Genomic DNA, 57,671 nt, shown 5'->3' with positions numbered 1-57,671 from the left:
CATCGACCTACAAACCTAAATTTTATTTTAAAAGTGGCTTTGTTTCTACGATATATTCTGGGCTGGTTCGTAAAATTTATTTAGAGCAAGAACGTGAGCGTTTAACATTATCTGATGGCGATTTTATAGATTTAGATTGGAGTTTTTCTCCTAAAAAATCTAACGCCTGTATTGTGTTGCTTCATGGTTTAGAAGGGCATGCGCAACGTCCTTATTTAACAGGTGCTGCAAAGCTTTTTAATGAGAATGAAATAGATGCAGTATCAGTTAATTTTAGAGGTTGTTCGGGTGAGATTAATACAAAGTTTAGAAGTTATCATTCTGGTGCTACTGAAGATTTGGTTGATATTGTTCAACACCTTATTTCAGAAAAAAAATATGAAACCATCTACCTTAAAGGGATTAGTTTGGGAGCTAATATTATTTTAAAATATTTAGGCGAACGGGATCATGTTCCCACGGAAGTTAAAGCTGCCATCGCAATCTCCGCACCCTGCGATTTAAATGGTGCCTGTGTAGAATTACATAAATTGAAAAATAGTGCTTATGCGAGTCGTTTTTTGAGTCATTTAAAAGCGTCTCTAAAATTAAAAATGGAAAAATTTCCAAATGAAATGTCTTTAGAAACGTTTAATTCTATTAAAACGTTAAGAGATTTTGATAATGTTTATACCTCAAAAGCACACGGATTTGTAGATGCTGCGGACTATTACGAAAAAAGTAGCAGCCGACAATTTCTACCCAATATAAAAACGCCTACGTTAATTATTAATGCATTAAATGATTCGTTTTTATCTCCCGAATGTTATCCTGTAAAAGAAGCAAAAAACAATCCGAATTTATTTTTAGAAATGCCTGAACATGGCGGTCATGTTGGTTTTATTTCTAAAAACAATGTTTATTATAATGAGCAACGTGCTTTGGAGTTTGTAAATAGTTTAGGATAACTTTTGGGTTTTCAAATTAGTTCGTATTGTCAATTTTTTGAGGCTATTGCTTTCTAATATTCAAATACGCTAAAGACTAAACAATATTTTATATTTAATAATTCATGCCATTATTTTGCCGATTTTCAATAGTATCATTTTTTTAAAGGGTAAAATAGAAGGAAGGAGAGATAATTAAGAGTCGGTTAATCTCATGTTAAAATAATAAGTTCGCAACATTTTCATTGTATTTTTAATATCTTAATACCAAAATATAAATCATGCCAACATTCAACTTAAAAGTTAACAACGAAAAACATACGGTCGAAGCCGATGCCGATACGCCTTTATTGTGGGTGTTACGAGATAAAATCAATCTTGTTGGCACTAAATTTGGCTGTGGTATTGGACAGTGCGGAGCCTGTACAGTTCATGTAGATGGTAACGCGACTAGAAGTTGTTTGTTGAAAATTTCTCAAGCTGAAGGTGCAAATATAACGACCATTGAAGGGCTTTCTGAATATGGCGATCACCCGGTTCAACAAGCCTGGAAAGAGGTTGACGTTCCGCAATGTGGTTATTGTCAAGCTGGACAAATTATGACAGCTTCGGCTTTTTTAAAAACAAATCCTAGTCCTTCACAAACTGAAATACGAGATGCCATGCATGGGAATATTTGCAGATGTGCAGCTTACAATAGTATTGAGGAAGCAGTAAAAGTGGCTTCAGAAAAATTAAGTTAATCAACCTAATATACACAAAATGGCACCTTCAAAAAAAATGACATTCAGTAGAAGATCGTTCTTAAAATCATCGGCTTTAGCTAGTGGTGGTATGATAATAGGTTTTAATTTATTCAATGCTTGTAAACCTGAAGCAAAACTTCCTGTAGATTTGAGCGCTTTAAATTACAATGATTTTAATGCGTTTATTAAAATTTCCGAAGAAGGAAAAGTAACTATTTTTTCACCTAACCCAGAAATTGGTCAAGGAGTGAAAACATCGATGCCGATGATTATCGCAGAAGAATTAGATGTGCTTTGGGAAGATGTTTACGTGGTTCAAGCACCTTTGGATACAAAAAATTATACACGGCAAGTAGCTGGTGGAAGCCAGTCTATTCGTTTTGGTTGGGAGCCATTGCGCCAAACAGGAGCCACAGCAAAGCAAATGTTGGTTAATGCTGCGGCTGCAAGATGGGGCGTTGATGCTTCAGAATGTTCTGCTAAAAATGGTGTTATTACTAACGCTAAAGGAGATAAACTTGGTTATGGTGATGTGGTTTTAGAAGCTGCAGGGCTTGAAGTTCCAGAAGATGTAACTTTAAAAGATCCTAAAGATTTTACTATTATTGGCCAAGGAAAAGGGAATGTTGATATTGATAAAATTATAACAGGAAAACCGCTCTATGGGTTAGATTATAAAGAAGAAGGAATGCTTTATGCAACAGTTTTAAGGCCTCCTGCTTTTGGTCAAATTTTAGAATCTTTTGATGATTCTGAAGCCAGGGCTTTACCGGGAGTGGTTGATGTAATTACTATTGGAGAAAAAGTAAGAGCGTATAACGATAGTGGAAAAAATAGCTGGACGATGCCAATGAGTGGTACGGATAAAGTGGTTGTGATAGGGAAAACGACTTGGGATGCCATGAAGGGAAAGAAGGCCATAAAGGCTGTTTGGAAAACCGAAACTGCTCTTGAGAGTTCTGAAATTCATGATAAAGTTCTATTAGATTTATTGGAAGGAAATAAATTTAATACTAGACGGCAAGATGGAAATGTAAAACAAGCTTTTGCAAATGCCGATAAGGTTCTTGAACGTGTTTATGAGTCGCCATTTCTACCTCATAATTGCATGGAACCTATGAATTTCTTTGCTAATGTATCTCCCGAAAAAGTGCGTTTAGTTGGGCCTGTGCAAACGCCTGAAGCAGCCGCTCAAGTGGTTGCCGATTTATTGGAAAGAGATCTTGAAGATGTAAGTATCGATATGACGAGAATGGGTGGTGGTTTTGGACGCCGATTGTATGGTGATTTTGTTTATGAAGCTGCCGAGATTTCTAATGCAATTCAAAAACCAATAAAATTAGTGTCTTCCCGTGAAGATGATATGACGATGGGTGTGTATCGTCCTTCTTCGAAATATAAAATATCAGCGTCAATTAAAAGTGGCAAAATAACGGGATATCATTTAAAAGAAGCTTCTATTAACGGAAATATGTATGGTTTAATACCTAACTTTTTTCCAGCAGGAGCAATTGAAAACTACCAAGTAGATACCGCAAATTATAAAAGTAATATTACCACAGGAGCTTGGAGAGCGCCCTATACCAACTTCTTGGCAAGTGCAGAACAAAGCTTTTTTGATGAATTAGCCGAAGAATTAGGTGTAGATCGTGTGCAAATGCACATGGATTTATTGGATAATGTTAAAAATAATCCAGATGCTAATATAGAATACAGTCCGGAGCGATTACAAGGTGTGTTGCAATTGGCTATTGAAAAATCGAATTGGGGTAAAACCGAAGTAGGTGTTTTTCAAGGTCTTTCTGTTTATTACTGCCACAATACGCATGTCGCGGAGGTTGCAGATATTACCATGGAAGATGGTGTGCCAAGTGTTAAACGAGTTACGTGTGCTGTAGATTGTGGTATTGTGGTTAATCCGTTTGGAGCAATGAACCAAATAAAAGGAGGTGTTTTGGATGGTATTGGACATGCTATGTATGCCGATTTTGGGTTTGTAGATGGTGTACCTAAATCTAATAATTTTGATAGTTATCAGATGATTAGAATGGGGCAAACGCCACAAGTAGATGTGCATTTTATTGAAAGTGATATCGATCCAACAGGATTGGGAGAGCCTACACTACCGCCTATTGGTGCTGCTGTAGCTAATGCTATTTATGCGGCCACAGGAAACAGAATTAATAAACAACCGCTTATAAATAACTTGGAGCCTAAAGAAAAAGTTTTAGGATAAAGTGTATTACTCATACTTTTTATGACACACGAATTTATAGACATTATTAATGAATCACTGCTAGCTAAAAAACGAAATTTAAAGTCCGTTTTAGCATCTGTAGTGGCGCTCGATGGCTCGTCTTATCGTAGGCCAGGTGTAAGAATGCTTATCGATGAAAATGGTGGTATGGTTGGTGCTGTAAGTGGTGGCTGCGTGGAAAAAGAAATATTAAGACAATCGGCTTCTGTTTTTAAAACAGGACAAGCTAAGATGATGACTTATGATGGTAGATATCGCTTAGGTTGTGAAGGTGTTTTGTATATTTTAATAGAGCCTATTCAGTTTTCTGATGTATTTCTAGATATGTTTTATAAGTGTATTGATGAGAGATATTCTTTTGAAATTATTTCATATTTGAATAAAAAAGAAGGTGTTTTCGATGGAATTGGTTCGTTCGTGAAATTTGATAATAGCGCAGTGTTTCCTATTTCCGAAGAAAAAGAAAATTTATCAAAATCAGAATCATTATCCGTCTTCAAACAAACTATGCCGCCAAGGTTTAAATTAATAATTATTGGTGGAGAACATGATGCGGTTCAATTATGCAAATATGCATCATTAACAGGTTGGGAGGTGTCTATAATTACAGGACCATTAGAACCTAAATCTCTTCAAAATTTCCCTGGAGCGAAAACATTTTATGCAGTTTCTCCGGAAGAAATGAATGTTAGTAAAATAGATAACCAAACCGCTGTAGTTTTAATGACTCATAATTTTGCGACGGATTTAAGATATTTGGTTGCTTTAAAAGAAACGAACCTTGTATATATTGGCTTACTTGGTCCATCACGTAGGCGAGAAGATTTATTAAATCAGTTTTTGGAATATACTCCAGAAATATCAGATATTTTTTTGGATGCTATTCATGGGCCAGCAGGAATAAATATTGGAGCAGAAACACCTCAGGAAATTGCCATTTCTATTGTTTCGGAAATTTTAGCTCTTGTTAGAAATCAGAATCCGATGTCTTTAAGTAAGAAATCAGGACGCATTCATGCTCAGGAATAGGTTTTTCATTTTATGAAAAAAGAAAACCAAAATATAGTCACTGTAGTTCTAGCAGCAGGAGCTTCGACAAGAATGAGAAGTCCTAAGCAATTACTAAATTGGGGCAATTCAACCTTATTGGAACATACTTTAAACACCGTTTTAGAGCTAAATTCATCAGAAGTTGTTGTTGTTTTAGGTGCTAATTTTGAGATTATACAAAGTGAGATTTATAAATATCCGGTTACAGTTTTAAATAATATATCTTGGAAGGTGGGTTTGGGAAAATCTATTGCTGTTGCGGTTGAATATATTCAGAAGTTAAACTATAAAGTAGATGGTGTGATGATTGTATTAGCTGATCAGCCATTAATTGATTCTCGGTTTTTAGGAGAATTATGTAATGCATTTAATCCTAATAATAACCAGATCATAACCACTTCATATAAAAACGGAAAGCGTGGTGTGCCAGTTATTTTTGATAAATATTATTTTGAAGAATTAATGCTTTTGAATGATGACGATGGCGCTAAAACTCTCTTGGAAACGTATGCTAATTCGGTGAATTCTTTGAAACCTCAATTTGAAAATTTAGACATCGATTCTAAAGAAGATTATAATTATCTACATAAGGAAATTTTTAAAAAATAGCTTATTCATTTGTTTGTAGCTGTTTTAGAGTATGATTTTATCAAAATAGAGGATAAATCTCCGTTTGAATAAAGATATTTTTGTGTCTTATGTTTTATTTAATCATTCTTTAGCTATGAAATATTTTTATTTCAATTTGATTAAGTCTTATATAAAAATGTAATTTTAGATAATTAAAACAGAAACCACTATTATTTATGAGCAGTTCAGCAAAAGATAAAGCAAAAACACCAGAGGGATTTACCAGTTTAAAAACGGAAGCCCCTCCAAAAAACACGGTAGGTTTTGGTGCTCTAAAAGCGGCTGCAATACAAGTTAATAAATACATGAAAGCTTCTGATGCGTTGAAGTTATCATTGAAAATAAATCAGAAAGGTGGTTTTGATTGTCCAGGTTGTGCTTGGCCAGATCCAGATGATGAGCGTTCTGCTATTGGTGAATACTGTGAAAATGGTATGAAAGCTATTGCTGAAGAAGCACAGAATAAAACTATTAATCGCGATTTTTTTGCAAAATATTCTGTTGATGAATTGGCAAATTTTACCGATTTTGAAATTGGTAAATCAGGTCGTTTAGCAGAACCTATGTTTTTGCCGGAAGGGGCTACGCATTACCAACCCATTTCTTGGGAAGCTGCTTTTGATAAAGTAGGAAGTCATTTAAATGCGCTAAATAATCCAGACGAAGCTGCTTTTTATACCTCAGGAAGAACAACGAATGAGGCGGCTTTTTTATATCAATTATTTGTACGCGAATTTGGAACTTCAAATTTACCCGATTGTTCGAATATGTGTCATGAAGCTAGTGGAAGTGCGCTTACTGAAACTTTAGGTATTGGTAAAGGCTCGGTGAAATTAGACGATTTATATAAAGCTGAAGTGGTTATGGTTATTGGTCAAAACCCAGCAACGAACCATCCAAGAATGCTAAGTGCTTTAGAAAAATGTAAAAATAATGGCGGTAAAATAATAGCGATTAATCCGTTGCCAGAAGCGGGCTTAATTAAATTCACCGATCCTCAAAATCCTATAAAATTATTAACAGGTGGTACAAAATTAGCCGATGTTTTTGTGCCAATTACTATAAATGGCGATGTGGCTTTTATAAAGGCAATTCTTCTAAAATTATTAGAAAAAGAAGAGGAGCTAGGTAATGTTTTTGATAAACATTTTATTGAGGAATATACTAGTGATTACAAGGCGTTTATAGCAAATTTAAAAACTTATAATTTTGATGAATGCTTAAAAGCTTCCGGTGTTTCTGTAGATATTTTTAATCAAACTTTTGATTTAATTTTAAACAATGAAAAAATTATTGTCTGTTGGGCCATGGGGTTAACGCAGCATGAAAATGCAGTTGATAATATTCGAGAACTTGTTAATTTACTTTTGTTAAAAGGAAGTATTGGTAAGGAAGGCGCAGGAACTTGTCCTGTACGCGGGCATTCTAACGTGCAAGGCGACAGAACGGTTGGTATATGGGAAGCTGCTCCACAAGCTTTTTTGGATAAAATTGAAACTAAGTATGGATTTAAGCCTAGTGCAAAACATGGTTTTTCAGTTATTGAAACCATTAAAGCCATGTACGAGAAAAAGGTAAAAGTCTTTTTTGGTTTAGGTGGTAATTTTATTTCAGCTGTGCCTGATACGGGTTATTCAGCTCAAGGATTAGCTAATTGTAACTTAACGGTTCATGTGAGTACAAAATTAAATCGTTCGCATTTGGTTACCGGTAAAGAAGCTTTGATTTTACCATGTTTAGGGCGTACCGAAAAAGATTATCAAAAATCTGGAGAACAGGTGCAAAGTGTAGAGAATTCAATGGGTGTGGTATCATCTACTAAAGGTATTTTAGAACCATGCTCTGATGATTTATTAAGTGAGGTAGCTGTAGTTTGTGGTGTTGCACATGCGACTTTAAAACATAAAACTAAGGTGAAATGGTTATCTTATAAAGATGATTATAAATTGGTTCGTGATGATATTGCGGAAGTGGTTTCTGGTTTTGAGGATTACAATACGCGTTTAAAAAATCCTTCAGGCTTTTATTTACCAAATGGGGCTCGCGTTAGAAAATTTAATACCAAAACAGGAAAAGCTAATTTTTCGGTTAATAAACTTCCTGAATGGAAATTAAAGGATGATGAACTGATTATGATGACAATACGTAGTCACGATCAATTTAATACTACAATTTACGGATTAGATGATCGCTACAGAGGTGTTTTTAACGAACGTCGTATTATTTTTATGAATCGTGAAGACATGGAGGTACGTGGCTTAAAAGAACATCAGGTGGTTAATTTAAAGTCAGAATTTAAAGGTGTTAAACGCCATGCTAACAACTTTAAAGTGGTTGGTTATGATATCCCTAAAAACTGCTGTGCTACATATTTTCCTGAAACTAATGTGCTGGTACCATTAGATAGTTTTGCGCATACCGCAAAGACTCCAGCATCTAAAAGTGTGGTGATTACGGTAGAAGCATCTGTTTAAATCCTGATATTTTGATAATTCATAATCCTGTTTTTTGCCTAATACTTAATTAAACGATTGTCAATTTAGGAAATATGTAATTATTAGGGCACTACGTAAAAAACTATATGTTTAAGTATTAAAATTAAGTAAAATTACTTAGTTTTGTATTAAATACGTAGTTTATGAAAAATATCATAGTTGTTGGAAATGGAATGGTTGGTTATAAATTTTGTGAAAAATTTGTAGCACAATCTGGAAATGAAGCATTTAAAGTAACGGTTTTTGGTGAAGAACCTCGCCCAGCGTACGATCGTGTACACTTAAGTGAGTTTTTTGAAAATCAAGATGCTAAAGCTTTAGAAATGGCACCTGCCGAATGGTATGCCGAAAATGGTATAGAATTAATAACAGGTGAACGTGTTAGTGATATTCATCGTTCAAAAAAGACCATAACAACGGTTAAAGACCGTGAATTTTCATACGATTACTTAGTTTTAGCTACGGGATCATCTGCTTTTGTTCCACCAATAAAAGGTGTTGAAAAAGAAGGTGTTTTTGTATATAGAACTATTGAAGATCTAGAAGGCATGTTGGCGTATGCAGAAAAGGTTAAAAAGACAAATCCTAACCCTAGAGCTGCTGTGCTTGGTGGTGGGTTATTAGGTTTAGAAGCTGGTAAAGCTGCTATGGATATGGGGTTAGAGCCGCATATTGTAGAGTTCGCTTCTAAATTAATGCCAAGGCAGTTAGATTCACGCAGTAGCCAAGTGCTTCAATTAAAATTGGAGTCTATCGGTTTAAATATTCACCTAAGTAAAGCAACCAATCAAATTTTAGGAGATAAAGCAATTACGGGAATGGAGTTTGGAGAAGACGACGTTTTAGATTGCGATATGCTTATTATTTCAGCAGGAATTAGACCAAGAGATGAACTTGGAAAAACTTGCGGTTTAGAAATGGGGGTACGCGGTGGTATTGTGGTTGATAACAAGATGCAAACATCGGACGATAGTATTTATGCTATTGGTGAAATTGCTCTTTACAATCAAATGATTTTTGGTTTAGTAGCTCCAGGTTATGATATGGCTGGTGTTGCTGTCGATCAAATTTTAGGTAAAACCGAAAGTTTAATGCCTGCCGAAATTGATATGTCTACCAAATTAAAATTAATTGGTGTTGATGTGGCGAGTTTTGGTGAACCTTTTATGCCGGCATCAAAAGGGCATTCTGTTATTTTTGAAAATAAAACACAACATTTATATAAACGAATTAATGTAAGTCTCGACGGTAAAAGTCTTTTAGGAGGGATTTTAGTTGGTGATGCATCCGATTATAATATGCTTCATCAAGTATACTTAAATGGTATGGCTATCCCGGAAGATGCTGCACAATTAATATTACCAGCAACCGAAGGCGGTGCTTTTGGTAGTGCTTTAGATTTACCGGATACGGCGCAAATTTGTTCTTGCGAAAACGTGAGTAAAGGTCAAATTTGTGGTGCTATTAAAGATGGTTCTTGCGAAGATTTAGCCGGTGTAATTTCATCTACTAAAGCCAGTACAAGTTGTGGAGGTTGTAAACCTATGGTTACCGATTTGGTAAACGAAACGTTGAAATCTCTTGGTAAAACGGTTAAAAATGTCATTTGTGAGCATTTTGAATATAGTCGTCAAGAATTATATGGTATTATAAAAATTAAAAAACTGACCTCTTTTAATGAGGTTCTTGATACTTGTGGAACCGGTCATGGTTGCGAAACTTGTAAACCATTAGTATCTTCTATTTTTGCTAGTTTATATAATTTCACTCCAAATAAAGAAGATGTTACACAAGATACAAACGATAAATTCTTAGCCAATATTCAACGTAACGGAACGTATTCTGTAGTACCAAGAATTGCTGGTGGAGAAATTACACCCGAAGGTTTAATTGTTCTAGGTCAAATTGGTTCTAAATACAATTTATATACAAAAATTACCGGTGGTGCACGTATCGATTTCTTTGGAGCAGAATTAAACGATTTACCCGCTATTTGGAAAGAGTTAATAGATGCTGGTTTCGAGAGTGGACATGCCTATGGTAAATCTTTAAGAACAGTAAAAAGTTGTGTAGGTTCTACTTGGTGTCGTTACGGTTTAGATGAGAGTATTTCTTTCGCTATAGAATTAGAAAATAGATATAAAGGTTTGCGTTCTCCGCATAAATTAAAAGGTGGGGTTTCGGGATGTATTCGTGAATGTGCCGAAGCTCGAGGAAAAGATTTTGGCGTAATTGCTGTAGAAGGTGGTTGGAATTTATACGTTGGTGGAAATGGTGGTGCAACCCCAAGACATGCCGAGTTATTAGCTGAAAAAATAGATAATGAAACGGTTTTAAAATATTTAGATCGTTACTTAATGTATTACATACAAACAGCTGCTCCATTAATGAGAACTGCTGCTTGGTTAGATAAGTTAGAAGGTGGTATCGAACAATTGAAAAAAATTGTAATTGATGATAGCTTAAATATTGCTTCTGAATTAGAAAAAGAAATGCAGTTTTTGATCGATGCTTACGAGTGTGAATGGAAACAAGCTATAGAGAATGAAAACACTAAAAAGCGTTTTAATCATTTTGTGAATTCAGATGATAGAGATGATAATTTAGTATTTGTTCCTATGAGAGATCAAAAAATGCCAGAACACTGGAAAAATTAAAAATAATTCTTATTTCAAACAGATATATTTATGGAAACTTTATTATCAAAATACAAAACAGTAAAAGAAGAAGACGTAAAAGTTTGGTTTAAAGCAGCTTCAGTAGATGCCTTTCCTAAAGATGGAGGAGCATGTGTAAAGTATAAAGATTTGCAAATTGCTGTTTTCAATTTTTCTAGATTAAATACATGGTACGCTTGTCAAAATTTGTCTCCAGAAAAACAAGAAATGGTTTTATCTAGAGGTATGTTAGGCGATCATAAAGGAATTCCAAAAATAGCTTGTCCGTTGCATAAAAAAACATTTTCATTACTAACAGGAGAGAATTTAAATGGAGATTTAGACCCCATTGCAACTTATCCTGTTAAAATTGAAGGAGAAAATGTGTATATTGGCTTTTCAGATTAAAAAATGAAAAAATGAAACCTACAAGATTTGAAACTGCGATTGCTTTAATTGATAAAAAAAATGCTGAAGATGTAAATACGTATTCGGTTTCGGGTATGGAATATCCGAAAGAATTATTGTACTCACAACGCATGAGTAGAACCTTGTTGCAGTTTGACCCGAATGCTTCTAAAGCCTTGCAGATAGCTGCTAGAGCTCAGCATATTTGCAGATGGAAAATTGCTAGAAATGAATACCCAATGGATCGTGTTGGTTATTTAAAATGGCGCCAAGATTTAAAGCAAATGCATGCAGAATTAACTGGTGACATTTTAAAAGAAGTAGGTTACGATGATGAATTTATAGACCGTGTTAAGGCTATTGTACTTAAAAAACTAATTAAGAAAAATAAAGAATCTCAAACTATTGAAGATGTTATTTGTTTAGTGTTTCTTGATTTTTACTTCGATGAGTTCGCTGCTAAACACAGCGATGAAAAAATAATTGATATTCTACAAAAAACTTGGAAGAAAATGTCTGATGAAGGCCATGCCGAGGCATTGAAAATTAAGTTTTCCGAAAAGAGTTTAGCTTTGGTAAAAGAAGCTATTTCTTAAAAATTAAAATAAATGACAAAAAACGGCAATTCTTTAGATCAGCGTACGTTTGGTAAATTGAGTCGTTTATATATTATTGCCTTAAGCACCATTGCTTTATCGGTAATTGTAAGTAATATGTTTGTTCGTCAGCATTTAAAGGCGCAGCAGAGTGATTCTACAGTTATAAATGTTGCGGGTAGGCAACGTATGCTGAGTCAGAAACTTACCAAAGAAATTTTATTACTAGCTACTGCAGAAACTCCTAGGGCAAGTATTGTTATTAAAGACCGGTTAAAGGAAACATTGTCACTTTGGCAATTATCTCATAATGCTTTACAACAAGGAGATGTTGAATTAGGTCTACCTGCGGAAAATAGCAAAGATATTTCCATAAAATTTAAAGCTTTAAATGTTGTTTTTGAAGTTATAGAAAAAGCTGCACAGCGCATTATTACTAGTATCGAAAGTAAGGATAGTTTGGTTCTTGAAAGTTTTAATAAAGATATTAACTTGGTTAGAGATAATGAGGGTGATTTCTTATTAATCATGGATCAAATAGTGAATCAGTATAGTTTAGAGGCGGACGAAAAAGTACGCTGGCTAGGCACACTAGAGACGCTTTTAATGGTTTTAACGTTAGTTATTTTATTAGGAGAATTACTGTTTATATTTTGGCCAACAGCAAAATCGGTTCGTGCAACTTTAGCAGAATTACTCAAGGCCGAAAAGCATGCTAAAAAAATGGCTTTCGATGCTGATGAGCTTAGTTATGCTAAAGAAAAATCTATTAAAGAATTACGTGCTTTAAGTCAGGCGATGGATGAGACCTTGCTTTTTGCTCGTATTTTATCTAGCGGTCAAATTATCCATATTGGTAATAAGTTTTCAAGACGTTTTAAATTTTCTAGATTTAATGATACGGCTATGTTTTGGAATGTGATGTCTACTATAGAAAGTGAGAAAATAGCATTAGAAAACTTAGTAACAAAATATAAAAAAACGGGTTGGCAAGGTGAAGTAAAAGCAACTACTAAAGAAGGAGAAAGCATTTGGTTAGAAATGGCTATAATTCCTTTTAGTCCAAATGATGAGAAAACCGAACTTCTTATTATAGCTTCTGAAATTACGGAGCGAAAGGCGGGACAATTGGAAATTGAACGTTTAAATAAAAAGAATTTTCAAGAAGAGATAAGTCAGCAAAAAATTATTTCAAGTAAAATTATTGAGAATCAAGAAAAAGAACAGAACCGTATAGCTAAAGATGTTCATGATGGCATTGGGCAAATGCTTACAGGTTTAAAATATAATTTGGAAAGCATAAATATAAACGATATTGAAAAAACGGCTTCCAAAATTGAACACCTAAAAGAGCTTACCACTAATATTATAAAAGGTGTACGTACGGCAACATTTAATTTAACACCGCCAGAATTATCCGATCATGGTATAGTGCCAGCAATAACTAAACTCACAAAAGAATTAGCTAGACTTACAGCAAAAGAAATTGTGTTTTTTAATAAAACCGATTTTTCTGACCGCTTAGATTCTTTAGTTGAAATTAATATTTATAGAATAACCCAGGAAGCGATAAATAATGCGATAAAATACGCCGATTCCACTCATATTTTAGTGTCGCTTTCTCATAGTAAAAATATTTTAAGCATTGTTATTGATGATAACGGTAAAGGTTTTGATCCTCAAAATGTAAAAAACTTTAAAAATGCTGATGGAGGTATGGGAATGACTTTTATGAAAGAACGTATAAAATATATAGATGGCCGTTTGTTTCTAAGCTCTGAGGAAGGCAAAGGAACTCGAGTTACTTTGAATATTCCTTTAAGGGATGATTAGTTTTTTATTTTCTTTTGTCATGTCAAGGCATCGAGACATCACATAAGAGTGAGGTTTCTAATTTAGTTATGTGATTTCTAATAACACTAAGCCAACAATCAAATTCAAATTACGTAGCATTACTTAAAAAGTCTTACTTTTGTACTTATAATTGTTATTTATGGATATTATTAATGTTGTATTAGCAGATGATCATGTTTTAGTTCGTGATGGAATAAAGGCGCTTTTAGAAGATCAGTCTGGTGTAGTTGTTATAGACGAAGCTTCAAACGGAAAAGAGGCTTTAGAAGTTCTTAAAACCAATAAGCCACATGTGCTAATTATCGATATACGTATGCCAGAAATGAATGGTATTGATGCTGTTAGAGAGGTTAATCGATTATATACAGATGTTCGCACACTTGTACTATCTATGCATGATTCGGAAGAGTATGTGTTACAAGCCATTCAAGCTGGAGCCGATGGTTACTTATTAAAAGGAGCAAGTAAGGAAGAGTTTTTAAAAGCTTTGAATAAAGTAGCTTCTGGTGGAAAATATTTTACAGGAGATGTGTCAGCTATTATCATGAATAACTTTGTTAACGGTAATACAAATACAGCTGTTGCTCCAAAAGTAAAACCTGTAGAAGATCCTTTTAAGCTTACAAAGCGCGAAAAACAAATACTTAATTTAGTACTTCAGCTTAAAAATAATAAAGATATTGCAGACGAGCTAAACATTAGTAAACGTACAGCAGAAGTGCATCGGTTTAATCTTATGAAAAAATTAGAGGTTAAAAATTTAATGGAACTATCTAATAAAGCCAAGGAATACGGATTAGAGTAAACAAATTAACGATAACTACTTACAATTTTTAAGTAGTGTTTACATATTAGAGTTGTTAGGTTTTTATAAACTTATCAGCTCTTTTTTTATGCTTTATTTTTATTTAAAACTGTTATAATTATTATGTATAATGGTTTAATTTATAAATAATTAAGCTGTTTCTTGTCTTCTGTTAATTATCATAATATAAGTTTCTTCTTAAAATTTAATACCATTTTACCAGATCCTCAAAAAGTTTAAACTAAAATTGTTAATCTAGTATAAATTTATAAATACGTATATGTTTTACGTATAAATTAAGTAATTATACTTAGTTTTGTAAGTATAAAATTATCAATTATGGCAAATTTAGCACAAGCAAAGTCAACAACACTAAGTTTATTAGATTTTAAAAGCGTTTCTACACGAACATTTTGGATAACTTCTATATCGTTTTTCATGTGTTTTTTCGCATGGTTCGGTATTGTTCCATTTATGCCCGATGTGGTTAAAGACTTAGGTTTAACACCAGATCAAAAATGGAATTCTATAATTTTAGCCGTGTCAGGAACCGTGTTTGCGCGTTTGCTTATCGGTAAATTATGTGATAAGTATGGTCCAAGGTTATGTTATACTTGGTTACTTACTATTGGAGCGATACCTGTAATATTATGTGGTTTGGTACAAACGCCAACGCAGTTTTTAATTTGTAGATTATTTATTGGTTTTATTGGAGCGTCATTTGTTATCACGCAAGTACATACATCTTTAATGTATGCGCCAAACATTGTTGGTACAGCAAATGCAACATCTGCCGGATGGGGAAACCTTGGTGGAGGAGCGAACAGATTAGGTATGCCATTAATTGCTGCCGCTGTTGTTAGTTTTGGTGTTGCCGATGCTGATGCATGGAGATATTCTATGATTGTTGCAGGAATTGTTTGTTTCTGTATGGGGATTATTTATTTCTTCTTTACTAAAGATACACTTAACGGAAATTTTAAAGACTTGAGAGCTTCAGGAGAAATGGTTTCAACTAAAAAAGATCAAATTGGGTTTTTAGAAGTCTTGAAAGATTATAGAGTTTGGATTTTATTTGTGGTTTATGCAGCTAGTTTTGGTATCGAGTTAACGGTTTATGGTACTATGGATGATTATCTTCAAAACACCTTTCAATTGGAGCGTGTTACAGCAGGGAATATTGTGTTGTCGTTCGCGTTAATGAATATTTTTGCAAGAACATTGGGCGGATTCTTTGGAGATAAATTCGGGAAATTAAAAGGATTAAGAGGGCGAGTTTTGTTTTTAGCATTCATTTTAGCTATACAAGGTTTAATGTTAATTACGTTCTCTACTACAACAAGTATTGTAATTGGTGTGGCATTCTTAATATTATTTAGTTTATCAGTTCAAATGGCAGAAGGTGCAACGTTTTCGGTAGTTCCATTTATAAATAAAAAAGCTATAGGTTCGGTTTCAGGAATTGTTGGAGCAGGAGGTAATGTAGGTGCGTTTTTAGCAGCAATGCTATTAAAATCACAATCGGCCGTAGCGGAAAAAGGCGCCATCATTGCTAGTCAAGGTTTAGGCGAAGAGGCTATTAAAGCCGCACAATCAGCAGCATCAGCTACCGCAGTTTCTAGTGGCTATTTCATAATTGGTGTCACAGTAGTTATAACTGCGGTAGTTTCTTTATCTATTCGTTTTTCAACGGAAGATGAGAAAGTTGCAAAAGTAGATGGTTTAGTAAAACCAGAGAACTTAATTCTGGTAAAGTAAAAGGTAGTATTACAAAGGTGTTTTTAATAAATAATAAATTAAATGCATCTTTTTTAAAGTATTCAGAATAATAAAAAATGAATTTGTTTTCTGAAGTTAAATAATGTTACTTAGTGTAAAATGTGAATCTCAATGATTAAAAACGAAGTAAAAACAACGTGTTCATATTGTGGTGTAGGCTGCGGAATTATTGTTAAAAAAGATAGCAATGGTAAAGTGCTGGTTGAGGGCGATAAAGATCATCCGGTAAACAAAGGTATGTTGTGCTCAAAAGGTATGAATTTACATTATGTAGCCAATGATGTTTCCGATAGAATTCTATACCCAGAAATGCGTTGGAGTCGTTCACATCCAAGAGAGCGTGTAAGTTGGGACGAAGGTTTAGATCGTGCAGCGAGTGTTTTTAAATCGATTATAAAAAAACATGGTCCGGATAGCGTTGCATTTTACGTATCGGGACAAAGTTTAACCGAAGAATATTATATCGCAAATAAGCTTGCTAAAGGTTTTATAGGGACTAATAATATTGATACCAACTCTAGGCTGTGTATGAGTTCTGCAGTGGTTGGATACAAAAAAACATTTGGAGAAGATAGTGTGCCGGTATCTTACGAAGATATTGAGTTGGCCGATTGTTTCCTTATTACAGGTGCAAATCCTGCTTGGTGCCATCCTATTTTATTCCGACGCATAGAAATGCGTAAAGAAGCAAATCCGGAGGTGAAAATTATAGTTATTGACCCTAGAAAAACCGATTCTGCTAATTTTGCCGATTTACATTTACAATTACTTCCAGGAACCGATGTTATTTTATACAATGCCATCGGAAGATGTTTGTATAAAAGAGGTTTAATAGATGAAAAATTTATAAAAGAACATACTGAAGGTTTTCAAGATTATAAAGAATTAATATTTAAAACGTCATTAAAGCAAGCCTCAAAACTTTGTGGTGTTGAGGAAAAAGATATTAGAAAAGCAGCTGATATTATTGGTGTTTCTAAAGGGTTTATTAGTATGTGGGCCATGGGACTTAACCAAAGTGTGGTTGGTACCGATAAAAATGTATCACTACTTAATTTATCTTTAATTACGGGTCAGGTTGGAAAACCAGGATCAGGACCGTTTTCATTAACAGGTCAGCCTAACGCTATGGGCGGGCGGGAAGTAGGAGGTATGGCAAATTTACTTGCTGTACATAAAGATTTAGGCAACGAAGAACACCGTCGTGAAGTAGCTCAGTTTTGGGGCGTCGATCAAATCTCACCTAAACCAGGTTTAACCGCTACAGAACTATTTGATGCTTTAGAAAACGGAAAATTGAAGGCGGTTTGGATTGCTTGTACTAACCCATTGGTGAGTATGCCGAACACCCACAAAATTGAAAGTGCCATGAAAAAGGCGAAGTTTGTAGTGGTTCAAGAAATTTCGCATAAATCGGATACTTTAGAATATGCCGATTTAGTATTACCAGCAGCAGGTTGGTTAGAGAAAGAAGGAACGATGACAAATTCTGAGCGTCGTATTTCATATTTACCAAAAGAAATTGAAGCTCCAGGAGAAGCGCGACCAGATGTTGAAATATTCTGCGATTTTGCACAACGTATGGGCTTCCGAGGGTTTAATTTTAATAATGCTTCGGAAATTTACGATGAGTACGCATCAATGACCAAAGGAACAAATATTGATGTATCTTACTTAAATTACGATAGATTAAAGAACGAAGGCACCTTTCAATGGCCAGTTCCGGAATATAGACATAAAGGAACACCACGTTTATTTGAAGATAAAAAATTTTATACACCATCTCAAAAAGCGATATTCAATTTACCATCAACCATCGAGAATACTTCGGTGCAACCTAATGGCGAGTATCCTTTAATTTTAACAACCGGTAGAGTGCGCGATCAATGGCACACCATGACAAAAACTGGTAAAGTATCGCGTTTAAAAACGCATTATCCAACGCCTGTTTTAGAAATTAATCCGGTAGATGCGTTCTTAAATAAAATTAAAGATGGTGATATTTCAGAAATAAAAAGTACAAACGGTGTTGTGCGTGTTCGTGCAAAAGTAACGGACACTATTAAAAAAGGCGTTGTATTTCTTCCAATGCATTGGGGTAAACAACTTCAAAGTAATTTAAATAGAGCAAACAACTTAACAAATACCCATGTAGATCCCGTTTCTAAAGAACCTGATTTTAAATTTACCTGTGTATCTGTCAATAAATATAAAAAGCCAGTAGATAAAATTATTATTGTTGGTGCAGGAGCAGCCGCTTTTAGGTTTGTTCAAAATTATAGAGAATCTAACGAGGTCGATGAAATTCATGTATTTTCAAAAGAGCCTAATTTATTCTATAACCGCGTTTTATTACCAGAGTATATTACTGAAGAATTAACGTGGGATGCGCTTTTAAAAATTAAACAATTAGAATTAAAAAAACTTAAAATAACAGTTCATCCAGAAACCTCTATTTCAAATATAGATTCTAAACACAACGTTGTTACCGATAGTAATGGCGTAGAACATAGCTATAGTAAACTTATTTTGGCAACGGGAAGTCGTGCATTTATACCAAGCGGTGTACAAATAGATTTACCAGGTAGATTTACCATGCGAAATAAGCAAGATGCCGATAGTTTTAAAGCTTATTTAGATGCTACGGGTTTACCTCCAGAAGAGCAACATGTTGTAATTGTAGGTGGTGGTTTATTAGGTTTAGAGTTGGCAGCAGCCATGAAACATAAAAACGTAAAAATCACTATAATTCAACGCGCATCACGCTTAATGGAACGTCAGTTAGATAAGGTTTCTAGTAAACTTTTAGCATTAGATGTGCAGGAGCGAGGTATTCAAATTTATTTTGATAATGAAGTTAGCACTGTTTTTGATGATGATGATACAGGCGAAATTAATATTACTCTTAAAAGTGGAAAGTTTTTAACAGCAAACGCTATTGTTTATGCTATTGGTACGCGTCCTAATATAGAGATAGCCAAAGAAAATGGTATTCTGTGCGGACGTGGCGTTAAGGTAAATCAGCATTTGCAATCGTCTATTCCAAATATATTCGCTATTGGTGAAATTGCAGAATTCAACAATCAATTATTCGGTATTACATCGGCAGCAGAAGAGCAGGCTAATATTTTAGCAAACTTTATAGCTGGCGATATTAGTGTATCGTACAGCGGTTCTGTTTTAATGAATATTTTAAAATTCAACGATTTAAACCTTTGTAGTATTGGAGAAATTAATATTCCGGAAAACGATTTAAGTTATCAAGAAATTATATTTACCGATATATCAAAACGCTATTACAAAAAATGTATTGTAAAAGACGATTTGTTAATAGGTGCTGTTTTAATGGGCGATAAAAATGAGTTTGCCGAGTTTAAAACCATGATTGAGAGTAAAATTGAAATGGCCGATAAACGAAATACGTTGCTTCGTGGCGCTTCAAACGATGTACCGGTTATAGGTAAATTAGTGTGCTCATGCAGTCAAGTAGGCGAAGGAAATATAGTAGAAGCCATCGAAAAAGGTTGTAAAGATTTTACAGAACTTTGCAATAAAACAGGAGCAGGCTTAGGTTGCGGAAGTTGTAAAACAGAAGTAAAAGAAATTTTGAATAACACCAAAGTATTAGCATAATTATGGAACCATATAGACTTAGAATTAACGGAGGTGTTTTATCACCAGGTGAATTAAAATATATTTGCGAAGCCGCAGAAAGTTTAGGTTTAGATGCTATTTCTTTCGGGTCTCGACAAGATATTATTTTTCCAGAGGAGATAGATAAAGAGAAGTTTTCTCAATTCGATAAAATTCAGTTTATAAAACCAAAGCGCGATGGTATAGAAAATATTGTATCATCGTACGTATCGGCAGATATTTTGCCAAGTACCTCTTGGCTTACTAGCGATCGTTACCTATATATATTAGAACAATTTAAGCACGATTTAAAATTACGCATCAATATTATAGATCCTAAGCAACGTTTGGTGCCCTTATTTACAGGTAATGTAAATTTCATCGCTTCAGAAAGTGAAGATTATTGGTATTTATACGTGCGTTTACCCGAGTGGAAAAAGACAGAAATGTATCCTGCTTTAATTTATAGTTGGGATATGGATAAGGTAGAGCTTGCCATAGAGCAGGTTTTGCAAGAAGAGCCAGAAACCATCGAAACGCTTTTTGATTTAGTAAACGATGCCGTAGAAACAAATAACCGTACGGTAGATAAACCTTTAGAAGTTCCTTTTTACCCATTTCCTTATTATGAAGGTATGAATCGTTTTGGCGACAAATACTGGCTTGGTTTGTATTGGAGAAACAATAGATACGATTTAACTTTCCTTAAAGACATGTGCGATTTGTGTGCAGAAAGTAAAATAGGTAAAATATGTATCACCCCATGGAAATCTTTTATAGTAAAAGGTGTGCCAATCGATTCTAAGTTAAAATGGGAAAAATTTCTTGGTAGTTACGGTATTAATGTGCGCCACTCTATGTTGGAACTTAATTGGCATTTACCCGTAAATGATAAAGATGCGCTAAACCTAAAAAAGTATTTAGTAACAAACTTCGATCAAAACGATATAAGTACCTATGGATTAACATTCGGGATTTCAAACTTCGAAAGCAAATCTTATCATTTCACATCTGTAGTTATAGAAAAAAACAAAAAGCCAGAGCTTTTAGGCGATTTTATTGTTCGCGACACCTACAATTTACTTTATGCTAAAAACTTCGATCCTAACACGGGAGAGTACATTATGCATGTGCAAGATGTAGATAAGGTAGAGCTTCCGGGTTTATTAATGGAGCTAAGTAAACTCTATTTTGAGCAACTCGGTACGCAACGTGAAGAAGTGAAAGCCGTAGAACCTAAAAAAGAAACTACCGAAGAGAACGTTTACCAATGTCAAGATTGTTTAACTATATATAATGAAGTCTTTGGAGATATCACTCAAGATATTAACCCAAATACACGCTTCGAAGACCTCGATGAAACTTACGAATGCTCCCTTTGCGAAGCGCCAAAAAGTAATTTTCAGAAAAAACTTTTAGTGAAATAATAATTTTTAGAAGCTATTACCTGCTATTCGCTATATCTTTTTTGTAGACCAACCTCGAGCTTATTGTTCATTTTTTAAAGCAAATTCTTTTAGTAAATAGCAGGTGCATCAATACATTCAAAAAAGGATGCCGCTGCTATCAGGGCTAAACTATCCGTTATCATTATTTTAAATTCCAACGTTTTCATTTTGTAATACCTAAGTACAAAACCTGTTCTAGCAAGGTAATCTGTGTTTAAAGATAATACTTACATTAAAACGGTATCAGTTTAAAAGACTTACAGTGTTTTAGGGGCTTATCGAAGTTTTTTTTAAAAATTAGATAACATCTTTAATTTATCAAAAACCATTCATCGACACTAAAGAGCTATTCAGCGCCATTAAAATTCAATTAGGCGAATTACAATTTTAAAACCGTTGTTTAGAACTATTTTTACATCAAATTCAAAGTAAAAAAATATAATACCCATGAAAACTCTCAACATATTATTAATAGAAGACGACATGATTGAAGTGATGAAGTTCCAAAGAACAATCTCATCTCTTAAATTAGATCACAAAATTATAGAAGCTAATAACGGTGAAGAAGCTCTAAAAATTTTAGAGAAAAAAGACGAATTACCTGACATAATTTTGTTAGATTTGAATATGCCGAAAATTAATGGCATCGAGTTTTTAAACATTCTTAAGTCGGATGATGTGTTGAAATATATTCCAACTATAATTTTAACAACCTCACAAAATCAAAAAGATTTATTGGAGTGTTACAAAATTGGAATTGCTGGCTATGTTTTAAAACCTTTGAAATATGAAGATTACGTTTCTAAAATGGAAAAGCTTTTAGCGTATTGGAGTATTAATGAATTAAAACAAATATAAATGAAAGGTATTGTTTTTACTGAATTTTTAGATTTAGTTGAAGATAAGTTTGGACTAGAAATGGTCGATAGAATTATAACCGCTTCAACTTTAAAGTCCGATGGCGTTTACACAGCTGTGGGTACATATAGTTTCTCCGAAATGCTGCAGTTATTAGAGCATTTAAGTGAAAACACAGGTATATCTATAGATAATTTACTGCTAGTTTATGCAGAACACTTTTTTAGTGTAATAGAGAAAAGTTACCCAGGGCTTTTAGCAACATACAAAGACCCTATAGAAATGATTTCTTCAATAGAAAACCATATTCATGTTGAGGTTAGAAAAATTTATCCAGATGCCGAGTTACCTACTTTCGAGGTGTTAGATAAAACCGAAGATTCATTGGTACTTATTTATAAATCAAGTCGTGCTATGCACCATTTTGGTTTAGGATTAATGAACAAAACATTTGAGCATTTTAATTCAACAGCTAAAATAGATTTAGAAAAAATAAAAGAGGACGGAACAGAAGTTAGATTTTTTATTCAAAGAAATTAATGAGTCAGGATCAGGCTGAAATATTACAACGCGCCCTAAAAAGAGAAAAAGCAGCAAGAAAAGCTGCTGAATCTATACTTGAAGAAAAATCGAGAGAACTTTTCTTTACTACCCAAAAATTAAAAAATTTACTAGACGAAAAATCTTCACAACTTCAAGGTGTTTTTGAAAACATTATTGATGCTTATGTTGTAATGGATATTAATGGTAACGTTATAAAATTTAACGAAGCTGCCACAAAATTATTTGGTTACGATATTGATAAGGAAGAAGTAAACGTTAATAACCTAATCTATAAAGAAGACTACGAGTATGCTATAAATTCTTTTATAGAGTTAACAACTAATGGTTTTTTTAAAGATTACGAAGCACGTGTTTACACTAAATCTAAAGAGGTAAAATGGGTGCATATTAATGCCAGTATTATTTTTGATAAAGATAAAAAACCAGTTGCCGCTCAAGGTATTGTTAGAGATATTAGCGATCAAAAAAGATCGGCAGAAAAATTAATAGAATCAGAAGATAGGCTATCTACACTTATAATAAATTTAGATAGTGGTATCATTCTAGAGGATGAAGATAGAAATATAGTACTCACAAATAATAAATTTTGTGAGCTTTTTGGTATAGATGCAAACCCAGCAGATTTAGTTGGTATGGACTGTAAAGCTGCGGCAGAACGAAATAAAGTTTTATTTAAAGAGCCTGAGGCATTTATTCAAAGAATGCAAGAAATTGATGCGGCCAAAGAAAATGTTATTGGCGATGAGCTCGAAATGGTAGATGGAAAAATAATAGAGCGGAGTTACATGCCTATTATAACAGGAAATGAGTATAAAGGTTACTTATGGACTTTTACAGATATTACTTTAAAAAGGACTTATAGAGATAGTTTAGAAGCTCAAAAGCAAAAATATTATAACATTATTGCTAACATGAATTTAGGTCTTGTTGAGGTCAATAACAACGACGAGATTTTAATGATTAACCAGAGTTTTACTGATATGTCTGGTTATACAGAAGAAGAGGTAAAAGGTGAAAATGCAGGTGTGTTTTTTGCCGCCGAAGATGTTCGACAAATAATTGAAGCAGAAAATGAAAAACGTAAAAAAGGACAATCTAGTTCTTACGAGCTTAAAGCTAAAAACAAAGCGGGAGATATTCGCTATTGGTTAATAAGTGGAGCACCCAATTACGATATAGAAGGTAAAGTTATAGGATCTATTGGAATACATTTAGATATTACCGAAATTAAAAATTTAGAGCTTCAAAAAGAAAAACTTCTTGAAAAATTAGAAAAAAGTAACGATGAGTTACAAGAGTATGCACACATTGTTTCTCACGATTTAAAATCACCTTTACGAAGTATTGATGCCTTGGTAAGTTGGCTAAAAGAAGATAATAAAGATAAGTTGGATGACATGAGTATGCAAAATTTTGCACTTATTGAAACCACTTTAGAGAAAATGGAGCAATTAATTACCGATGTTTTAAATTACTCGAGTGTTGGATCGGATATTGCAGAGAAAATAGAGGTCGATTTAGACGATATGTTAAATGGGCTCGTTACTATATTATATGTTCCAGAACATATCAAAATTAAAATACAAAAGCCCTTGCCAAAAATACAGGGCGACCGAACTAAACTACAGCAACTTTTTCAAAATTTAATTAGTAATTCGGTTAAGTTTATAGATAAAGAAGAAGGTAGTATTATAGTAGATTTTGATGATTTGAAAAGTCATTATAAATTTTCAATAAAAGATAATGGTATTGGTATTGATAAAAAATATCATGATAAAATATTTAAAATATTCCATTCTTTAAAGAAAAGTAAAGATTCGTCTGGTATCGGATTATCGATTGTTAAAAAAATCGTCGATTTACATGAAGGTGAAATCTGGTTAGATAGCGAGCCTAATATGGGAACCACTTTTTATTTCACATTAAAAAAATAGCCATGAAAACAGTACAATTAGTAAAACATAAAGATAAAGATTGGGAATACGTAATCGAAAAACAAGAATTAAAGGAACCTTTAGTTCTTGTTTTTGGAAATAGATATCTATTAGAAAACGGTACTATTTACGAAGAGCTTAGAGCGCAATTTCCCGACGGACATATTATTTTTGCTTCATCTTGTGCAGAAATTTCATCTAATACTGTAAACGATGATAGTATTACGGTTACGGCTATAGAGTTTGAAAAAAGTAACTTTGTTATTAAAACAAGCAACGTTTTAAATGCAGATTTAGACAGTTATAAAACCGGAAAAGATCTAATTAATCAATTACCACAAGAAGGTTTAAAATATGTGTTTGTAGTCTCGGAAGGTAGTTTTATTAACGGTAGCCAGCTTACTCAAGGTATGAGTGCTTCTACAGATGATAATTTAATTATTACTGGAGGTTTATGTGGTGACGATGCGCGTTTTGAAAAAACATTAGCATCTTATAACGAAACCCCTAAAGAAGGCGAGTTAGTTGCTGTTGGTTTTTATGGAGAAACTTTAGAAGTATCTTTTTCTATTCACGGCGGGTGGACACCTTTTGGACCAGAGCGTATTGTAACAAAATCTGAGGGTAATATTCTTTATGAACTTGATGGTTTACCAGCTTTAGATTTGTATAAAAATTATTTGGGTGAAAAAGCAAAAGACCTACCAGGTGCTGCATTATTATATCCTTTTAATGTAAAAAGTGAAGATGAGAAGCAATCTATTGTGCGTTCTATATTAAATATTGATGAAGAAAAGCATGCTGTAATTTTAGCTGGAGATATTGAAGAAAATGCTAAAGTACAACTGATGATGACTAATGTTGATAATATTGCAAATGCATCAGAACGTGCTGCTAGGCAAGCTTTGGAATACAGGAAAAACAAACCACAACTTGCTATACTTGTAAGTTGTATTGGTAGAAAATTGGTTTTAGATCAACGTGTTGAAGAGGAAATAGAAGAAGTTATAGAGGTTATTGGTAGCGATGCCGTTATTAGTGGATTTTATTCCTATGGAGAAATTGCACCTTTTCACGGTGAAGTAGCATGCCAATTACATAATCAAACTATGACGATAACGCTTATAAGCGAATAAATAATGAATTCATTACTGAAAAGACAAATACGTAAATTTTTAAGTGAAGAATTAAAAAACAATGAAGATTTATCTGAGTTTCTCAACGCGGTAGATCTATCCTATAATAATTTTGACGAACAATCTAGTATGATTCAAAGGGCGATGTCTATAAGCTCGGATGAATTATATTCCGCAAATCGAAAATTACAAAAAGAGGCTAATGAGCAAAAAGAAGTTATCGATAAACTTAAAAATGTAATTGATACTTTAAAATTTTATAATCTTAAGGAAGATGAAAAGCCTGAAAACGCAGAGTTATCGGGACCTAAGCTTGTCGATTTTATTGATAATCAAACTAAAGAGATTATCGAAATGAATAAACAAAAGCAATCGCTTTTGACAGAGTTGGCTCATCAAAACCAAGAGCTTAGTGATTATGCCCATATGGTATCTCACGATTTAAAATCTCCACTGCGTAGTATTGAAACTTTAACAACTTGGTTAAGAGAAGACTACGTTGGTTCTATTGATGAAAATGGTAAGAAAACATTAGATCTTATTAGGTCGAATGTAGAAAAAATGGATACCTTAATTACGGGTATTTTAGAGTATTCTACCATAGGTAAAAATCAAATTGATGTTTATGATGTTGATGTAGATAAACTTATAGACGATATTATAAAAACAATTCAAGCCCCAGAACATATTAGCATATCTAAAGCTAATTTACCTATTCTTAAAGGTGATAAATATAGGTTACAGCAATTGTTTCAAAACCTAATAGGTAACGCAATTAAATATAACGATAAAGCTCAAGGAACAGTTGAAGTAGGAGTAGAAGATGCCGGAGAATATTGGCAATTTCATATAAAAGACAACGGGAAAGGAATTGAAGAAACCTACTTTAATAAAATTTTTAAAACCTTTATTAAGTTAGAAAATAATCCAGAATCTTCGGGAATTGGATTATCTATTGTAAAAAAAATAGTAGAATTATACGGTGGGAAAATTTGGTTAGAATCTCAAGTTGATATTGGAACCACTTTTTATTTCACTTTAAAAAAATCACCAAATGGAACAGCCGAACCAAACTTACATTGATAGTTTATCTGGAGGAGACGAAGCCTTCAAGCAAAAACTAATAGATATTATTAAAAAAGAGTACCCAGAAGAGAAGCAAGTGTACTTTGATAACTATAATGCTAAAAATTTTAAATTAGCTGCAGATAATGTGCATAAACTTAAACATAAAATTAGTATTTTAGGCCTTGAAAAGAGTTATGATGTTGCTGTAGCTTACGAAACCAATTTATTGGAAGGTTCAATCGACCAAAAAGAGGAGTTTGAAGCTATTTTAAATGCCATAACTATATATCTTGAAGACCTCTAAATATTATTTATGAATTGTATTGTTATTGACGACGAAGCCACAGCTAGAGTAATTATTTCTCAACTATGCTCCAATGTGCCAAGTCTTAATGTATTAGAAGATTTCCCTAATGCCATGCAAGCCATAAAATATTTAAATCAAAATGAAGTAGATTTAATTTTCTTAGATATACACATGCCAGATTTTACAGGTTTCGATTTTATTGATACCTTAAAAAATCCACCAAAAATAATTTTAACGACATCAGATCCAAATTTTGCAATTCAAGCCTTTGAGTATGATTGTATTGTAGATTATTTGGTAAAACCTGTGTCGCAAGAACGCTTTGATAAAGCTATTTTAAAAGCAGAGGCAAAGCAAGTTACTCCTGTTAAAACGGACTCTAACACGGATAAAGCTGAAACAACCTCTGGCAATCACCTCTATGTAAATATTGATAGACGTTTAATAAAAATTGATATTCCAAGCATTTATTTGGTTGAAGCCAAAGGCGATTATATTCAAGTAAAAACAGAAGATAAAAACTATACAGTACATTCGACATTAAAGAAAATTGAAGATAAATTACCAGATGATTTGTTTTTGAAAGTACACCGGTCTTACATTATAAATATCAAAAAAATTATTGATATTGAAGATAATAGTGTACTTATAAAAAAGGATGTTATTCCTGTAAGTCGCTCTAATAGACCAGAACTTATGAAGCGTTTAAACTTGCTTTAATTTGTTTTTTGGGTAATTTTAGAAGTGTTTATTTTTGTGTCTTTATTATTGAAAAACTTATAAAATGAAGCCTTATTTTAAAAATAATTCAATCCAAATTTATAGAATATTAATAGGAATTGTAATGTAGTAAAACTATTTGCACAACCATTTTAAATAAATATTATCGTTGATATATAATAGTTTATATCGCAAAAGTAATATCTACTGATTTTTTCATCCTTCTTAATTGTTTTTATAAATATCTGATAATAATGATTAAAACATTGTTATTTCTCTAAATTACTCAACTAATCTAGACTTCTTTTGAGAATTGAATTTATTTTAATTGTCTTGTTTTTAACGTGTTAAGTGTTTGTTGATGTAGTTTGCCTTTCCAATAAAATAAAGTAAATCGTGTATTACAGCGTTTTTATCTGCTTATTATCGTTGAAATGTAGTTGAAAGTATTCGTCTTTTAAAATTTACCATTCGTCGACACTTCAAATTAAGCTAATCGAAAAACATAAAATTCAACTGTCTTTCCTTATAATTTTGTCATCAAATTAATCCAATCACGATGAAAAAATTATTACTTATAACCGCAGTTTTATTATCAACTTTTTTAACGTCTTGTTCTGTAGAAGAGGATATTAACACACCAGAAGAATATAATTCAGAAACCATTAATATAGAGTATACTCAAATGGATTATGATATTGCAGAGTTAATTAATGAGCACAGAATTTCTAAAGGATTAAACGAACTTAATATTTTAAACAGAGCATCAAAGGAAGCCATTTCTCACAATACGTACATGGTTAAAAAAGGAACTCCAAGTCACGATTTTTTTTACGTACGTTCTGAGAATCTAAAAAAGGAGGCTAATGCTATAGCAGTTTCGGAAAATGTAGGGTATGGTTTTAGTACGGCAAAAACTTTAGTTAAGGCTTGGTTGAAGAGCGAAGAGCATAGAAAAAACCTAGAAAATCCAAATTTTACCGATATGGGAATTTCATCACAACAAGATGAAAATGGAAGAAGTTATTTTACTAATATCTTTGTAAAAAGATAATAGCATAAACGGTTCAACGACATTAATCTACCATTCGTCTACACCAAAATTGAACTAAGCGAAAAATAAAATTTTAAACGTATTTCTAGAGTAAATTTACAGTATCATAAAACCCCAAACCATGACAACAAAACTACCTACCTTAAAAAACAAAATAGTAGTACTTACTGCACTATTATTTAGTTTAATAAGTTCTTCACAAAATACTCCATTTAATTGTGATTATAGCGCATATCTTTTTCAGTATAACGATGTTTATGCTATTGATTTAGCTTCGGGAAATTCATTTCTTGCAGCAGAAGATGTTACTCCAGGAAATATTAATGCAGCAGCCTACAATCCTGCAGATGGTTATATTTGGGGGTATGTAAGTACACCTGCTCAAACTATTGTTAGAATAGGAAAAGATTTTAAAACAACATCCTTTAACATTCCAGAATTTGATACTAAAAACAAGTATATTGGAGATGTTAATCCAGATGGTATTTATTTTTTGAAGGGTGGAGGAAGCACTTATTACAAAGTGGATTTAAATCCAGAATCTGATAATTACTCAAAATATTTATCTACAGAAACGTTATCTCAGAATATTAGTATTCACGATTGGGCTTTTAATGCTGTAGATGGTAATTTATATGCTTTAGAAAAAGGAACCAATATTTTATACAGAATTGATCCGGTAACTAGTGCTGTGCAAAGTTTAGGAGAAGTTCCAATTTTAGCAGGATTAAATTATACTTATGGTGCTGTCTATTTTGATGCTGATGGACGTTTTTACGTATCAGCAAATCAAACAGGAACTATTTATGTTATTCAAAGTGTTCAAAATTTAACTTCAGAATCTACAATGGATTCTAATTTATTTGCTTTTGGACCATCAAGTGCAAGTAACGATGGTGCACGTTGTCCTACTGCTCCTGTGGCTCAAGAAATTTGCGATAATGGTATTGATGATGATGGTGATGGGTTAATTGATTGTGAAGATCCATCTTGCTCAGGTTACACAGGTTGTCCAGTTTTACAAGTATCATCTACGTCTAGTGGTAACGACGGAGGTTTGGAAAGTAACAATAGATTATCTCAACAAATAAGTAAACGTAATTTTAATAGAGCAAAAAGTAGTTATAAATTTAATCAAACATTTGCAAAGCGTTTAACGAAGTCTAAAAACTACGGAAGATCTACAGCTACGAAAAACGGATCTTTTCAACTATCAGATTTAATGCCTTTAGAAGCGATTAACGAAGATAGCGTGATTGAATCGTCTCCAACAGATTTAATAGGAATTACAAATGCAACCGAGGTTTATTCGGTAGATTATATTAGAAATAACGAATCTGTAGCTTCAATTTTATTATTAAAAACGGAAGATGGTGTTTATGAGCACACAAAATATATTTGTGATCGTTTATTAGGTGCACAATTAATTTCTGTTTCAACTATTGAAATTAACGAACAACAGTTTATCAAATCTTTAATTAGAACTCTAGAAGGTACTGTAGAGTTTGTTTTAAGTCTTTCGGCTAAATCAATCAATAATAATCAAAATTTCGGAATAGAAAGTCACTGGAATTTAGATAAATATGAAGATAACGTAGGCTTTTATAATTTTCAAATTTGGTCTAATTCTTTGGATGACTTATTAAAATTAGGAGAAGAAGTTGTAAGTCTTTTAGAAGTTCAAAAACCAATAGATAGCTACAATAACTCAACGCCACCAACGGTGTTTGTTAGAACAGGGCATTATAACAATGGTAGATTAAATCTACAAATTGTAAATACAAATAGAAGTGAAGGTGTTGTTTTTGATGCTGGTGTAAGATCTACAGAAACACACGATGTAGAGTATGTTTCTACTAATATTGATTTAAGTGGAGATTATATTTCTAATATTGAAGTTGATGCTGGAAGCTTATTTGATATCGGGTTTAGAATTGGTGATGGTATACAAACTCCGGACGACTTATTCATGTCTGATGGGCCTTGGGGATATGATGATGCGGCAACAAGTACAGAGGTTACAGAATATATTGTAGCGACAAACACTGAAGACTTAAATGATGAAGACTTTAATATAGAACGTAACATTACTTTAAAGGCTAATACTAGCGAGTATATTGCAGCTTACAGAGCTTTAACACCTAAGTTCAACCCAATTGATTTATCAAGTTATAACAGCTTTAAATTTGAAGCTAAAGGTACAGGAACTCTTATTGTAAGATTAGTAAAAGAAAGTGTTGATAACTGGGAAACACAGTATAAAGCATCGGTTAATTTAACAAACACTATGTCTAGTTTTATTTTACCATTTGCTGAGTTCGAATCTACTAATGGAGAGCCATTAAATGCTAACGATGTAACATCTATAGTATTTACAATGCTTGCTGAAAATGGTGAAACAGTATCAAAAGAAATGACATTAGAACAATTACGTTTTGCAAAAGCAGGAACCTTATCTGTATCAACAATAAGTGAGGAAGATGGATTAGCAACTATGGCAACGCCTAACCCAATGACATCTAAAACAAGCATACAATTTACAGCAAATCAAGCTGAAGATGTTGAACTTTTAGTTTATAATCAACTTGGTAGCCTAGTTAATAAAATAGCTTTTAGTACAACACCTGGTGTAAATGAAATTGAACTTAATAGAGGAGATTTAAGCAGTGGTATTTATTTCTGTAAAATAAAAAGTAGTGTATCTCTTTACAAAACAACAAAACTACTCCTAGAATAATTAATAGCACATTACTCTTGTAGTATGGCGAAAGGCGCGAGTCTTTTGCCATTTTTTTGTTTAAATATTTAGGGAATCTGTTCCTGTTTTTTTGTTTAATTAATTGAATAGTATTCGTTTATTGTGATTTTTTTGTTAATCAGTTTAACTTGTTTTTTAGTTGAAGGCTTTATATAGAATACTATATTATTATTCCTTTTAATATGAAATATGAGCGTCTAAATATCTCTTTCTGGGATATAATTAAAACTACATTGATATAATTAAATTAATAGCATCTTGAATAGATTAAATACTCATTTAAATATGGTTAAGATTGTGGCTTTAATTTCCTTTTGAATAGGAAGATAAAGAAAGTAGTTTAAAATCTATCTTCATGTTAATATAACCAGACAGTTTCATTTAAAACATAAGCAGTTGAGCTATTCTAATTTTTTAATTGATATGCTGAGGCTGTATTGCAATTTAATACGTAATCTTGAAGCGTAAGTACTTAAGCCAAGCGTTACTCTTAGTAGTGTTAAAGCGTTTAAGTAGAGTAGGCTAAGTACAACAATTTATAAGAACAGAAGAGAGGTTTAGGCCTTGTGTTTTCATTATAAAACAAAAACATATCATTGATTTCGATACTTATAGAAAAGCAAAAAGCTCCAATACATTGGAGCTTTTTTTAGTGGAAAATATTTCAGTAATTATATTATAGAAATATCTAAAATATATAATAAGTTTTGATCTATTCTCTAAAAATAGGTGTATCGAAAAGTAACCATTTAAAACGCAAACCAACTTCGTTAAACGTAAAACCAGCAGCTGTTGCCGATGCAATATTACTTCGTGTACCATAGAAGTTTAATAAGGCACGTTCTGTAAACTTATAACCTAATTTTCCTTGTATGCGGTAAGTACTTTGGCTACTACCATCTTCAATATATTGTAAACCTGTTGCTGCGGTAAGCTCATAAAACCAGGCTTTTGGCTTAGTAATGCTTTCATCTTTTATAATGTTTACAAAAACCTCAGCAGCGTTAAATGTTTCAGGGCTAAAATATATAGTTGGTACTTGGTTTTTAAAAGTAATGTATTGGTAGTTTAAGCCTGCTTTTAAGGCTGGTTTGCTTAATATGTTATAGTATAAAGATGTGAAAAGTAAATTTCTAGCATTGTCATCATTTTGCCATGTGTAGAAATACTGAGTAAACCATCCTAAGTTAAAATTTGTACTTAAGTTGTAATTGGCATAAAGGTTATTCATTACAATTTCTCTATCTAATAATTCAGCATTAAAACTTTGTATTTCACTTTTAAAACCAATATCTAAAACCTGAAGTTTAAAAGGTTTTATATTTAAAGAAATATCACTCACTAATTGTGTGTAGTCGCTTGTGTTCGCTTTCGCGGAAGTCACTCCGGCGGTTCCTTTAAAAGTGATGTTAGGTAGTAACTGGTAAGATAGTCCTAATGAAAAATCGTTAGATGTGGCATCGTTATCCGTAACCTTATTACTTGTTGTTCTATACGAGTAGCTTGCCAACCACTTAAATTTTGTAGACGTTGGAAACTCTATATTGGTATTAACTGAAAAGGCTTTGTTGTCACCATTATCAAAAGAATAAGATGCTTTAGTTTCCCAAAAAGGAGTGAAGGTTGTATTTAGTGTTTTTATAAAATTAGAGGCATCTTTTTGTTTATCGTAAAATGTTAAGGTGTTTTCGGCAGATTTATAGGCGCCATCATATTTTCCAATAGCTTTTAAAGCGTTTGCTTTACCTAAATTACCATCAAAAGAACTTTCTTCATTTTCTAAGATACTGTTGTAATCTACAACACTATCTTTAAAGTTACTTTTGTAAATGTTTAAAGTTGCACGTAATGCTAAAATCCAGTTTTCGTTAGGGTGCTTTTCAATTAAATCATCAATTAAAACTTTAGCTTCCTTATATTTTTTATTCCAAATTAAAGCCTGAATATATCGAACTTGAGTTTGTTGTATCAGTGATTCATCTGTTAATTGCGGAATAGAACTATAAGCTTCTGTACTTACATTAAGCGCATCTTTTTCTTTTCCTTTTAAGTGTTTCGCTAAAGCGATGCCGTTTAATGCAATGGTTTTATTGTCTGGATTCTCAGCTATCGTTTTATATGTATTTTCGGCTTCGTCGAATTTTCCGGAAATTAAATAAAGATTAGCCAAATTAAGTAAGGTGTCTTTATCTCCTTCAAAAAGCGTTAAGTTCTTTTTTAATAATTCTTCGGCACCATCATAATCTTGTTGCTGTTGTTTTTGGTAAGCATAGCCTAAATAAATATATTTTTTAGAGGTTAGAGCATTTGGGTTTCCTGGCAAAACTTCGAGCGATTTATTCACATAGATTAAAGCATCGGCATATAATTTAAGGTTGGATAGCGTATTGGCATAACCTAATAGGGCAGCGAAAGATTTAGAATCTTCTTTTATTAAAATTTCGTAGTAAGATTTGGCATCAGGATAATTTTTATCCCAAAGTAAAGACTCGGCATAGTTTAATTTTATTTCAAAATCGTCAGGATATTTGCTCAATAATTCTGTAAAAATGTTAACAGCTTTGCCAGATTCACCTAGTAATCCTATAGCACGCCCATAGCACAATTTAGCGGTTTTATTGTTTGGGTAATCTTTTAAAACAGTTTCGAAAAACGTTTCTGCTTTAGCATACTTTCCTGTTTCTAAGTAAGTAAACCCCGTTTGCATATCTTGCGAAAAGGCAAAAATACTTGTAAGTAGCAAAACGAATAAAAGGCGAAAATTTAAAGGCATAATTATATTTTTATTATCTTGTTGCAAGTTAATCAATAGTATGCAATCATTCATCTATAGCAAACCGTCACTGAACGAAATTTAAGCGCCTTCTGTTGATTCTTCGCTGATTTTTGCACTGGAAATAAATTATTCTACTAAAGAATTAATCATTTAAAACCCCAAACCAATGCAGTTCTTTTCCCAAATTAAAGAAAAAAAAATAAAACCTGAGCAATTATTTATGCTTAGTGTTTTAGCCGTAAACGGAGGTAACTATTTATATAACTTAATTTTAGGTCGTATTTTAGGTCCTGCTCAATTTGCTGATGCCGCTGTACTTATAACCTTTTTATTAGTTTTAAGTTTTGCCGCCATGACGTTTCAGTTAGTAACGGCTAAATTCTCGGTATTATTCGAAAATGATATTTTTCAGAGTTTTATTTCTAAAGTTTATAAAAACGCACTAGCCGTTGGCCTTGCATTTGGTGCCCTTATTATAATATTTGCCGGAGCGTTACAAAATGTATTTAATACATCATCTTCAAATATGTTTGTTGTATTTGGTTTTGGAGTGCCTTTATATTTTTTAATGAGTGTAAACCGAGGCGTGTTTCAGGGAAAAAAATCATTTAAAAACCTATCGATAACTTATCAAACCGAAATGTTAAGCCGTCTAGTTATTACACTGGGTTTAATATTATTATTCGATATAAAATCTTCTGTGGTTATTGCTGTCGGGATCTTGGCATCGTTTGTGTTTGGCTTATTTCCCTTTAAGTATAAAAATTTATTTCCGAAGAAAGCTTTAGTATTGAGTCAAACACATTCAAAAGATATTCGTCATTTTTTTATAATTACGGCCTTTTACGAGCTGACTCAAATTATAATAAATAACAGTGATATTCTTTTAGTAAAACACTTTTTTGAATCTTACGAAGCCGGTTTGTATGCATCTTTAGCATTAATTGGTCGTATTGTATATTTCATCGCCTGGATGTTTGTTATGTTGCTTTTACCAACTGTGGTGGAGCTAAAAAAGGAAGGAAAAAAAACTGCGCCTATTTTATTTAAATACGTGGGTTACATTGCAGCTATTTCTATTACTATAATTTTGGTTTGTTTAGCTTTCCCTGAAACTATAATTACACTTCTATTTGGAGATAGTTACATTGCTATGGCTCCTCTTTTATGGAAATATGCTATTGCCACATCGATGTTCGCGATCTCTAATATTTTTGCTTATTACTATTTATCGTTAGATAAGTATGTGCCTGTAGTTATTTCTGGTGTATTTGGTATGCTTCAAATGCTATTAGTTATCTATTTTCATGATAGTTTAGAACAGGTTGTGTATATGCAAATTGTAGCTATGTTACTGCTGTTAGTGATACAATTAATCTATTTTAAATACGATTCTAGTAAAAGTGCTAAAACGCTTAATCTTAAGTAAGTTTCCATTTATCGACAGTAAACGACCATCGGTCTACAGTAACCCTTTTAATTAGTAATAATTACCCAAATTTGCACTGTAGATATTAATTATCATTTAATACCCCATATAATGAAGTTAGCAATTGTAACTGCATATCCGCCAAGTAAAGTCACTCTAAATGAGTATGCTTACCATTTGGTAAAACATTTTAGACAAAAAGAAGAGGTTACAGAGTTAATTTTGTTAACCGATAAAACCGAAGAGCCAAAGGATGTTGCTTTTACGGAAGATGGATGTAAAATTACAATTAAAGAATGTTGGGAATTTAATAGCTACAGCAATATAACAAGCGTTACTCGTGCTATAAACAATGTTAAACCAGATGCTGTATTGTTCAATTTACAGTTTATGAAGTTTGGTGATAAAAAAGTTGCCGCAGCTTTAGGCTTAATGTTGCCTTTGGTTTGTAAAATGAAAAAAATACCAAGTATTGTTTTATTGCATAATATTTTAGAAGAAGTTGATTTAGGAAGTGCAGGATTTACACAGAGTAAATTAATGCAAAAAGTATATGGATTTATAGGTTCTACTTTAACACGATTGATTTTACAAGCTGATGTTGTGGCAGTAACTATGCAAAAATATGTTGATATATTAGAGCACAAATACAATGCTAAAAATGTAAAATTGATACCTCACGGTACTTTTGAAATTCCTGAAATTCCAGATTTTAATGTACCTGTTTCACCAATGGAAATTATGACCTTCGGGAAATTTGGAACGTACAAAAAGGTAGAAGGGATGATAGAAGCTGTAGAAAAGGTTAGAAACTCTACAGGTTTGGATTTAGAAGTTGTAATTGCAGGAACCGATAACCCTAACGTACCAGGCTATTTAGCTAAAGTACGAGAAGATTATAAGCATGTACCACAAGTTCGTTTTACAGGTTATGTTGAAGAAAATGAAGTGCCAAAATTATTTAATGATAGTGCTGTAGTTGTATTTCCATATACATCGACTACAGGAAGTTCTGGAGTTTTACATCAAGCTGGAAGTTATGGTAAAGCAGTGGTTATGCCAGATCTAGGTGATTTAGCTTTACTAGTGCAAGATGAAGGTTACCGTGGTGAGTTTTTTGATCCAACAAGTGTTGATAGTTTAGCAACGGCTATTGAAAATATTGTTACTAATGAAACTTACAGACGAGAATTAGGAAAAACAAATTACGAAGCGGCAACGGCACACCCAATGTCTCAAATCGCTCAAATTTATTTAAATACGTTCAATAAAATAATTGAAAAACGCGCTTAATATTAGCGCGTTCGAAGTGTTGATTAATTATTGGATATATATCTGAACGCGGGCTTGGTCTCTCCATTTTTGTTGATAAAACCAAAATGCTCCTGAGCTCGTTTTCTCCAAGGAAGTCTACCAACGACTTCTTTTGGTACTTCTGTAAAGTCGTATAAAGTCCAAGATATAAAAGCAATATCATGTTTTTTAAATATGTCTTGTGCTTTTTTATGAAACACAGCCTGATCCTCATCGTTATCTCCAAAAGGCTTCCAAAACCCATTGTAGGAAGACATACCATACTCACCTAAAACAATTGGTTTTATTGGTATTTCTGTTTTTAAGTGGATGTATTTTTCTTCCAATACATCTAAACTTTCATAATAATGAAAGGATATAAAGTCTAGTTTATCTTTAAGTATGGGTGCACTATCTATATTATTCCACCCAACAGTTACAGCGTGTTCGCTATCAACAGATTTCACTAAATTTATCATATTATCTAGCCAAGCAATAACGATATCCTTTCCTCTAGATTCAAAATCTAAATTAGGTTCGTTTTTAATATCCCAAGCTAATAAGGCTTCATGGCTTTTTAATGCCGCTACAATGGTTTCTGCATGACGTTGGTTTAGTGTCCAGTCTAGCACAGAGTAATCTCCATAAAAATCAAAAAGCGTAACAATAACTTTTAGTTTTTCCGCTTCAGCGACATCTAGGGTTTGCTTTAATCGATCTAGTTTTTTGTAATCTACTGTTGCTTTGCCAAAACTTTCATAAGGCACAAAAATCCGTATCGTGTTTAAACCCGCTTTTTTTATAATTTTTAAATCTTTAGAAATGGTATCTAAATTAAACTTATCGCCATACATATTCCATGGGGAAGCTTGCGGATAATAATTAATCCCTTTTATTTTAAAATTATTAAGAGATATTTGAGCGTTATCCAATTCCTGGATTTTCGTGTTTTCTTTAACTAAATGTCTTGTACGCCAAAAACCATCTTCTAATAAAAATACCATTTTATAGGTAGATGTTTCTGTGGTTTCTAAAATTAAGGTATCGTTTTTAAAAACTCTCTTGTACTCTACAACATTATCATCGGTAACTACAGCAAGTTGACCGTCTTCACTATAAAATTCTAGGGTAGGGTGGTGTTCTAAAGTTGTAGCATCTATGGTGATGTTTTGTGCTTTGTTTAGTTCTATAAAGTTGAATAAATTTTCGCGAGCATTATCGGTATAATAATCTTTAATACCTGCTGGTTTATTGGTTTTGTAGGCTATTTGCTTTACATACCAAGCATCGAGATAGTTGTTTTGTAAGGCACTTAAGTTTTGCGAATCTATTGGGCGTCCTTCATTGTTTAAAGGCGCCCAAGTAACTTTTGGTAAATATTGTTCTACTTTTTGTATTTCTGTATGCAGCATAGTACTTCTATCTGCACCCGTGTTTAAGTAGCTAAATAAAGCACTTACACCAGAAATTATTAATGCTACAAGCATAATGTATGAGGCTATTAAAATGGTGCGTAATATGTTTTTACTTACACTTACCATAGTTTTGTATTATTAAAAGTTTTTTCTAATCCAGCGGTTTGGATTTTGATATTGTAGTTGTCCGGTTTAAAGATATCAGATTTTAGATAAAAATGAGCATATCCATCAACAGATGTTTTGGTATATTTTTCAAGAAGTATATCGTTTTTATAAACTAGAAGTTTTACTTGTAAGCCATCAGGAATCATTTGTTGCATAAAACTTTGGAGTGGACCCACATTGATGTCTCGTCCGTCTTTAGAAAATTCAACAATAAAATCTTCAATAACTTGTGTGTATGCTATGGTTATGGTGTTACTTTCAGACATACCTTCTACGTAGGCTTTAATGCTCCAATTGTCGCCATAATCTGGATGAATAATTTTAGCCGTAGCAATGCCATCTAGCGTTGTTCCTGAAGTTTTTAAAATGTTTCCACTTTTATTTGTGATGTAGAATATTACAAAAGTACCATCGCTTACAACGTTATCTTGCTTATCTTTTATTATTGTGGTTGAAAAGGTGGTCACTTGGTTACCATCGGCATAATTGTGAGGTCTGTGTGCCGAAATTTCAAAATCTACAGGCACGGCAGGCATAACGTTAATAGTGAATTCTTTGGAATTGATATTTAAACACTCCGATGATATGAGCATGCGTCCGCTTTCTTTTTTAGAATAAATATTTTTGAAAGCAATTAAGTTATTGGTAACAATATTATCGACTTCTTCTGAGGCTAAAAATTGATGCTTTGCATTTACAGTAGTATTCTTCGGAACGGGATTATCTAAAGAATCTGTTGGGATAATAACGAGCATGGTATAATCTTTACCTCCAGCCTCTATACTTGGCGGACCAATATAGGTTTCCATTGTTGCTACTTCGGGCTTAGGTACCATGTGAAATACTCCAGAAAGCGTGTTGCTTTTATAGATTAGCGACCAATTTACCACTCCAACTTTTTTATAAATATTTGCAGGGATTTGATAACGGAGTTTCTTGTTTTCTAATGTTGGGCTAATTAAAGTAGAGCCATAACTGTTTGAGCAATACAGCATAGGTTGCACGGCATCGGTAGTCGAAAACTCTAAAACTACGTTGGTACCAACAATATAATCGGTTTGTGAGGTTAGTAGTTTTATGCTCGCTGTATTTGAGTGTATAGATGTAAAGGATGATAATAAAATCAATCCTAAAATAAATAGATATGTACGTTTTAGTTGCATTAATTCGGGCTGCCTATATAAGTATTCATTTCAATTTTAATATAACTATAATCGGGATGCTCAATTTTTTGAAACTGAGTATTCGCATGGTTTTCAATTCGATTGGGCACTATTTTCTCTGAAATAGCATCGTTTGGTAAACCGTTAATAAAAATATTGGTCATATCATCATTAATAATTTTAACCGTACCATTTTTTAGAATCGGGTATTCAAAATGAAGTTTTCTTTGTTGCCTTATGCCTTCTTTTACAAACATATGGTCTACCCAAAGCATATTTTTATCTTCATTGTAATAGGTTACCAATAACTGAGGAATTGTGATTTCTTGAATGCCGCTATTAAATAAGTTTCCGTTTATAACGCCATCTTCAATGTTTAATTCACTTAAAACAATATTTTTGTATAAATCTGATCCCGATACATTACCGGCTACTTGTAAATTGAATTTTGTTGGTTGCTCTTCAAATTCAACGGGCGTAAATTCATCTGGATTAAAAGTATCTGGAATAGAATCTTGAGTTTTAGACCAAGCAATGCCTTCAAAATTAATTCGGAAACTACTAGATTCCTTTGGCATTAATTTATGCTTTATATGGTATTTGGCATTATAGGTTGCTAATTGCTTATTATCATCATTATAGAGTGTTCCTTTTAAAATAACATCGGCAGGTACATTATCAATATTTTGTACTTCACCAATAATAGCATAGTGGTTATCATATTTTACAAGTTTAGCAGAAAGTACTTCTAAAACAGGTTGTTTTAAAATATCTTCATGATGCGTTTGCTCTGTTGTAATACGCCTTCTACCTTGGTTAAAATATTTAGTTACATTATTAGAATATAGCTGGTCTGGAGGTAAATCGGAATTTAAATCATCGGGTTGTAAAAACCATTTTCCTTTGTGGCTAGACAAGGTTTTATAGTCAATCTTCTCTATTTTTTCTAATGGTGTAATCCATTGTGTAGTCACTTTTGCAGATGCTGTGCTATCATTATGCATGGTGACTTCGGTTTCTATAGCATCCATTTTGGCATAACTACTCAGTAAACCATCGGTAACCGATATTTCTAGCATATACTGTGCTATAGGCAGATTACTGTCAGGGTCAATTAAGCCATGTGCTGTTTCAAATTCTTTAAAATCTAACGCATCATAATAAGCCATAATAGCATTTTCTGGACTGCGCTGCGAATCGTTTTTAAGGTAGAATAAATAGATACCATAAACAACAACACACACCAATATAAGCGACCAAATATGCGTTATAAACAATACACCTCTGGGGAATTTAATGTATCGCGTAGGGTATTTTAAAAAGTCTGGTTTTTCTTTAATTTTTGTTTTTAAAGCATTAACCCATAGCATTTGTATGTTAATTACAAAAGCAATTAATACCGTTAAAAAAGGCATAATACCCCAAAGAATTTTTAACCATTTGGCTACATCTTCCTTTGGTAAAATAGCAGGAACAGGCGGAATATTTAAACGCTCCCAAACCATAATACCATTTTCTAATTGCCGTAAACGTTGCCAGCCACAATAGTAGAGAATGGGGTCGTAAAATTTATCGTTAGAAAATATATATTTTAGATTGTATTTTTCTGGTGTGGTTAAAAATTGCTGAAGAGATCCAATACCGGCAACACCTTTAAATTTAGAGTTTTCTAAACGTTCTATAGGGCGCGTTGTTAATTCTGGCAATCGTCTTGCAGAGTGGTAGTTCCCATCAACCGTCATGGCATTTGTTTGTGCACTTAACCAAGCCATCTGGTCTCCAAAACCAAGGGTTAAAAATCGCCATTTATCGTGATCATCTTGGTTTAAGAAATTCACAATAGGAAGCATTTTTATTTTTTGAGGTTGCGATGGCCTAAAGTAGCCTAAACTCATGGTGAACATAACCATAAACACAAATAAACCAGCAAGTATACCGCCAATAATTCTGTGATAAACAGCTCCAAATTTAGTTTGAATAAGTTCTTTTAAATCACCTTGTACAAACCGGTAAGCAAATTCACCAAACAGAGGGATAGACATAATGGAAGCCCACAGCGTAAAACGGTCTAAGGTTAAAATATTAAATGCCGTTTCACCAAGTATCTTTAACGGTACAGGTGTGGTACCACCAGTTCCTAAAATGGTACAAATGGTTATAGATAAACCAAAAAATAAATACCGCTTAGAATAGTATCTATAAAATATATAAGGCAAAACAATAAGTAAAGTACCCCAAGGAATCAAAAAGAATACTAAACCAGAAGATGTGATTTCAAGGAAATTATCGCGAGAGCCATGTGGTATAGGGACTTGCGTAATAGGGTTTGCTTTAGAGTTTATCCAATATGGCAGAATACAGAAAATAATAATAACCAGCGATAGCATACCGAAACTTACAATACGCTTAAAGAGTTTAAAAAAACTGTTTAAAAAAACCTTAAAGGTTACTTCTTTCATGGTGTTTACCTGCTCTCGAGATACATCCATAATAACCATACCAATTAAAGGGAATATGAAGAAGACCATCCCGAAAATAGGTGTTACATGGTGCGATGTTACAGTTACCGATATTAGCGATAGCGAGGTAACTAAGTACCAAAGTTTACCCGTTTTAAGCCATAAATATATTTCGGGTAAGGCATGCATCAATACTGATACACCTATAATACTAGGTAACTGACCAAATATATGTAACGTTTCTACAAAAGAAGACGAGAAAACGGCTAGAACACAAGCATATCCTGCCACCGTTTTATCCGATGTGATTAATAGAGAAAACCGGTAAGATCCCGTTATAAATAATACAATAGCAATAAGAGCTACAGTAAACATACCAAATTTTAGACCTCCAATTAAGGAGAAAAAACCAATGGATTGATGTACTAACGGCGGATAACTTTGAACTGTAAACCCCGTATACCACTCGTAATTCCAAGGCTCAAACCAACTGTTTGCATAATGATCAGCAAAAAATAAATGTATTAAAGCATCGTAAGTGGTTTCTAATGTAAAGAAAATAGAAGAGCCATGAAATGCGAGGCCAACTAGTAAGGCTACTATTAAATATTTATTAGATGTTTCTTTCATTAAGTGGTTTAAATCTCTAAGAGCTACATGGTAAAGATAAATAATTTCCTAAAGGCACATAATTTATTTATCTACAGAAATCTGCAACTCATCGACAGTTAAGCTAAGGTTAATCTAAATATAAATTTTAACATGGAATTCAGATGTATTTTTGAAGTATAATCCACTGAAACATTAAAAAAAATGAAAATATTAGCCATAGACGACGACCAGTTAGTGTTGTTACCGCTAAGGAAAAAATTAGAACAATTAGGATACAAAGTCTGCACCTCAACAGACCCTAAAAAAGGTTTTGAAATTTTTGATAGCTTCAAACCCAACCTTTTAATTGTAGATATTAATATGCCAAAATTTTCAGGTTTGGAATTTATCAGGTATATTAGAGACATTAAAAATTCGTCAATACCAATAATAGTACTTTCAGGAAATACAAGTGCCGAAGTTATTTCAGAAGGATTTAGATTTGGAATTAATGATTATTTAAAGAAACCAATAAGCTTAAATGAGATCTGTGATCGCATTAAACGTATAAATATTTATTTTAGAACCCATTAACCAATTCATTTAACCTACGAATTTTAAAAATTTTGTTATGAAAATATTAGCCATAGACGACCAACAGCTAGTTTTACTACCGCTCCAAAAGCGATTAACCGATTTGGGATACGAAGTTGTAATTGAAACCGATGCTAATCAAGCAATTTCGGTTTACAATACCTTTAATCCAGATTTAGTAATTGTTGATATTAATATGCCTGGAGTTTCTGGTTTAGATATTGTAAAATATGTAAGAAACTCTAAAAATGGGGATACACCAATTATGGTGCTATCCGGTAATACAGAAGATAAAGTCATTACTGAAGGCTTCGATTTAGGTATTAACGATTACATGAAAAAGCCGTTAAGCTTAAATGAAATTTCGGCAAGAGTAAAACGATTAATAGGTCAGTCAGATGTTGTAAGTACAAATGATACTACTGGAGATGGTGTAATACAACACCGTTGTGTTGGTGTGGTTATACCTTGTTATGATGAGGAGGAGCGCTTATTAAGTAAAGAATTTACCGATTATATAAGCACAAATACAGGATACCATTTGTGTTTTGTAAACGATGGTAGTAAAGATGATACCTTACGTGTTTTAAACGATTTAAGAAAAGGTAGAGAAGATTTTATTACAGTTTACGATTGCGAAAAAAATGGAGGTAAAGCCGAAGCCGTTAGGTTAGGAATGTTGCACATGGCTAAGCGTGATGATTTAGATTATATAGGCTTTCTAGATGCCGATTTATCTACAGATTTAAGAGATTTTGACGATTTAGTAAAAACTATTGAAACTACAGATTTTAAAATTGTTAGTGGTTCTAGAATTAGTAGAATGGGGGCAAACATTACTAAGGAGTCTGCAAGAAAAATTATTAGTATGACTATTAATTTCATTATCAGAAAAATACTGGGAATGGACTTCAAAGACACGCAATGTGGTGCTAAAATTTTTAGTAAGGATGTTATAGAGCTTTCTTTTAGAGAAAAATTTGTTACTCAATGGATTTTTGATGTTGAAATTTTTAAAAGAATGACTTTACATTTTGGTACTGAAACTGCAAAAAATTATATCTGTGAGCAGCCATTAAAAAGATGGATTCATGCTGATGGATCTAAGCTATCCATGAAAGATTCTGTGAAAATCGTGGGACAGCTAGCTCAAATTGCTTGGGTATATAGAGGAAAGAAATCTAATGATAAAACAGTTAAGGCTTCTCGAGTGAAGGCCTAAATAGTTGTCATGAAGATTGGAGTAATAATAGTATTTAATAATAATGCTTTAGAGATAGAAAGAGGATTATTTGACAGTTTATTTAATTTTAGAAGTGAAGTTAAATTGTGCCTTATAAATAATGGCAGTAGAGATGATACACTGGATAAGTTAGAAATGTTGATAGACACATCTGGCTTAAACTGTACACTAATAGATATAAAACAAGATAAAGGAATAAACTTTGCTATTAAAGCGGGTGCCAGATATTTTTTTAATCAGAATAAATTAAAATATTTTGGATATTCTACCACATCAGATTTAAAAGTATCTGAAGATTTGTTTTATTTAATGAATGAGATAGAAAATTTTGTAAAAACAATGATTAATTTTCGAGCAGATAAAGTAGAAAGCACAAACAAAATGAAACCTGTGTTTTTCAAAATATAATTTAAATAAAAAACAGTTCCTACTTATGTTGTTTTAAAAACGAAACGCTAAAATCTTCCCCAGATTTTAGCGTTTTTTATTTTTATAAAATTCTTTACAATGCGGTTAACCACCAATAGTTATCATGCTCCTATTGTTATTGTGTAGTTTGGGTTCTTGTAATTTTTTTAAAGTATCCATACCGCCTCGCACTTTAAATTTAGCTTGTACTGCTTTTTGGATAATTGGCTCAATAGAATTTCCTGCTCTCAAAGTTGTTAGTAGATCCGATTCTCCCGATGAAAACAAGCAGTTTTTTAGTTGTCCGTTTGCTGTTAAACGCAATCTATTGCAAGAATCGCAAAACGGATTAGTAACAGAACTAATAATAGCAAAACTACCTTGGTAGCCTTTTATTTTATAGTTTTTAGAAGTGTCATTTGGAGCATCGGTTAGTCTATCAATATCTTTTTCAGGGAAAGCGGCGTTAACCAATAGCATAACATCGGCATAAGATACCATTTTACTCATATCCCATTTATTGCCATCAAAAGGCATAAACTCTATAAACCGAACTGCAATGGGTAAATCTTTAGTGAAATGGATAAAATCGATAATTTCATCTTCATTAAAATCTTTCATCAATACCGCATTAAGCTTCACATTAAAACCTTCTTTTACTAAAAGTAAAATGTTGTTATAAACTTTTGTGAATTGATCTCGCCTTGTAATGTGCTTAAACTTTTCGGCATTTAAAGAATCTAAACTTACGTTAATATTATTAACTCCATTCTTTTTTAGAATATCAATATACTTATCTATAATTACCGCATTAGAGGTAATTGATAATTCTACAGGAAGTGATGATAGTTGTTCTAGAATTACAGGGATATCCTTTCTAATTAAAGGTTCACCGCCGGTTAGTCTAATTTTAGTAACGCCATGTTTTACGAAGATTTTTGCTATATCGTAAATTTCCTCGTAAGTCATTAAGTGGCTTTTAGGCGAAAGCGGAACACCTTCTGCAGGCATGCAATAGGAGCAACGTAAATTACAGCGTTCTATTAACGAAATTCGTAAATATGCGTGATCTCTGCCGTGTAAATCTTGTAATACGGGAATTTCGTTCTTCATTACTATTATTTTAATTTATTCTATATTTTCAGGTTTAAAAAACCAGAAGTAATCTTTTAAAAACTAATCGTGTCTAGCGCCTTTCAAAATCCTGAAACTATGTAAAACAGCAGGAAAAATAGCATCCATAGATTCTTTAGCACCATTTGTTGAACCAGGTAAAGCTAAAATTAATGTGTCTTTTATAGTACCAGCAACGCTGCGTGATAACATAGAAAACGGTGTACGGTCTTGTCCGTAATTTCTAATAGCTTCTTCAATTCCAGGAATACGTCTATCTAACAACGGAATTAAAGCTTCTGGTGTTACATCGCGCCCAGAAAGTCCTGTGCCTCCTGTATAAATAACCATATCGATACCTTCGGCCTCATATTGTTTGGCTTTAGCTTGAATATCTTCAATTTCATCTGGAATAATAACATATTCTGAAATTTTCACATCGCAAGATTCTAATTTTTCAATAATAGCTTTCCCAGCTTTATCTTCTTTATGTCCAGCGGAAATAGTATCGGAACAAACAACTACTGCTGCTTTTAAATCTTTTCTAAAACGATCTCTAAAATCCGATTTCCCACCTTTTTTCTCTAATAACTTAATTGCGTGAATCTCGATGCCTTTATCAATCGGTTTCAGCATGTCGTACATATTTAAGGCCACAACACTTGCTCCGTGCATGGCTTCAACTTCAACACCTGTTTTGTAAATGGTTTTTACTGTAAAAAGCACGGTGATTTCCAATCCGTTAATATCGTATTCCACACCGGTAAATTCAATAGGTAGAGGGTGGCAATCGGGTAAAATATCTGGCGTTCGTTTTACTCCCAAAAGCCCTGCAGCTTTGCTCATCGCAAAAACATGCCCTTTAGGCACTGTATCGTTTTTAATAGCTTCTATAGTTTCGGGTTTACTTACTTTTACCACAGCTTGAGCGGTTGCAGTGCGTAAAGTTGTGCTTTTATGGGTGATGTCGACCATTTTCTAATGTTTAATCGTTGATTTGTTTAACTATTTATTTTCCATTGATGTGTTTCATCTTCAAAAATCTCTTTTCCAAAAACAGGAACATCAGCCTTAATCGCTTCAACTATAAATTCTAAAGCTTCAAAAACCACTTTACGTCTTGGTGATGATACAAATACAAATAAGCATATTTCACCTGCTTTTACAGTACCTAAACTATGGTAAATGTGCATGCAGGTAAGGTCGAATTTATCAAAAGCAGCCTCTCGAATATCATGAAATTTTTTATTTGCCATATCTTCGTAAGCCGTATATTCGATAGCTGCTACCGTTTTATTATCGATAACATCGGCACGAACTTGTCCTAAAAAAATGTTATGAGCACCAATACTTGTTTTTGTTTGATGTTTATAAATAGAATTCCCTATAAAGTCTGATGTTATTGGACCTTCTTTAAATACGCTTTTAGGTTTTTTATCTTTCATTTAGTAACATGTTATTATGTTCTTTTATTTTACTTTGTATTTCGGCGGCACCTTCAACAATACTAAAACAGTTTAATATGTTATGTTCTAGTAATATGTCTACGGCGCGTTTACTTCGCATTCCTGATTGGCAGAAAATGGCCTTCTTTTTTGTGATATCGATTTGGTCTAGTTGATTTTCTAGCTGACTTAACGGAATATACGTAACAGGTAAATCATCAATTTTTGGTTGTTCATGAGTTTCTCTAACATCAATAAATTGAATGTTTTTTTCTGATAAAACATTTTCAATTGAAATTGAGATAATTTCAACTTCACAATTCAAATTAATCGCTTTTAAATGAAAATTTTCTTTGTCTTTAAGAACAGATTTAATGGCAATTTCCGACCGTTTAATCTTTAAGGTTGTATTTTCTAATGTTAAGGCATTATAGCAAAATAGTTTTCCGGATAGTGTGTTGCCAAGTTCTAAAATTATTTTTAAAACCTCATTCGCTTGCATGGTACCAATAATTCCTGGAAGCACACCCAATACACCAATTTCAGAACAATTTGGTACAGTCCCTTTTTCTGGAGCTTCAGGAAATAAACAGCGATAACTTGGGCCATTTTTGTAATTAAATACAGAAACCTGACCTTCAAATTTATAAATAGCTCCAAAAACTAAGGGTTTGTTTGCTATAATACAAGCATCGCTAACTAGATATCGAGTTTCAAAATTATCAGAACCATCAACAATAATATCGTAGGCTTCAAATAAATTAAGTGCATTTTTATGCGTTAGTTTTTCGGGATACGCTTTAATAGAAATATCATTATTTAAATCTTCTAAACGGGCTTTAGCTGCTTCGGCTTTATTTTTGCCTAAGGTTGAGGTACCATATAAAATTTGACGCTGTAAGTTTGAAATATCAACAACATCAAAATCTATAACACCAATGTTGCCAATGCCTGCAGCGGCAAGGTACTGTAAAATAGGGCAGCCCAAGCCACCTGCGCCAATAACTAAAACTTTAGCATTAGAAATTTTATCTTGGCCTTTTTGACCAATTTCCGATAAAATAATATGTCTGTTGTATCTGTTATTCATTTTTTACTAATTCAATAATTATGTAATTTTTTATATTAGATTGAAAATTTTACCCGCCGGCAAAAGGTGGTAATAATGCAATGTCTTGTCCAGTAAGCTTAGCGTTTTCCGAAACTAATTCTTGATTTTGAGCGACTTTAAAATCGTTAGATTCTAAATTTTTGTATTTGGAATAAAGAAACTTTAAAAGTGCCGAAACATCACCTCCTGAAAACTCAATTTGCTCTTCTGTAATCTCTGTGATTTCAGAAATTTTCCCAAAATATTTTATATGTATCTGCATGCGTTTTAGCTGTTTTAATTCATCTTTAGTATTCACATTTGTTGTAAACTTGGCTTCATTTTTATTTAGAGAAATACTCTTAACGCTACATTGGTTTACTGCAAATTGTAATTTTCGTTCACCCGAGTTTAATAGCCTCTCAAATTTAGTTTTGCAAGATTTACTATAAAGTGCAATCAGTGGCATTTTTCGATTATTACTTTCTATTTGAATAACTTCGGAAGTGTTCTCAACAGCCGAAATTAACTGTCTTAAAACATCCGAATTTATCAAAGGAATATCGCAACTTAACACCAAATTATAATCTGTTCTAGATTCTTTTAAACCAGAATAAATCCCAGCTAAAGGTCCTGCATTTTCAATAGAATCATTAACACGGTTTAAGCCAAAAACATCATAATCTGTATTATTTGATACTATTATAAGTTTTGAAGCTACCGGCTTTAAAGCATCGATGCTATGTTGCATAAACGATTTGCCATTCAGCATTAAAAAGCCTTTATCAGTACCCATTCTAGTGCTTTTTCCGCCTGCAAGAATAATACCCGTTATGTTCGTTTTATCTATCATATTTAAGTGAAAAATAATTTGCCGCAGGCAATAATTAATACAAAGGCTAAAATATAGCGCAGTTGCATGTTGTTTATTTTTTTACTTCCAAAATAACCACCTAAAACACCACCAATTAAAGCAATACCTACTAATAAAAAGGATTCCTTTTGAAGTGTTACACCACTATATAGTTGACCAACCAATCCTGATGCTGAATTTACCCAAATAAATAGTGCAGAAACGGCTGCGGCTTCCTTCATTTTACCCCAATGAAATAGTAAAATTACCGGACTTAAAATAATGCCTCCGCCAATACCAATGAGCCCGGAGAAAAAACCAATTATACTTCCGAAAAAGAGGCCCTGCCAAAGTTTTACTTCTTTTATATTGTCACTTTCTTTTCCAAAAACATTAAGCATTTTTAATATGGCAAAAATGAGTAAAACGGCCAATATTTTTTTATAGATAGAAGCGTCGATTTCAATAGTACCGCCAAAAAAAGCAAATGGAATAGAGGTTATTGCAAAGGCTAGAAATAGTTTTTTATTAAAAAATCCTGCTTTAAAATAATAGTAAAATGAAATTCCTGCCACAAATAAATTAAGCAATAGGGCCGTGGGTTTCATTGTTTCTGGAGCAAACGAAAACAAAGCCATAAGGGCTAAATAGCCACTTGCACCTCCATGTCCAACACTAGAGTATAAAAAGGATACAATGGGTAAAATAATTAGAAACAAGGTTATGTTTTCGGTTTGTAACATTTTGTTTAGTTACTGATTATTTGTTTATGATTGTTGGATTATTTTATAAGACATCTTGAGACTGCATTCTGAGTACTTTTTTTACTGAATACTATAATTCATCAAGTTTCTGAATTTGTTCATCTAAAAAATTCCAACAGTTTTTATTTATTTCATCGAACACGGCAATTAATTGTTTGCCATAATCCGTTAATTCTGCACCTCCGCCACCTTTACCGCCAGTACTATTTATAGTTACAGGTTTTTTAGCCGATTTGTTTACAGAATCTATTAGCGACCATGCTTTTTTGTATGATAACCCTAATGTTTTTGCTGCTTTAGATAAAGAACCTTCTGTTTCAATAGCTTTTAATAATTGTACGCGGCCTTCGCCTAAAAGCACATGGTTTTCAGATTCTATCCAAATTCTACTTTTAATTTTGTAGCTCATATTATTCGGGTAAAATTATGGTTTCAACTGTTTTTCCTATGGTAATTTCTTGTTCGTTTTCATCCATAAAAACTAAGGCATTGGCCAAGGCAAAGGTATGTTGCATGGCTGAACTTTGTCCTTCTAGAATTTCAACTTCACCATTATTATAAATGGCTTTTAAAAACTGAGGTCTATCACCTTTTTTTAGAAAGTGTGTTGCAGATTTAGCTGAAACCCGCTTTAATTCTAGATCCTCACGATTCATCATTTGCTGTAAGGCTATGTGAACATAAACGTAAAAACAAGTAAGTGCCGCAGCAGGATTACCCGGTAATGCAAAAACTTGAGTCGCTCCTTTTTTTCCATAGAACAAAGGTTTGCCTGGTTTTTGCTTCACCTTATAAAAAAGTTCTTCAACATGTAATTCGGTTAAGGCTCTACCAACAAAATCGTAATCTCCAACCGATATACCTCCTGTAATAATTACGAGGTCGTTTTCATTAATCGCCGTTTTTAACTGAGCTACTGTCCTTCCATAATTATCAGCAACATTATATAGGTTAATATCGTAGAATTTTAAATTGTAAAGCGCACTCAGTAACATTTTTGAGTTGCTTTCATATATTTTTCCGTATTTTAAATTGGTTCCTGGGTCTACCAATTCATTGCCTGTGGTGATAATAGCTATAGATGGTTTTTTGTATACAGAAACTGTTGTAATGCCCAAAGATGCTAAAAACCCAATGGCTGCAGGTGTCAGTTTTGCGCCTTTTATTAAAGCTAAATCATCATATTTTACTTGCTCTCCTAAGGGACGAATATTTTGGTTTATAGAGACATCACCTTCAATTTTTATTAATAGTTTTTCAACAGTAACTTTTTCTTGCATAACCACTGCATTCGCAGTTTTTGGCACAGCTGCACCTGTGAAAATTCGGTAGGCTTCTCCTGGTTTTAATATGGGTTGGTGTTCATCGCCTGCTTGAATTTCACCCATTAAGCGGTAAGTATTGCTTTCGTGTAAGCTTAAGGCGTAACCATCCATTGCCGATTGATTAAACGGCGGCATGTTAATCGGTGATTTAATGTCTTTAGAAAGTATATAGCCACCAGCTTTTTCAACTGTTTTAATAGTTGTTTTCATTAGAGCATTGGTGTTTGCCTTTACTGTAGATATGGCTTGTGCTATGGAGATCATATTATAAATATCGTTATGTATTAGCAAATATAACGATATTAATTTTTAATTCAACTTTTTTTGTAACATGACATTTGTCATTTTATTCTGTTAAAAAAATTAACATTTTTGCGAAGTCATTGGGGAATTGCATTTTTATTATTGGTTCAACAAGAAAAAAAATGTATTTTAACATAATATTAGTAGTTAGTTTTTTACAACTAAATAAGAAAAGGCAGTTAAATAATAAACTCGAATAATTTATACTTGTGGATATACAAAACAAATTATTACCAAATAAAAAATCTAGATGGCGAACAATAGCGGTTTTTTTTATAGCTATTATCACAGGTTTAGGTTTATTTATGACGAAAGAAGCGGAATTGGTTTCTTACATGTCTGATGATCCTTTAGCTTGTGTAAACTGCCATGTCATGACGCCGGTTTATAACAGTTGGATGCATAGTTCACATAGAGAATGGGCATCTTGTAATGATTGTCATGTACCACATAACAACATATTTAATAAGTACTACTTTAAAGCGAAAGATGGTTTGTTTCATGCATCGGTTTTTACGTTAAGAGCAGAGCCAGAGGTGATGTTTATGAGAGAGGCATCTCAAGAGGTGGTTCAAAATAACTGTATTCGTTGCCATGTGCAGCAAGTTACACAAGTAAAGTATGATGGATATATAGAAGATCATGCTAAAAATAGAACGGAAAGGCAATGTTGGTCTTGCCATCAAGAAGTGCCTCATGGTACGGTACATGGTATTTCAACAATAAAAAGTAATATAGCTCCAATACCAACAGATAAGGAAGAGGCTGTAATACCAAGCTGGTTGGAAAAAGAAATGGAAACCAAATAGATTTTAAAATAAATTACACTTAATACATGAAAAACAAGGTTTTATTTATTGTGACAGTAGTAGTCGTATTTCTACTGGGATTATTAGCATCAAGTATTGTTAATAGGAAAAACGAGGCTAAATATCAATATGTTCCAAAGGTTAACATTGGAGATAATGAGCCAAGAAATGCCGAATGGGGAAAAAATTATCCAGCCGAGTATCAGTCCTTTTTACAAACAGCCGACACTAGTTTTGCAACTTACCAGGGTGGTTCTGCTATGCGCGATATGCTAGATGAGGATACTAATTTAGTTGTGCTATGGGCTGGTTATGGTTTTTCTAAAGATTATAGTCAAGGTCGTGGTCACATGAATGCTATTAAAGATATAACAAACTCACTTAGAACTGGTGGACCTAAAGGAGAAGGTGATGGACCAATGCCTGCTACATGTTGGACGTGTAAGAGTCCCGATGTACCACGTTTAATGAATGAAAAAGGTATAGCCGAATTTTATTCTGGTAAATGGGCAGATAAAGGCGATGAGATTGTAAATCCAATTGGTTGTGCAGATTGTCATGATTCTAAAACTATGAAATTAACCATATCTCGCCCTGCTTTGGTTGAAGCTTTTGATGCTATGGGGAAAGATATTAACCAAGCAACACACCAAGAAATGCGTTCTTTAGTATGCGCACAATGTCACGTAGAGTATTATTTTGATAAAAAATTACCAGGAAAAGAAGGTGTACCTTATTTAAAATTACCTTGGGAAAATGGGATGTCTGTAGAAGCTATGGAAGAGTATTATGATGCTATTGAATTTAGCGATTGGACACATAAATTAAGCCGTGCGCCAATGTTGAAAGCACAGCACCCAGGATATGAAACTTACTTAACAGGAGTTCACGCCGATCGTGGTGTATCTTGTGCAGATTGCCATATGCCATATAAGAGTGAGGGCGGACAAAAATTTACAGATCACCACATACAATCTCCGTTAAACAATGTATCTAATGCGTGCCAAGTATGCCATAGAGAAGATGCTGATAAGTTAAAGATGAATGTTTACGATCGTCAACGTAAAACAGCCGAAAACAGATTAAAATTAGAAGGTTTTCTAGTTAAAGCTCACGTAGAAGCTAAAAAAGCTTGGGATTTAGGAGCAACAGAAGAGCAAATGAAAGATATTTTAATGGATATCCGTCACGCACAATGGCGTTGGGATTATGCCGCCGCATCTCACGGTGCATCTTTTCACTCGCCTGTAGAAACCGCTAGAGTTATCGGTAGTGGTTTTACTATTATTCAAGATGGTCGTGTTAAATTAGCACGTTTACTTGCTGAGTTGGGCCATAATGAAGCTGTAACTATGCCAGATATTTCTACTAAAGAAAAAGCTCAAGAGTATATTGGTTTAGATATGGAAGCTTTGAGAAAAGAGAAAGCAGAATTTAAGAAAAACCTAGTACCAAAATGGTTAGAGGCTGCTAAAGAAAGAGAATCTAAATATGGCGCAAAAGATGTGTCTTTAAATAATTAAAGATTAGTATTAGTTTTTAATAATTAGGAAAGATAGTTTTTGATGATTAGTGATATCACCAAAACTATCTTTCTTTTTTTTAATAAAGTTTTATGCAGAAATTATACAAGTTTTTTTCATCATCAAGGTTGGCTCTACTTTTATTGCTAACATTTGCCGTATCAATGGCTGTAGCCACATTTGTTGAAAACGATTATGGAACAAAAACAGCTTGGATAATCATTTACGACTCTTGGTGGTTTGAGATGGTTATGGTTGGTTTAGCTTTTTCATTCATCGCCAATATTTTTAAGTATAATTTATTAAAGAAAGAGAAGTGGGCCATTTTACTGTTTCATTTATCTTTCATTGTCATCATTCTTGGTGCAGGAATTACACGTTATACCTCTTATGGTGGCGTTATGCGTATTCGAGAAGGGCAATCGTCTAATGTGGTTATTTCAGATACTAATTTTTTATCAGTAACTATTACTGATGGAAAAACGTCTAAAACGGTAAAAGAAAAACGATCGTTTTCATCTATAAAAAATAACGATTTCACATTAAAAACAGATTTTGAAGGCGCAACAGTAGCGGTATCTTACAAAGATTATGTAGAAGATGCCATTGCCGAAGTTGTAGAAGATGAAAAACATGGTGAGCCCCTATTAGAAATGGTAGTTACCGAAGGAAATGGTAGAAATACCATATACCTTAAAAAAGGAGAAATTGAAAAGATAGGAGAGCATCAGCATGAAATTGGTTTCAATTCTGATAAAAAAGGTATTATTAATATTGTTGAAGAAAATGGTGCTTTTAGTATAGATTCTCCTCACAATTTAGATTTCTTTATCATGTCGTCACAACAAGCAGGAGTTATTCCTAAGGATAGCTTGCATGCCATTACATTAAGAACATTATACCGATCGGGCGATATTTCATTTGTACCATTAACGTACTTCGAAAGCGGAATTTTTCATTTAAAAAGTGAATCTGAAGATTCTAAAGAAAACGATAAAATGAAGGATGATGCATTACTCGTTAATGTATCTGTAAATGATACTGAAAAGCCTTTAAATATATTGTATCGCGAAGGCTTTTTACCAACACACCACGAAGTCAATATCGACAATTTAAGAGTGATTTTATCTTATGGAGCGGGCGCAATAGAAACGCCGTTTTCTATTCAGTTAAATGATTTTCAGTTAGAGCGTTACCCCGGTTCATCGAGTCCATCAGCTTATGCTAGTGAAGTTACTATTTTAGATAACGATGAAAAAACACCGTTTAGAATTTTTATGAATAATGTGCTAGATTATAGAGGCTATCGTTTTTTTCAGGCTAGTTATGATACTGATGAAAAAGGAACTGTTCTTTCTGTTAATCATGATAGTTTAGGAACTTGGATTACGTATTTAGGATATGTACTGATGACGTTGGGTATGTTTTTTACCCTTTTCGGAAAAGCATCTCGTTTTCATTTAATTAATAAAAAACTGAAACATTTAAAAAAGAAACATGTAGCTGTTGTAATGTTGCTTTTTAGTTTACAAGCTTCATTTGCGCAGCAATTAAAAGATTCTACAGCACAACAAATAGAGCGTTTAGTAAAATCGCAAGAAGTAGATCGCGCACATGCCGATTATTTTGGTAGAATTTTGGTGCAAGACCTTGATGGTAGAATAAAACCTGTAAATACATTAGGTTCTGAGTTTTTGAGAAAAATATCAAGAAAATCGAGTTTTTCTTATGAAGTAAATGGTGAAAAAGTGACTTTTGATGCCAATCAAACGTTTTTAGCCATGCATATAGCACCGCACGTTTGGCAGAAAATACCGCTTGTTAAGGCCGATTTTGATAAAACAGGCGACCTTTTTAAAGATGTGGTAGTTGGTACAAATAATCTATTGCCTTACACTAGCTTGCTAGATGCTAAAGGCGATTATATTTTAACCAATCAAGTTGAAGAAGCTAACAAGAAAAAGCCTGCAGAACGTAATGAGTTTGATAAAGAGGTTTTAAAAGTTGATGAGCGATTTAATATTTTATATAATTTATTTGCTGGAAATTATTTAAAGATCTTCCCAAATAAGAATGATGCCAATAATACTTGGTTTAGTTTTAAACATCATTTTAGAGATTTCCCAGAGGAAGATGCTCAGTTCGCGCAAAGCATTATTCCATCTTATTTTAATGACATTGTAATGCTTAAGTATGATGATGCTCAAGAGAAATTAATGTACATTAAAAAATATCAAGAGGTTTTAGGCGCAAGTGTAATACCAACTCCGGAGCGCATAGAAGCAGAACTTTGGTACAATAAGGCCAATATTAATTTTTGGTTATTTCAAGTGTTTTTTGCGCTTGGATTGATATTGCTCGTTCTGGCTATTGTAAAAATGTTTGTGCAGAAAAAAGGTATAGAGTTTTTCAATAATATACTTATAGTGCTAACTCTAGTTTCATTTCTATGCTTTACAGGAAATATCATTTTACGTTGGTATGTGGCACAACATGCGCCATGGAGTAATGGGTACGAGATGTTAGTTTTTGTGTCTTGGGTGTTACTGCTATGCGGACTACTTACGTTTAGAAAATCAGATTTTTCTTTACCACTTGCTACCTTATTTTCCGGGGCATTATTATTTGTAAGTTATTTAGATTGGTTAAATCCGGAGATTACCAATTTAATGCCTGTTTTAAAGTCGTATTGGTTAAAAATACATGTGGCAACCATTGTTAGTAGTTATGCGCCATTAGCATTGTCTGCTATTTTAGGTTTAATGGCGTTGTTACTTTATATTTTTAAAACACCAAAAACGAAGGCGATAATAGAAATTAAAATTAAAGAGCTTACTTATATTAATGAAATAGCCATGACTATTGGTTTGTTTGTATTAGCTGTAGGTACGTTTTTGGGAGGTGTTTGGGCCAATGAATCATGGGGACGTTATTGGGCTTGGGATCCAAAGGAAACATGGGCTTTAATAAGTATTATTGTTTATGCCATTGTACTGCATTTAAGATTTATCCCGAAACTGAACAACAACTTTATTATAAACGTAGCGAGTATGTTTGCTTTTTGGTCTATTATCATGACGTCTTTTGGAGTAAACTATTACTTGTCTGGTTTGCATAGCTATGCCGCTGGCGATCCGTTACCAATTCCTAATTTTGTTTATGTTTTGGCTGCTTTTATGATTATTGTAACGCTTTTGGCGTATTACAGAAAGAAGACTTTTTGT

Annotated in this window: 43 protein-coding genes (2 of these 43 cut by a window edge); 31 read left to right on the top strand and 12 right to left on the bottom strand. The window is 33.1% G+C overall.

What is annotated here, in order from left to right:
• The 23 genes from BM246_RS05250 to BM246_RS05140 form a co-directional block, all read left to right on the top strand.
• On the top strand, positions 1-947 hold the 3' portion of the coding sequence (locus tag BM246_RS05250; protein ID WP_042494824.1) for a YheT family hydrolase. Its footprint begins 13 nt before the window's first position; 947 of the gene's 960 nt are visible here — the last part of the coding sequence; its start codon lies off the left edge, out of view; the stop codon is at positions 945-947.
• Positions 948-1,207: 260 nt separating this feature from the next.
• Entirely contained in the window at positions 1,208-1,669 is a 462-nt protein-coding gene (locus BM246_RS05245) for a (2Fe-2S)-binding protein (RefSeq protein WP_042494825.1), read from the top strand.
• A gap of 37 nt (positions 1,670-1,706) precedes the next feature.
• Positions 1,707-3,908 (top strand): xanthine dehydrogenase family protein molybdopterin-binding subunit, encoded by a 2,202-nt coding sequence (locus tag BM246_RS05240; protein ID WP_231961822.1) that lies wholly within the window; start codon positions 1,707-1,709, stop codon positions 3,906-3,908.
• A gap of 21 nt (positions 3,909-3,929) precedes the next feature.
• Complete coding sequence (locus BM246_RS05235) at positions 3,930-4,958, top strand: XdhC family protein (RefSeq protein WP_074936271.1); 1,029 nt, start codon at positions 3,930-3,932, stop codon at positions 4,956-4,958.
• Positions 4,959-4,970: 12 nt separating this feature from the next.
• Positions 4,971-5,588, top strand: coding sequence for a nucleotidyltransferase family protein (locus tag BM246_RS05230; RefSeq protein WP_074936269.1), 618 nt, complete (start codon positions 4,971-4,973; stop codon positions 5,586-5,588).
• Positions 5,589-5,785: 197 nt separating this feature from the next.
• Positions 5,786-8,083 (top strand): FdhF/YdeP family oxidoreductase, encoded by a 2,298-nt coding sequence (locus tag BM246_RS05225; protein WP_074936267.1) that lies wholly within the window; start codon positions 5,786-5,788, stop codon positions 8,081-8,083.
• Between the two features lie 164 nt (positions 8,084-8,247).
• The gene (nirB, locus tag BM246_RS05220; protein WP_074936265.1) at positions 8,248-10,761 is read left to right on the top strand and encodes a nitrite reductase large subunit NirB; all 2,514 of its coding nucleotides are present in this window, start codon (positions 8,248-8,250) and stop codon (positions 10,759-10,761) included.
• A gap of 30 nt (positions 10,762-10,791) precedes the next feature.
• Positions 10,792-11,169 carry a nitrite reductase small subunit NirD gene (gene nirD / locus BM246_RS05215; RefSeq protein WP_042494828.1) on the top strand — a complete coding sequence of 126 codons (378 nt, stop codon included), beginning with the start codon at positions 10,792-10,794 and terminating at the stop codon, positions 11,167-11,169.
• 11 nt (positions 11,170-11,180) lie between these two features.
• A complete protein-coding gene (locus BM246_RS05210) occupies positions 11,181-11,765 on the top strand; it encodes a DUF4202 domain-containing protein (protein ID WP_042494829.1) in 585 nt (194 codons plus the stop codon).
• Positions 11,766-11,777: 12 nt separating this feature from the next.
• Positions 11,778-13,598, top strand: a complete 1,821-nt coding sequence (locus BM246_RS05205) for a sensor histidine kinase (RefSeq protein WP_074936262.1) — start codon at positions 11,778-11,780, stop codon at positions 13,596-13,598.
• Between the two features lie 160 nt (positions 13,599-13,758).
• A complete protein-coding gene (locus tag BM246_RS05200; protein ID WP_042494830.1) occupies positions 13,759-14,424 on the top strand; it encodes a response regulator transcription factor in 666 nt (221 codons plus the stop codon).
• 339 nt (positions 14,425-14,763) lie between these two features.
• Positions 14,764-16,182 carry an MFS transporter gene (locus BM246_RS05195; RefSeq protein WP_074936260.1) on the top strand — a complete coding sequence of 473 codons (1,419 nt, stop codon included), beginning with the start codon at positions 14,764-14,766 and terminating at the stop codon, positions 16,180-16,182.
• Positions 16,183-16,314: 132 nt separating this feature from the next.
• Positions 16,315-19,836: a nitrate reductase gene (locus tag BM246_RS05190; protein WP_074936258.1), complete on the top strand. Its 3,522-nt coding sequence runs from the start codon at positions 16,315-16,317 to the stop codon at positions 19,834-19,836.
• A 2-nt stretch (positions 19,837-19,838) separates the two neighbouring features.
• Complete coding sequence (locus BM246_RS05185; protein WP_074936256.1) at positions 19,839-21,263, top strand: rubredoxin domain-containing protein; 1,425 nt, start codon at positions 19,839-19,841, stop codon at positions 21,261-21,263.
• A 468-nt stretch (positions 21,264-21,731) separates the two neighbouring features.
• Complete coding sequence (locus BM246_RS05180; protein ID WP_042494833.1) at positions 21,732-22,142, top strand: response regulator; 411 nt, start codon at positions 21,732-21,734, stop codon at positions 22,140-22,142.
• Positions 22,143-22,682, top strand: a complete 540-nt coding sequence (locus tag BM246_RS05175) for a heme NO-binding domain-containing protein (protein ID WP_042494834.1) — start codon at positions 22,143-22,145, stop codon at positions 22,680-22,682.
• Positions 22,682-24,640, top strand: a complete 1,959-nt coding sequence (locus tag BM246_RS05170) for a PAS domain-containing sensor histidine kinase (RefSeq protein WP_074936254.1) — start codon at positions 22,682-22,684, stop codon at positions 24,638-24,640. Before BM246_RS05175 ends, BM246_RS05170 begins: the two co-directional genes overlap by 1 nt.
• A gap of 2 nt (positions 24,641-24,642) precedes the next feature.
• Positions 24,643-25,776 carry an FIST signal transduction protein gene (locus BM246_RS05165; protein WP_042503873.1) on the top strand — a complete coding sequence of 378 codons (1,134 nt, stop codon included), beginning with the start codon at positions 24,643-24,645 and terminating at the stop codon, positions 25,774-25,776.
• 3 nt (positions 25,777-25,779) lie between these two features.
• Complete coding sequence (locus BM246_RS05160; RefSeq protein ID WP_074936251.1) at positions 25,780-26,859, top strand: sensor histidine kinase; 1,080 nt, start codon at positions 25,780-25,782, stop codon at positions 26,857-26,859.
• The gene (locus BM246_RS05155) at positions 26,831-27,148 is read left to right on the top strand and encodes a hypothetical protein (RefSeq protein ID WP_042494836.1); all 318 of its coding nucleotides are present in this window, start codon (positions 26,831-26,833) and stop codon (positions 27,146-27,148) included. Before BM246_RS05160 ends, BM246_RS05155 begins: the two co-directional genes overlap by 29 nt.
• 9 nt (positions 27,149-27,157) lie before the next feature.
• Positions 27,158-27,871 carry a LytR/AlgR family response regulator transcription factor gene (locus BM246_RS05150; protein ID WP_042503876.1) on the top strand — a complete coding sequence of 238 codons (714 nt, stop codon included), beginning with the start codon at positions 27,158-27,160 and terminating at the stop codon, positions 27,869-27,871.
• A gap of 559 nt (positions 27,872-28,430) precedes the next feature.
• Positions 28,431-28,925, top strand: a complete 495-nt coding sequence (locus BM246_RS05145; protein ID WP_074936249.1) for a CAP domain-containing protein — start codon at positions 28,431-28,433, stop codon at positions 28,923-28,925.
• Positions 28,926-29,046: 121 nt separating this feature from the next.
• Positions 29,047-31,662, top strand: coding sequence for a DUF6923 family protein (locus tag BM246_RS05140; RefSeq protein ID WP_074936247.1), 2,616 nt, complete (start codon positions 29,047-29,049; stop codon positions 31,660-31,662).
• 733 nt (positions 31,663-32,395) lie between these two features.
• On the opposite strand, the gene BM246_RS05135 is transcribed toward BM246_RS05140, so the two are convergent.
• Positions 32,396-34,456, bottom strand: a complete 2,061-nt coding sequence (locus BM246_RS05135; RefSeq protein WP_042503952.1) for a tetratricopeptide repeat protein — start codon at positions 34,454-34,456, stop codon at positions 32,396-32,398.
• Between the two features lie 169 nt (positions 34,457-34,625).
• Between BM246_RS05135 and BM246_RS05130 the strand changes: the two genes are divergently transcribed.
• Both BM246_RS05130 and BM246_RS05125 read left to right on the top strand, forming a co-directional pair.
• Complete coding sequence (locus BM246_RS05130) at positions 34,626-35,888, top strand: oligosaccharide flippase family protein (RefSeq protein ID WP_074936245.1); 1,263 nt, start codon at positions 34,626-34,628, stop codon at positions 35,886-35,888.
• Between the two features lie 111 nt (positions 35,889-35,999).
• Entirely contained in the window at positions 36,000-37,181 is a 1,182-nt protein-coding gene (locus tag BM246_RS05125; protein ID WP_074936242.1) for a glycosyltransferase, read from the top strand.
• A 23-nt stretch (positions 37,182-37,204) separates the two neighbouring features.
• On the opposite strand, the gene BM246_RS05120 is transcribed toward BM246_RS05125, so the two are convergent.
• From BM246_RS05120 to BM246_RS05110, 3 genes are read right to left on the bottom strand one after another with little or no spacing between them, the layout of a single operon-like run.
• The gene (locus BM246_RS05120) at positions 37,205-38,722 is read right to left on the bottom strand and encodes a glycoside hydrolase family 2 TIM barrel-domain containing protein (RefSeq protein ID WP_074936240.1); all 1,518 of its coding nucleotides are present in this window, start codon (positions 38,720-38,722) and stop codon (positions 37,205-37,207) included.
• Positions 38,716-39,927 (bottom strand): hypothetical protein, encoded by a 1,212-nt coding sequence (locus tag BM246_RS05115; RefSeq protein ID WP_052415277.1) that lies wholly within the window; start codon positions 39,925-39,927, stop codon positions 38,716-38,718. The genes BM246_RS05120 and BM246_RS05115 overlap by 7 nt, the downstream gene beginning before the upstream one ends.
• Positions 39,927-43,016, bottom strand: coding sequence for a hypothetical protein (locus BM246_RS05110; RefSeq protein WP_074936238.1), 3,090 nt, complete (start codon positions 43,014-43,016; stop codon positions 39,927-39,929). The genes BM246_RS05115 and BM246_RS05110 overlap by 1 nt, the downstream gene beginning before the upstream one ends.
• A 183-nt stretch (positions 43,017-43,199) precedes the next feature.
• Here BM246_RS05110 and BM246_RS05105 point away from each other — a divergent pair, with 183 nt between their 5' ends.
• Genes BM246_RS05105 through BM246_RS05095 form a run of 3 tightly spaced genes read left to right on the top strand, consistent with a single transcriptional unit; the run spans position 43,200 to position 45,222 of the window.
• Positions 43,200-43,571: a response regulator gene (locus tag BM246_RS05105; protein ID WP_074936236.1), complete on the top strand. Its 372-nt coding sequence runs from the start codon at positions 43,200-43,202 to the stop codon at positions 43,569-43,571.
• 37 nt (positions 43,572-43,608) lie between these two features.
• Positions 43,609-44,793: a response regulator gene (locus BM246_RS05100; protein ID WP_074936234.1), complete on the top strand. Its 1,185-nt coding sequence runs from the start codon at positions 43,609-43,611 to the stop codon at positions 44,791-44,793.
• Positions 44,794-44,802: 9 nt separating this feature from the next.
• The gene (locus tag BM246_RS05095; protein ID WP_052415278.1) at positions 44,803-45,222 is read left to right on the top strand and encodes a glycosyltransferase; all 420 of its coding nucleotides are present in this window, start codon (positions 44,803-44,805) and stop codon (positions 45,220-45,222) included.
• 105 nt (positions 45,223-45,327) lie between these two features.
• Here the strand turns inward: BM246_RS05095 and moaA are convergent, their stop codons facing one another.
• The 8 genes from moaA to BM246_RS05055 all read right to left on the bottom strand — a co-directional run bounded on the left by moaA (position 45,328) and on the right by BM246_RS05055 (position 52,076).
• Positions 45,328-46,335, bottom strand: a complete 1,008-nt coding sequence (moaA, locus tag BM246_RS05090; protein WP_074936232.1) for a GTP 3',8-cyclase MoaA — start codon at positions 46,333-46,335, stop codon at positions 45,328-45,330.
• A 63-nt stretch (positions 46,336-46,398) separates the two neighbouring features.
• Entirely contained in the window at positions 46,399-47,310 is a 912-nt protein-coding gene (gene moaCB / locus BM246_RS05085; RefSeq protein WP_074936230.1) for a bifunctional molybdenum cofactor biosynthesis protein MoaC/MoaB, read from the bottom strand.
• A 26-nt stretch (positions 47,311-47,336) separates the two neighbouring features.
• Positions 47,337-47,780, bottom strand: a complete 444-nt coding sequence (locus tag BM246_RS05080; protein ID WP_042494844.1) for a molybdenum cofactor biosynthesis protein MoaE — start codon at positions 47,778-47,780, stop codon at positions 47,337-47,339.
• Positions 47,770-48,870, bottom strand: a complete 1,101-nt coding sequence (gene moeB / locus BM246_RS05075) for a molybdopterin-synthase adenylyltransferase MoeB (RefSeq protein WP_074936228.1) — start codon at positions 48,868-48,870, stop codon at positions 47,770-47,772. Before moeB ends, BM246_RS05080 begins: the two co-directional genes overlap by 11 nt.
• A gap of 49 nt (positions 48,871-48,919) precedes the next feature.
• Entirely contained in the window at positions 48,920-49,723 is an 804-nt protein-coding gene (locus tag BM246_RS05070) for an NTP transferase domain-containing protein (RefSeq protein ID WP_074936226.1), read from the bottom strand.
• A gap of 2 nt (positions 49,724-49,725) precedes the next feature.
• The gene (locus BM246_RS05065) at positions 49,726-50,466 is read right to left on the bottom strand and encodes a sulfite exporter TauE/SafE family protein (protein ID WP_074936224.1); all 741 of its coding nucleotides are present in this window, start codon (positions 50,464-50,466) and stop codon (positions 49,726-49,728) included.
• Positions 50,467-50,557: 91 nt separating this feature from the next.
• Positions 50,558-50,896 carry a winged helix-turn-helix domain-containing protein gene (locus BM246_RS05060; RefSeq protein ID WP_042494847.1) on the bottom strand — a complete coding sequence of 113 codons (339 nt, stop codon included), beginning with the start codon at positions 50,894-50,896 and terminating at the stop codon, positions 50,558-50,560.
• Position 50,897: 1 nt separating this feature from the next.
• Entirely contained in the window at positions 50,898-52,076 is a 1,179-nt protein-coding gene (locus BM246_RS05055) for a molybdopterin molybdotransferase MoeA (protein WP_074936220.1), read from the bottom strand.
• 248 nt (positions 52,077-52,324) lie between these two features.
• Between BM246_RS05055 and nrfH the strand changes: the two genes are divergently transcribed.
• From nrfH to ccsA, 3 genes are all read left to right on the top strand, one after another.
• The gene (gene nrfH, locus BM246_RS05050; protein WP_042494849.1) at positions 52,325-52,924 is read left to right on the top strand and encodes a cytochrome c nitrite reductase small subunit; all 600 of its coding nucleotides are present in this window, start codon (positions 52,325-52,327) and stop codon (positions 52,922-52,924) included.
• 26 nt (positions 52,925-52,950) lie between these two features.
• On the top strand, positions 52,951-54,447 hold the full coding sequence (gene nrfA, locus BM246_RS05045; RefSeq protein ID WP_042503890.1) for an ammonia-forming cytochrome c nitrite reductase: 1,497 nt from the start codon (positions 52,951-52,953) through the stop codon (positions 54,445-54,447).
• Positions 54,448-54,539: 92 nt separating this feature from the next.
• Positions 54,540-57,671, top strand: partial view of a cytochrome c biogenesis protein gene (ccsA, locus tag BM246_RS05040; protein ID WP_074936218.1) — the 5' portion only. The gene runs 39 nt beyond the window's last position; 3,132 of the gene's 3,171 nt are visible here — the first part of the coding sequence; the start codon lies at positions 54,540-54,542; its stop codon lies off the right edge, out of view.

Origin of the sequence: Algibacter lectus, from assembly GCF_900112395.1 — a bacterium.
GTDB lineage: Bacteria > Bacteroidota > Bacteroidia > Flavobacteriales > Flavobacteriaceae > Algibacter > Algibacter lectus.
The sequence above is the reverse complement of the archived record's forward strand: the minus strand, read 5'-3'. Positions and strand labels throughout refer to the sequence as shown.

Bases quoted from the DNA above. Each gene is read 5' to 3' on its own strand.
- BM246_RS05245 (WP_042494825.1), top strand. From the start codon at position 1,208: ATGCCAACATTCAACTTAAAAGTTAACAACGAAAAACATACGGTCGAA.
- BM246_RS05240 (WP_231961822.1), top strand. From the start codon at position 1,707: ATGACATTCAGTAGAAGATCGTTCTTAAAATCATCGGCTTTAGCTAGT.
- BM246_RS05235 (WP_074936271.1), top strand. From the start codon at position 3,930: ATGACACACGAATTTATAGACATTATTAATGAATCACTGCTAGCTAAA.
- BM246_RS05230 (WP_074936269.1), top strand. From the start codon at position 4,971: ATGAAAAAAGAAAACCAAAATATAGTCACTGTAGTTCTAGCAGCAGGA.
- BM246_RS05225 (WP_074936267.1), top strand. From the start codon at position 5,786: ATGAGCAGTTCAGCAAAAGATAAAGCAAAAACACCAGAGGGATTTACC.
- nirB (WP_074936265.1), top strand. From the start codon at position 8,248: ATGAAAAATATCATAGTTGTTGGAAATGGAATGGTTGGTTATAAATTT.
- nirD (WP_042494828.1), top strand. From the start codon at position 10,792: ATGGAAACTTTATTATCAAAATACAAAACAGTAAAAGAAGAAGACGTA.
- BM246_RS05210 (WP_042494829.1), top strand. From the start codon at position 11,181: ATGAAACCTACAAGATTTGAAACTGCGATTGCTTTAATTGATAAAAAA.
- BM246_RS05205 (WP_074936262.1), top strand. From the start codon at position 11,778: ATGACAAAAAACGGCAATTCTTTAGATCAGCGTACGTTTGGTAAATTG.
- BM246_RS05200 (WP_042494830.1), top strand. From the start codon at position 13,759: ATGGATATTATTAATGTTGTATTAGCAGATGATCATGTTTTAGTTCGT.
- BM246_RS05195 (WP_074936260.1), top strand. From the start codon at position 14,764: ATGGCAAATTTAGCACAAGCAAAGTCAACAACACTAAGTTTATTAGAT.
- BM246_RS05190 (WP_074936258.1), top strand. From the start codon at position 16,315: ATGATTAAAAACGAAGTAAAAACAACGTGTTCATATTGTGGTGTAGGC.
- BM246_RS05185 (WP_074936256.1), top strand. From the start codon at position 19,839: ATGGAACCATATAGACTTAGAATTAACGGAGGTGTTTTATCACCAGGT.
- BM246_RS05180 (WP_042494833.1), top strand. From the start codon at position 21,732: ATGAAAACTCTCAACATATTATTAATAGAAGACGACATGATTGAAGTG.
- BM246_RS05175 (WP_042494834.1), top strand. From the start codon at position 22,143: ATGAAAGGTATTGTTTTTACTGAATTTTTAGATTTAGTTGAAGATAAG.
- BM246_RS05170 (WP_074936254.1), top strand. From the start codon at position 22,682: ATGAGTCAGGATCAGGCTGAAATATTACAACGCGCCCTAAAAAGAGAA.
- BM246_RS05165 (WP_042503873.1), top strand. From the start codon at position 24,643: ATGAAAACAGTACAATTAGTAAAACATAAAGATAAAGATTGGGAATAC.
- BM246_RS05160 (WP_074936251.1), top strand. From the start codon at position 25,780: ATGAATTCATTACTGAAAAGACAAATACGTAAATTTTTAAGTGAAGAA.
- BM246_RS05155 (WP_042494836.1), top strand. From the start codon at position 26,831: ATGGAACAGCCGAACCAAACTTACATTGATAGTTTATCTGGAGGAGAC.
- BM246_RS05150 (WP_042503876.1), top strand. From the start codon at position 27,158: ATGAATTGTATTGTTATTGACGACGAAGCCACAGCTAGAGTAATTATT.
- BM246_RS05145 (WP_074936249.1), top strand. From the start codon at position 28,431: ATGAAAAAATTATTACTTATAACCGCAGTTTTATTATCAACTTTTTTA.
- BM246_RS05140 (WP_074936247.1), top strand. From the start codon at position 29,047: ATGACAACAAAACTACCTACCTTAAAAAACAAAATAGTAGTACTTACT.
- BM246_RS05135 (WP_042503952.1), bottom strand. From the start codon at position 34,456: ATGCCTTTAAATTTTCGCCTTTTATTCGTTTTGCTACTTACAAGTATT.
- BM246_RS05130 (WP_074936245.1), top strand. From the start codon at position 34,626: ATGCAGTTCTTTTCCCAAATTAAAGAAAAAAAAATAAAACCTGAGCAA.
- BM246_RS05125 (WP_074936242.1), top strand. From the start codon at position 36,000: ATGAAGTTAGCAATTGTAACTGCATATCCGCCAAGTAAAGTCACTCTA.
- BM246_RS05120 (WP_074936240.1), bottom strand. From the start codon at position 38,722: ATGGTAAGTGTAAGTAAAAACATATTACGCACCATTTTAATAGCCTCA.
- BM246_RS05115 (WP_052415277.1), bottom strand. From the start codon at position 39,927: ATGCAACTAAAACGTACATATCTATTTATTTTAGGATTGATTTTATTA.
- BM246_RS05110 (WP_074936238.1), bottom strand. From the start codon at position 43,016: ATGAAAGAAACATCTAATAAATATTTAATAGTAGCCTTACTAGTTGGC.
- BM246_RS05105 (WP_074936236.1), top strand. From the start codon at position 43,200: ATGAAAATATTAGCCATAGACGACGACCAGTTAGTGTTGTTACCGCTA.
- BM246_RS05100 (WP_074936234.1), top strand. From the start codon at position 43,609: ATGAAAATATTAGCCATAGACGACCAACAGCTAGTTTTACTACCGCTC.
- BM246_RS05095 (WP_052415278.1), top strand. From the start codon at position 44,803: ATGAAGATTGGAGTAATAATAGTATTTAATAATAATGCTTTAGAGATA.
- moaA (WP_074936232.1), bottom strand. From the start codon at position 46,335: ATGAAGAACGAAATTCCCGTATTACAAGATTTACACGGCAGAGATCAC.
- moaCB (WP_074936230.1), bottom strand. From the start codon at position 47,310: ATGGTCGACATCACCCATAAAAGCACAACTTTACGCACTGCAACCGCT.
- BM246_RS05080 (WP_042494844.1), bottom strand. From the start codon at position 47,780: ATGAAAGATAAAAAACCTAAAAGCGTATTTAAAGAAGGTCCAATAACA.
- moeB (WP_074936228.1), bottom strand. From the start codon at position 48,870: ATGAATAACAGATACAACAGACATATTATTTTATCGGAAATTGGTCAA.
- BM246_RS05070 (WP_074936226.1), bottom strand. From the start codon at position 49,723: ATGATAGATAAAACGAACATAACGGGTATTATTCTTGCAGGCGGAAAA.
- BM246_RS05065 (WP_074936224.1), bottom strand. From the start codon at position 50,466: ATGTTACAAACCGAAAACATAACCTTGTTTCTAATTATTTTACCCATT.
- BM246_RS05060 (WP_042494847.1), bottom strand. From the start codon at position 50,896: ATGAGCTACAAAATTAAAAGTAGAATTTGGATAGAATCTGAAAACCAT.
- BM246_RS05055 (WP_074936220.1), bottom strand. From the start codon at position 52,076: ATGATCTCCATAGCACAAGCCATATCTACAGTAAAGGCAAACACCAAT.
- nrfA (WP_042503890.1), top strand. From the start codon at position 52,951: ATGAAAAACAAGGTTTTATTTATTGTGACAGTAGTAGTCGTATTTCTA.